This is a genomic window from Allobosea sp. LjRoot9, from assembly GCF_964252745.1.
Lineage (GTDB): Bacteria > Pseudomonadota > Alphaproteobacteria > Rhizobiales > Beijerinckiaceae > Allobosea.
On sequence record NZ_CAXUPC020000002.1, the window covers coordinates 614,145 to 669,454 of the forward strand.

Genomic DNA, 55,310 nt, shown 5'->3' on the forward strand with positions numbered 1-55,310 from the left:
GTCCGGCGCGGCTCGCTCGCCGAACTCGCCAGCCACTATGACAGCGAGGAGGAGGCGCGCGGCGAGATCGTCGTCATCATCGGCCCGCCCGGGGCTGAGGAATTGGCGCCGGCCGGCGACGTCATCGACGAAAGACTGCGCGCCGCGCTGGCCGATGTCTCGCTGAAGGAGGCGGTGGCGCAGGTCGCGGCGCAGACCGGTCAGCCGCGCCGCAAGATCTACGCCCGCGCGCTCGAATTGACCCGCGAGGAGCCTTGAGAGACGCAGCCCGCAGCACTCGCCGCAGCGCTCGCGCCAAGCGCTCGGGCGCGACCGGCAGACGCTCGGAATGGCTGGCGATCCTCTGGCTCTCCGTGAAGGGCTACCGGCTGCTGGCGCGGCGCTTCGGCGGCAAGGGCGGTGAGATCGACCTCATCGTCAAGCGCGGCCGCACCATCGCCTTCGTCGAGGTCAAGGCGCGCGGCGCGCTGGAGGATGCGCTCGGTGCCATCACGCCGCAGAAGCGCCGGCTCGTCGAGGCGCGAATCCGGCAATGGCTTGCGCGCAATCCCTGGGCGATGGAGCATCATTTGCGGGCCGACGCGGTCTTTCTCGCGTCCCGGCATTGGCCGCGCCATGTGCCGGCCGTGTTCGAGCTTGTCTTGTGACGCAAGGCATCCCACTTGCCGATGCGGTGCGCGCCGGTCGATAAGGGCGCGCTACACAATCGGAGCGCTCTTCCATGACCCTGAACGTCGCCATCCAGATGGACCCGATCGAGCGCGTCCGAATCGCCGGCGATACCGGCTTCGCGCTGATGCTGGAGGCGCAGGCGCGCGGACATACGCTCTACACCTACACGCCGGACAAGCTCTCGCTGCGCGACGGCAAGGTCACCGCCCGGATCAGGCCGGTCACGGTGCGCGATGTCGAGGGCGATCATTTCACGGCGGGCACTGAGGAGCGCATCGATCTCTCGACGCTCGACGTCGTGCTGCTGCGGCAGGATCCGCCCTTCGACATGGCCTATGTCACGACGACGCATCTGCTCGAGCGCATCCACCCCAAGACGCTGGTGGTCAACAACCCGACCGAGGTGCGCAACGCGCCCGAAAAGATCCTGGTCACGCATTTCCCGGAGCTGATGCCGCAGACGCTGATCACCCGCGACAAGGCCGAGATCGAGGCGTTCCGCGACGAATTCGGCGAGATCGTGATGAAGCCGCTCTACGGCCATGGCGGCGCGACCGTGTTCAAGACCAGCAAGGAAGACCCGAACTTCGGCTCGCTTTTTGATCTCTTCTCCGGGATCTTCCGGGAGCCCTGGGTCGTGCAGCGCTTCATGAAGGAGGTCTCGGAAGGCGACAAGCGCATCATCCTGATCGACGGCAAGGCGGCGGGCGCGGTCAACCGGGTGCCCGCGGTGGGTGATCTGCGCGCCAACATGGTGCGCGGCGGTGCAGCCAGGCCGACCGATCTGTCGAAGCGCGAACTCGAAATCTGCGAGGCCATCGGCCCGACGCTGCGCGAGCGTGGCCTGCTGCTCGTCGGCATCGACGTGATCGGCGGCAACCTGACCGAGATCAATGTGACGGCGCCGACCGGCGTGCGCGCGATCAAGAAGCTCGGCGGGCCGGATCTGGCGGCGCAGCTGTGGGATGTGATCGAGGCGAAGCGGTAAAACGAGAGCATTTTCGAGCGAAGTGGGCACCGGTTCGCGTGAAGAAAACGCGATAAAATAAGAAGCTGGAGCGTTTCCGCGATTCGGAGAAACGCGGAAATTCTCTAGCGCCCCGGCACGGATGGCATTCAACCGCCATCCCTCAGGCTTGCGTCAAAGCCTCGGTGAGTTCGGCGAGCGGAGCGGCTTCCGGCCAGCTCAGCACATTGTCGGGAATTGATATCCAGCGCTGTTTCCGCTTCACCCAGATATGAGCCACGACATCCAGCGCATCGCTCTCGTCGAGCGTGCCCGCCCGTATAATCGCGAGACCCGGCCGGGCACTGTTGGTGTTGTAGATTCGCGTATGGCAGGTTCCGCAGACGCGCTGGCGTGAGACGCGGCCGCTCGGCGAGGTCAGCTCGTAGAGGTCGACGGGTCCAGCCAGGCTCAGCAGATCTGCCGCCACGACGACCTGCTGGCTGAACGCACTGCCGGTCCATGTCTGGCAGTCACGGCAATGGCAGGCATAGCTGGACGGCAGACGCTCGACGGCGAGGCGATAGCGAACCGCGCCACAGCGGCATCCTCCGTTCAAGCCACCCGCCATCCGCTTGCTCCTTTCCTCCCGCTGGCCCCGACGCTACCGCGTTGCGCCATTCAGCGGATTCCCCGCATCCCAGCCATAGCGCATCGTCTCGAAGCGCATCGTCAGGGCGTCGACGAGCAGGAGCTTGCCGACCAGCGATTCGCCAAAACCGGTGACGGCGCGCACCACCTCCAGCGCCATCAGCGAACCCATCACACCAGCGAGCGCCCCCAGCACGCCGGCCTCGGCGCAGGGCGCGACCGTGCCGGGCGGCGGCTCCTGCGGGAAGAGGCAGCGATAGGTCGGGTTGGGCTTGCCGTCGGGGCCGGCCTCATGCGCCCGAATCGTCGTCAGTGAACCGTCGAAACGGCCAAGCGCGGCGGTGACCAGCGGTCGCCGCTCATGGAAGCAGGCATCCGAGACGGCATAGCGCGTGCCGAAATTGTCCGAGCCTTCAGCGACGATGTCGTAGAAGGCGATCAGCGCACGGGCATTATGCGGATCGATGCGGACGACGTGCTCCTCGACCACGACGTTGGGATTGAGCCCGCGAATGAATTCGGCCGCGACGACGGCCTTGCGCTCGCCGATGTCGGCGGTGCTGAAAATGGTCTGGCGCTGCAGATTGGAGAGCGAGACGATGTCGTCGTCGACGATGCCGATCTTGCCGATGCCCGCCGCCGCCAGATATTGCAGCAACGGCGCGCCCAGCCCGCCCGCACCAATGACCAGAACCCGGGCATTCTTCAGCCGATTCTGGCCCGGCCCGCCGATCTCCGGCAGCACCAGATGGCGGGCATAGCGTTCGATCTCAGCGTCGTTCAGGCTCATCCCCTAGGGTTAAGCCGATCCCGCCGCTCCTGCAATCGTCGCGAGGGACGGCCGCAGGATCATGGCGCGGTCCCGGCTTGGCCGCGTCGCCAAGCCATGCCATCGTGAGCCCAGACAGGGCGGAAAAACCGCCCCAATGATCGAACAGGGGAATGATCCATGCGGTTGAAATCTCTCGCGCTCGCGCTTGCCGGCGTCGCCCTTTCGGCCGTGGCCGCAATGGCTCAGCAAGCGATCAAGCCGGCGGTCGTCTATGACAAGGGCGGCAAGTTCGACAAATCCTTCAACGAGGCCGCCTATATCGGTGCGGAGAAGTTCAAGGCCGAGACCGGCGTGGAGTTCCGCGATTTCGAGCCAACCAACGAGGCTCAGATCGAGCAGGCGCTGCGCCGCTTCGCCCGCGACGGCAATTCGCCGATCATCGCCGTCGGCTTCTCGCAGGCGACGGCCCTGCAGAAGGTCGCGGCCGAGTTCCCGGACCTGAAATTCACCATCATCGACATGGTCGTGGAGCTGCCGAACGTGCAGTCGGTCGTGTTCAAGGAGCATGAAGGCTCCTATCTTGTCGGGCTCCTGGCCGGCATGGCCTCGAAGACCAACAAGGTCGGCTTCGTCGGCGGCATGGATATTCCGCTGATCCGCAAATTCGCCTGCGGCTATGTCCAGGGCGTCAAGGCGGCCAAGAAGGATGCCGAGATCTTCCAGAACATGACCGGCTCGACGCCCTCGGCCTGGAACGATCCGGTCAAGGGTGGCGAGCTCGCCAAGTCGCAGATCGACCGCGGCGCCGACGTGATCTACCACGCGGCGGGCGGCACCGGCATCGGCGTGCTGCGCGCCGCAGCAGATGCCGGCAAGCTCGGCATCGGCGTCGATTCCAACCAGAACGGCCTGCAGCCCGGCAAGGTGCTGACCTCGATGCTGAAGCGCGTCGATGTGGCGGCCTATGCCTCCTTCAAAGCGGCGCGAGACGGCACCTGGAAGCCCGGCCTCTCGGTGCTGGGGCTGAAGGAGGACGGCGTCGGCTGGGCGCTCGACGACGCCAACAAGGCGCTGATCACGCCCGAGATGAAGGCCGCAGCCGACAAGGCTCGCGCCGACATCATCAGCGGGGCGGTGAAGGTGCACGACTACATGTCGGATTCGAAGTGCACGATGTGATCTTCGCGACAGCGAGGATCATCCCGGACGCGGCGCGGGAACCGCGGCGCGATCCGGGATCGCGTGCGGAAGTACATATCCCATGAACATCACCATCCTCGGCTCGGGCGACGCCTTCGGCTCCGGCGGGCGCTTCAACAGCTGCCTGCATGTCGAGGCGGGCGGGGAGCGCATGCTGCTCGATTGCGGCGCCTCGAGCCTGGTCGCGCTGAACAAGGCCGGCATCGAACGCAACGGCATTTCGACGCTGCTGTTCACGCATTTCCATGGCGACCATTTCGGCGGCCTGCCGGCCTTCCTGCTCGACGCGCAATTCGTCTCGCGTCGCAAGGAACCGCTGGTGATCGCGGGGCCGCTCGGCGTCGAGCACCGGGCATTGCATGCGCTCGACGCCGATTTCCCGGGTGCTGCGACAAATGCCTGGCGCTTCCCGATCCGTTACGTCGAAATCACGCCCGAGAGCCCAGCGCCGCTCGCCGGAATCGACGTCACCGCCTTCCCGATGCTGCATGACGAGCGCGCCGGCCCCTGCCAGGGCTACCGGCTGGCTCATGGAGGCAAGGTCTTCGCCTTTTCCGGCGACACCGCCTGGACCGAGGCGCTGATCCCGCTCGCGGCCGGGGCCGATGTGCTGCTGGTCGAGTGCTACACATGGGACGTCAAGCTCGCCAACCATCTCGACTACGAAACACTCACCTCGCACCGGGCAGAGCTCAAGACGGCACGAATCGTGCTGACGCATATGGGCGTCTCGATGCTCGCGCATCGCGAGCCCTTGCCCGAGGAGCGGGCGCATGACGGCATGGTGATCGCGCTGTGACGGAGCCCCCACCTTCTGCCGTGAAACCGGCCCCAGCCATCGAGTTGATCGGCATCTCGAAGCGCTTCGGATCGGTCCAGGCCAATAAGGACGTATCGCTCAAGGTCGCCGCCGGCTCGATCCACGGCATTGTCGGCGAGAATGGCGCCGGCAAATCGACCTTGATGTCGATCCTCTACGGTTTCTACGAGGCCGATTCCGGCGAGATCAGGGTTTCGGGCGCACCGCGCAAGATCCGCTCCCCGGGCGAGGCCATCGCGGCCGGCATCGGCATGGTCCACCAGCATTTCATGCTGGTGGAGACGCTGTCGGTCGTCGAGAACGTCGTGCTTGGAGCCGAGGGCGGCGCCTGGTTGAAAGGCGGGCTCGCCAAGGCGCGGGCCGAGCTCGCGCGGCTCTCGCAGGAATACGGCCTCGTCATCGATCCGGACGCCATCATCGGCGATCTCTCCGTCGGCCTGCAGCAACGCGTCGAGATCCTGAAGGCGCTCTATCGCGGCGCCGATATCCTGATCCTCGACGAACCCACCGCCGTGCTGACGCCGCCGGAAGCCGACCAGCTCTTTAGCCTGCTCAGGGCGCTGAAGCGCCAGGGCAAGACCGTGATCCTGATCACGCACAAGCTGCGCGAGATCATGGACGTGACCGACAGAGTCTCGGTGATGCGGCGTGGCGAGATGGTCGCGCATGTCAAAACGGCCGAGACTTCGCCGGCCGCCCTGGCCGAGGCGATGGTCGGCCGGCGCGTGCTGCTGCGGGTCGAGAAAGCGCCGCGCCAGCCTGGCCCGGCCGTGCTGGAGATCGCTGGGCTGTCCTATGTCGACGGGCGCGGCTGCGAGACGCTCAAGGACGCAAGCCTGACGCTGCATGCCGGCGAGATCGTCGGCATCGCCGGTGTCGCCGGCAACGGCCAGAGCGAATTGCTTGAGGTTCTGGCCGGGCTGATCCAGCCCTCGCGCGGCGTGATCCGGTTGAACGGGCAGATCCTCAACGCGACCGAGCGCAACCCTGCCCGCCTGCGCAAGCTCGGAGTGATGCATATCCCCGAGGACCGGCAGAAGGCCGGGCTCGTCACCGCCTTCTCGGCCGCCGAGAACGCGATCCTCGGCTATCATGACGAGCCCGCCTTCGGACCCGGCCCCTTCCTGTCGCCCGCGGCGATCGAAGCCCATGCGCGTGCGGCGTTTACGGCCTATGACGTGCGCCCGCCCGACCCCGCATTGAAGACGGCGAAGTTCTCCGGCGGCAACCAGCAGAAGATCGTGCTCGCCCGCGAGATCGAGCGCGCGCCCAAAGTGCTGCTCGTCGGCCAGCCGACGCGCGGCGTCGATATCGGCGCGATCGAGTTCATCCATCGCCGGCTGATCGCGCTGCGCGATGCCGGCGTCGCAATCCTGCTGGTCTCGGTGGAGCTGGAGGAGGTGATGGCGCTGTCCGACCGGATCCTCGCCATGTGCGGTGGACGGATCACGGGCGAACGGGCGGCGGAGACAGCCGACGAGCGCGATCTCGGGCTGCTGATGGCCGGCGTGAGCGAGGCAGCATGAGCGCCACCCCCATCGACCTCCCGCGCTGGGCCGACGCCGGCCTGGTTCCCCTCGTGTCCGTCGCGGCAGCCCTCGTCGTTGCAGGCCTCGTCGTCATCGGCATCGGCGAGAGCCCGCTGGAGGCGACGACATTGCTGCTGCGCGGCGCGCTGGGCAGCGCCGAGGGCATCAGCTTCACGCTCTACTACACGACGAACTTCATCTTCACCGGGCTTGCCGTCGCAGTCGCCTTCCATGCCGGGCTGTTCAATATCGGCGGCGAGGGACAGGCGACGATTGCCGGCATTTTCGTCGCGCTCGCCTGCCTCTGGCTTGCGCCCCTACCCGGCATTCTGCTCGTGCCGCTGGCGATCCTCGCGGCGGCGGCGGGCGGCGCGCTCTATGGCTTCATTCCCGGCTGGCTCCAGGCGACGCGCGGCAGCCATGTCGTCATCACCACGATCATGTTCAATTTCATCGCCGCGACGCTCAGCGTCTACCTGCTGGTCGAGGTCATCGGAAAGCCTGGCTCGATGCAGGCCGAGACATCGGAGTTCGCCCGCCACGCGATCCTGACGCCGATGCATGAATTGCTCGCGCCGCTCGGCCTCAAGCTGCCGGCGACGCCGCTGAACAGCGCCTTCCTGCTGGCGCTGGCCGCGCTCGTCGCGATCTGGGTGCTGATCTATCGCTCGCGGCTGGGCTACGCGATCCGCACGGTCGGGGCCAATCCGCGTGCGGCCGCCTATGCAGGCATCTCGCCTACGCGGATCATCATGGTCGCGATGGCGATCTCGGGCGCGCTCGCCGGCGGCCTTGCCGTCAACGAGGTCATGGGCGTGCAGCACCGGCTGCTGCTCGATTTCACCGCCGGCTATGGCTTCGTCGGCATCGCGGTCGCGCTGATGGGGCGCGGCCATCCGGTCGGCGTCGGGCTCGCGGCGCTGCTGTTCGGCGTGCTCTATCAAGGCGGAGCCGAGCTTTCCTTCGACAAGCCGAGCATCACCCGCGACATGGTCGTGGTCATCGGTGGCGTCATCATCCTGTTCGCAGGAGCGCTGGACGGGCTGTTCCGGCGCATCGTCGCGAGCGGGCTCAGATTCGGAAGTGCGCGCTGACCATGGAATGGGTCCAGACCATCGCCGTCGTGCTCGACTCGGCCGTCAGGCTGTCGGTCCCGCTGCTCTGCGCCGCGTTGGCGGGGCTGTGGTCGGAGCGGGCCGGCATCGTCGATATCGGGCTCGAGGGCAAGATGCTGATCGCCGCCTTCGCCTCGGCTGTCGCCGCCTTCGCGACAGGCTCGGCCTGGGCAGGACTTGGCGCCGGTATCCTCGCCTCCGTCATGCTCGCACTGGTGCATGGTTTCGCCGCGATCACCTGGCGCGGCAACCAGATCGTCTCCGGCGTTGCCATCAACATGCTGGCGGCGGGGCTGACCGTGATCCTCGGCAATGCTTGGTACGGCCAGGGCGGACGCACCCCCTCGCTCGAAGGGTCGGCGCGCTTCCCCGATCTGACTCTGCCCCTGGGTGCCTGGGCGCGCGAACTTGTGCCGGTCGTGGGGACGTTCTATGACGAGGTCGTCTCCGGCCATGCCGCGCCGGTCTACCTCGCTTTTGGCTGCCTCGTTCTGACCGCCCTGGTGCTGAAGCGGACGCGGTTCGGCTTGCGGCTGCGGGCCGTCGGCGAAAATCCGGCGGCAGTCGACACGGCCGGCATTTCGGTCGCGGGGCTGCGCTACGGCGCGGTGATCATCTGCGGAGTGCTGTGCGGGCTGGGCGGAACCTATCTCGCCGTCTCGCAATCGGCGGGCTTCCTGCCGCATATGACCGCCGGCAAGGGTTTCATCGCGCTCGCCGCCGTGATCTTCGCCAATTGGCGTCCCTGGCCGGCGCTAGGCGCCTGCCTGCTCTTCGGCCTGCTCGACGCGGTTGCGATCAGGCTGCAAGGCGTCATAGTGCCCGGCATCGGCCAGGTGCCGGTGCAGGCGATCCAGGCCCTGCCCTATCTGATGACGGTGATCCTGCTCGCCGGCTTCATCGGCAAATCGACGCCGCCGAAGGCCTCGGGCCTGCCCTATGTCAAGGAACGCTGAGCCGAGATGACCGACGAGCCCGATTTCGACGCCCTTTTCGCGGTGGCCCAACCTGTCCAGGCTCGGGCTTACGCGCCCTACTCGCGCTTCAAGGTCGGCGCGGCGCTGCTCGCCGATGACGGCGCGGTCTATTCGGGCTGCAATGTCGAGAATGCATCCTATCCGGTCGGCGTCTGCGCCGAGGCCGGCGCGATCTCGGCCATGATCGCCGGCGGCGGGCGCGCCATCCGCGCTTTGCTCGTGCTCGGCGACGGGGATGCGCTGGTCACGCCTTGCGGCGGCTGCCGCCAGCGCATCCGCGAATTCGCCGCGCCCGCGACCCCGATCGCGATCGCCGGCCCAAACGGCATTCGCGCCCGCTTTTCGCTGGCCGAGCTGTTGCCAGCCTCCTTCGGACCAGACAATTTGCGCCAGTGATTTGCGCAATCGACGAGTGTTCGTCCGCATGGGTGAATCCGAAGGCCAGGGGGCGGGCGAATGGCTGTTGACACAATCTTCGACGAGGCGGCAGGAACGCTGATCGACCGCGGGGTCGATGGCCCCATCGACTGCGCCCTCGTGCTCGGAACCGGGCTCGGCCGCATCGTCGACGACATGGCCGATATGGTCGCGATTCCGTTCTCGGCGATCCCCGGCTTTCCCCTGGGCGAGGTCTCGGGCCATGCCCGGCAGCTCTGCTACGGCACGCTGTTCGGCAAGAAGGTGCTGATCTTCCAGGGCCGGGCGCATTATTACGAAACCGGAGACCCGGCAGCGATGCGCGTGCCGCTCGGCATGCTGACCGCCTTCGGCTCACCGCCCCTGATCCTCACCAATGCGGCAGGCTCGCTGAAGCCCGATCTCCGGCCCGGCGGCCTCGCGCTGATCACCGACCACATCAACCTCAACGGCCCCAATCCGCTGGTCGGTGATGTCGGCGACGGCCGCTTCGTGCCGATGGTCGATGCCTATGATCCGCATCTGCGCCTCCGCTTGAAGAAGGCCGCAGCGAGCTCCGGCGCCAATCTCGGCGAAGGCGTCTATATGTGGTTCACCGGTCCCAGCTTCGAGACACCGGCCGAGATCAGGATGGCGAAGACACTCGGCGCCGACCTCGTCGGCATGTCGACCGTGCCCGAGGTGATCCTCGCCCGGCGCTTCGGCATCCGCGTCGCCGCCATCTCGGTCATCACCAATATGGGAGCGGGCCTGCTCGGCGGCACCCCGCATCATGCCGAGACACGCGATGTCGCGACCGCCGCCTCGACCGGGTTGCGGCGCCTCTTCCGCGGCTTCCTGTCGGAGCTCTGACCCGATGTCCGACGCATCTGTCGCGGCGCGCGCGCTTGCCCTGCTCGATCTGACGGACCTTGCCGAGAATCCCGACGAGGCCGGCCTGAGCAGCCTGTGCGCACGCGCCGTCGCCGCGCCCGGCCCGGTCGCGGCCATCTGCATCTGGCCGCGCTTCGTCTGCCAGGCGCGCGCCTTGCTGGGCGACGGGCCGGTGCGCATCGCAACCGTGGTGAATTTCCCCGAAGGCGGGACGGCCATCGCCCCGGTCCTGCGCGAGACCGAACAAGCGCTTGCCGACGGCGCCGACGAGATCGATCTCGTCCTGCCCTGGCAGGCCTTCCTCGCCGGCTTTCTCGACAGCCCGCGCGCCATGGTCAGGCTGGTGAAATCGCGCTGCGGCGACAAGCGGCTCAAGGTCATCCTGGAGACGGGGGAATATCCCGATCTCGCCCAGGTTCAGGCCGCCGCCGAGCTCGCCATCGCCGAAGGGGCCGACTTCATCAAGACCTCGACCGGCAAGACGGCCCATTCGGCCAGCATTCCCGCCGCACGGACGATGCTGCAGGTCATCGGGGCGACCAAGCGCCCCGTGGGGTTGAAACCCTCCGGCGGCATCAGGAGTTTGTCCGATGCGGCGAGCTATCTCGCGCTTGCCGATGCGATCATGGGGCCGGATTGGGCGACGCCGGAGAGCTTTCGTTTCGGCGCGAGCGGGTTGCATCAGGTGCTCGTCGACGTGATCGCGGGCGGCGCAGCGGGACAGGCGAACGGACCTTATTGAGATGAAGCTGACCCAGGAGATCATCGCCGCCAAACGCGACGGCGCTGAATTGCCGGATGCCGACATCCGGCAATTCGTCTCGGGCATCACCGACGGCTCGGTCAGCGAGGGCCAGGCCGCCGCCTTTGCGATGGCGATCTTCTTCCGCGACATGACGGCGAAGGAGCGTGTCGCGCTGACCCTCGCCATGCGCGATTCCGGCACGGTGCTGAACTGGGACGACCTGCCCGGCCCAGCCCTCGACAAGCATTCGACCGGCGGCGTCGGCGACACTGTGAGCCTGCCATTGGCGGCGGCGGTCGCGGCCTGCGGCGGCTTCGTGCCGATGATCTCGGGGCGCGGACTCGGCCATACCGGCGGCACGCTCGACAAGCTCGACGCCGTGCCGGGCTATGTCACGCAGCCCGACATCGCGCTGTTCCGCAAGGTGGTGCGCGAGCAGGGCTGCGCCATCATCGGCCAGACCACCGATCTCGCCCCCGCCGACAAGCGGCTCTACGCGATCCGCGACGTGACGGCGACAGTCGAGACCATCCCGCTTCTGACCTCCTCGATCCTGTCGAAGAAGCTCGCGGCCGGGCTGCATGGCCTCGCCATGGATGTGAAGTTCGGCTCGGGCGCCTTCCTGACCGATTACGGCCAGGCGCGTGCACTCGCCAACGCGCTGGTCGGCGTCGCCAATGGCGCGGGCCTGCCGACGACGGCCTTGATGACCGACATGAACGAGCCCCTGGCGAGCGCGGCCGGCAATGCGCTCGAAGTCGCCTATGCCCTCGATCATCTGACGGGCAGGCGACGCGAGCCGCGCTTCCATGAGGCGACGGTGGCGCTGGCGGCCGAAATGCTGCTGTTGGGCCGGCTCGCAGGTGATCTCGCCGAGGCCCGCGCGAAGATCGAGGCCGCTTTCGCCTCGGGCGCGGCGGCAGAGCGCTTCGCGCAGATGATCGCGGCGCTGGGCGGGCCAACGGACCTGCTGGAACGGCCGGAAAAGCATCTCGCGCCGGCGCCGGTCGTGAAGCCCGTCTTTTCCATTGCACTGGGCACGGTCCAGGCCGTCGACACGCGCGGCATCGGCTTCGCCATCGTCGCGCTCGGAGGTGGGCGCAGCCGCGCCGAAGACCGGATCGACCACAGCGTGGGCATCGTCGATCTCGCCGGCATCGGTGACGCCGCGGGGCCAGAACGTCCTCTCGGCATCGTTCATGCAGGCAGCGAAGCCGGCTTCGCTGCCGCCGAGGCCCGCTTGCGGCAGGCCTATCGCATCGGCGAAGGTGCGGCCGGCCACGGCCCGCTCGTTACGGAACGCATCACGGAGAGTTCGCACGCATGAGTCTGCTTTTGGCGATGACCGGTTGGCATGTCGAGGATTGGCGCGCCCGCTTCCAGGCGCTGCTGCCCGACATCCCCGTGGTGATCCTCGGCGAGCCCTTCGATCGGCGCGCAGTGCATTACGTTGCGAGCTGGAAGCACCCTGAGGGGAGCCTTGCCGGACTGCCGAACCTCGCCGCGATCTTCTCGCTCGGCGCCGGCGTCGATTTCCTCTTCGCCGACCAGCGCCTGCCCGAGGCGCCGATCGCGCGTGTCGTCGACCCCGACCTGACGACGCGGATGAGCGAATACATCGTGATGCACTGCCTGATGATCCTGCGTCAGCAGCGCCGCTATGACCGCCAGCAGCCCGCCAAGAGCTGGGACGACGACCGCCACCAGCCGGCGGCGCGCTCGGTGCGCATCGGCATCATGGGGCTCGGCGAGCTCGGGCTCGATGCGGCGCGCAAGCTCCAGGTCATGGGTTTCGACGTGGCAGGCTGGAGCCGCAGCCCCAAGAACGTCGAGGGCCTCACCACCTTCGCCGGCGAGGACGGCATGGCCGCGTTCCTGGCGCGTACCGACATCCTCGTCAGCCTGCTGCCGCTGACACCGGAGACGAAGGGCACGATCAACGCCGCCCTGCTCGCCGGCCTCGCAAGGGATGGCCGGCTCGGCGGACCGTTCCTGATCAATGCCGGGCGCGGCGGCTTGCAGGTCGAGGCCGATATCATGGCGGCTTTAGAGGCCGGCACGCTCAAGGGCGCGACGCTCGATGTGTTCGAGACCGAGCCGCTGCCGGCGGACTCCCCGCTCTGGAGCCATCCGGCGGTGACAGTGACGCCGCACAACGCCGCAATGTCCGAGCCCGAGGCGGTGGCAAATCTGATCGCGGCGCAGATCCGGCGCCTGGAAGCCGGCCAGCCGCTGGAGCATGTCGTCGATCCCCAGCGGGGATATTGATTCCTTGTCATTCCGGGTTCGCTGCTCCGCAGCGCCCCGGAATGACAAAGGCAGACCGTCATCGCTCCGTCATCCCACCGTCGTGGCGCTGAAACGCGGTCCCGCCAAGTCCTCTGGGTCATTCCCCCAGCCCGGAGCGTTCCATGCGCCTGTCCCTCGTCGCAGCCTTGCTGCTGTCATCGACCATCATCGCCGGCGCGCAGGATGCGCAGAAGGAATTCCCCGCCAAGCTCGCCGGCCATGCCCTGCTGCCGGCCAACACGGTCATCGCCGCCCCGGCCGATGCGCCGGCCGACCTCAAGGTCTCCGGCAAGTTCGTCACGGCGGGCAAGCGCGTCGAGGCTGTCGGCACGGTGATGGGCACTTCGGGCGGGCGTCCGACCGGCCTGTCGACGCCGTTTGCCGGCCAGCCGGTGCAGGGCTTCTCCGGCATCCGCTCGCTGGGCAATGGCGAGTTCCTGGTACTGACCGATAACGGCTTCGGCGCCAAGGCGAACTCACCGGACGCGATGCTGTTCTTCCACCGCCTCAAGGCCGATTTCGCCAGCGGCAAGATCGAGCGGACCGCGACCACCTTCCTGCACGACCCCGACAAGAAGATCCCCTTCCGCATCGTCCATGAGGGCACGGAGAAGCGCTATCTGACCGGCGCGGATTTCGATCCGGAATCGATCCAGCCGATCGGCGGCAAATTCTGGATCGGCGAGGAGTTCGGCCCCTATCTCATCCGCGTCGACGCCGACGGCAAGGTCGAGGCCGTGTTCGAGACGCTCGTCGACGGCAAGCCAGCCCGCTCGCCCGACCACTACGCCGTGACCACGCCCAACGCGCCCAACCTCCCGGTCGAGTTCAATGTCCGCCGCTCCAAGGGTTTTGAGGGCATGGCGTCGTCGCCCGACGGCCGCTTCCTCTATCCGCTGCTGGAAGGCCCACTCTGGAACGCCGAGACCAAGGGCAATGAGGAGGTCGACGGCAAGGAGGTGCTGCGCATCCTCGAATTCGACGTGGCTGCCGAGAAGTGGACCGGCCGTTCCTGGCTCTTCCCGCTGGAAGCCAAAGGCAACGCCATCGGCGACTTCAACATGATCGACGGGACTACAGCTCTCATTATCGAAAGAGATAACGGCGAAGGCACCGCCGACAGGGCTTGCGCCGCTGGCCAGAAGGGCCCCGACTGCTTCCACGACCTCGCCAAGTTCAAGCGCATCGTGAAGATCGAAATGACCGACGCCAATGTCGGCAAGCCGGTGCGCAAGGTCGGCTTCATCGACCTCTTGAAGATCGCCGACCCGGACAAGAAGGCCAGGCAAGGCGCCATCGACGGCGTGCTGCCCTTCCCCTTCTTCACCATCGAGAACGTCGATGTCGTCGACCGCGCCAACGGCATCATCGTCGTCGGCAACGACAACAACCTGCCCTTCTCCTCCTCGCGCGATCCGAAGAAGGCCGACGACAACGAACTCGTGCTGCTCTCGGTGAAGGAACTGCTCGACGCGAAGTGAGCGGGACCGCGTGCCTGCTCCTCCAAGTTGCAGACAGGTAAGTCCGCGCCTTGAGGGTCTCCGTTAAAGTCATGGCCGGCCTTTGGCCGGCCATGTGCGTTGGGGAAAGCTGCCCTTGAATGGCTATTTTGACAGGATTATATTGACAGGCACCAAGCACTCCATGTGCGAGGGCAGTGGTTTGGATGATCGACACTCATGGAGGTGATCATGTTGACCGCGAATACGGACGGCAGACGGCCGCAGGACTTGTGCAACCTCATCCTCGCCGCGTGCCTGTTCATCTCTCCCTGGATCTTCGGCTTCGTGGGCTTTCCCGTGCCCACCCGAAACGCCTGGATCGTCGCCGTGGCGCTCGCCCTGGTGGCCTTCGCGGCGCTTTCGATCTTCGCCGAATGGGAGGAATGGGTGAACCTGGCGCTCGGCGTCTGGCTGATGGCGGCCCCCTGGATGCTCGGCTTTACCGGCAACTTCAACGCGTTCTGGACCCATATGATCCTCGGCGCCTTGACGGCGGCGGTCTCGGCCTGGGCGGTCTGGGATTATCGGCACGAGCCACATGCCACGGCCTGACCGGGCCGTGACATGACGCGATGGCCCGCCGCCGCGAGGCGACGGGCTTTTTTCATGTCCGCGACGGTCAGACCACGCGCTTATCCGCGGAATCGCAGAGATCGACGAGCAGGCAGCGGCCGCATTCGGGCCTGAGCGCCTTGCAGGTGTAACGGCCATGCAGGATCAGCCAGTGATGCGCATGCCGGCCGAACTCCCGTGGCACGGCCTTCTCCAGCCCCAGTTCGACCTGCAGCACGTTCTTGCCCGGTGCGATGCGCAAACGATTGGCGACGCGGAAGACATGGGTATCGACTGCGTGGGTGATCTCGCCGAAGGCCATGTTGAGCACGACATTGGCCGTCTTGCGACCGACGCCGGGCAGCGTCTCCAGCGCCTCGCGGTTGGCCGGCACCTCGCTGCCGAACTCGGCGATCAGCTTTTCGCTCAGCGCGATCACGTTCTTCGCCTTGGTGCGGAAGAGGCCGATGGTCTTGACCAGCTCGCGCACCCGCTCCTCACCCAGTGCCAGCATCTTTTCCGGCGTATCGGCGAGCTCGAAGAGCTTGCGCGTCGCCTTGTTGACGCCTGCATCGGTCGCCTGCGCCGAGAGCACGACGGCGACCAGAAGCGTGAAGGCGTTGATGTGTTCGAGCTCACCCTTGGGCTCGGGCTCGGCGGCGCGGAAACGCTCGAAAATCTCACGGATTTCGGCGGCGCTGCGTGCGCGCGGCTTCGTGATCCCGGGAGCGGCGGGTGCGCGGCGTTTGGGCCTGTTCTCTTGCATCATCGAGGCGTTATAATTGGACCATGAACCCCGGCAAGTCCGATTCAGCCGCGACCGGCGACGCCTCGGCCATGGCGGCCGAGCGTCCCGTCTTCGACGCGACGATCACGCCGCATCGCTCGCTGGGGCAGAACGGCTTCCGCATCGTGATGACGCTGGTCTGCCTCTCCAGCGTGGTCTCCTCGATCCCCTTCGTCGTGCTCGGCGCCTGGCCGGTGGCGGGCTTCTTCGGCCTCGATGTCGCGGCCTTGTTCATCGCCTTCCACGTCAATTTCCGCCATGCGCGCGCCTTCGAACGGGTGATCGTGACGCCGCTCGAAGTGCTGCTGCGCAAGGTCTCGCATCATGGCCGCGAGGCGGTCTGGCGCTTCAACCCGGCCTGGACCAAGCTCGAGCGCCAGGAGGACGAGGATTATGGTCTGCTGCGGCTGAGCCTGGTCTCGCGCGGGCAAAGCGTCGCGGTGGCGGGAGCGCTGTCGCCGCATGAGCGCGAGGGCTTTGCGGACGCGCTGGGCGCGGCGCTGGCGAGCGCGAGGCGCGGCCCGGATTATGGAGCGGCCTGACAGGCCCGAATCAGGCCTGTCAAATGTCAGCTTTTCGGGTGTGAATCTTGGCCGCCATCATCATTCCGCTGATTTCGGCTGCGGTCATCCTCGGATTGATCGCAACTTTGCTCGTCAGGAAGCCGGGAGCGCGGATGCCGAACGCCGACGAGGATGCGCCAGGGCAGAGCGGCGAGGAGCGGGTGCGCGCCTACGGGCTCGTGCTGCGCGACCGGCTCGACCGGACGCCGTTCGGGCCGGAACTGCCGCGCATGGTCTGGCGCAAGCTCATGACATGCCCGCCCGGAGAGGGGCTGGTGCGCGAGTTCCACCGCGATTTCTGCGGGCAGGGCCTGATCCGCACTCAAGACGGCGTCAAGCTCTGCGATATCTTCGACGGCGGCCAGAATACCGGCGATGCGATCACGTCCTGGCCAAGCGAGGAGGCGTTCGTCGGCTTCTTCGCCGCTCAGTCGGACCATAGCTGCAGCGGCTGGGACGAGACCTCGGCCGTCTTCGCGACACGGGATGAATGGTATCGCAACAACCAGCGCCTGACGCGGGAGGGGTTGCGGGTTTTCGTTGCCGCGCTAAAGCCGCGCTGAACGGCTCGCGCCAATCTTTCGCGAAAGCAATGCTCTCGACTCCTGGAGTAGAGCTCTGAACTGCTCCGTCACGGCTTGGCGTCGAGGAACGCCCGCACCAATTTGGTGGTCGCAGCCGGGTTCTCCTCCATGATCCAATGGCCGGAATCGGCGACGATTGCGCCTTGAACATTGCTGGCCGCGAACTTCATCACCGCGGCCATGGTCAGCCCGAAGGACTTCTCGCCGCCCAGCGCCAATACAGGCATGGTCAGCTTGCCCGCTGCCACGAAAGCCTTGTTGTCGATCGCATCCTGATCGAAGGCTGCGAACTGCGCGAAGCCGGCATGCATCGCGCCCGGCTTGGCGTAAAGCGCGGCATAGTGTCGGCGCGAGGCTTCGGTGAAGCGGCTCGGCGTGGCAGAGAACTCGTTCCAGAACCGGTCGAGATAGATGCGCTCGCGGCCGGCGACGAGCCGCTCCATATCGGGCCCACCGAAGCGGAAATGCCAGAGCAGCGGGTTCTTGAGGATCTCTTCCCAGGGGCCGACACCCGGCAAGGGCGCGTCGATCAAGACGAACTTCGTCACGCGGTCGCGGTGCAGGGCGGCAAAGGCATAGCCGACCATATTGCCGATGTCGTGGGTGACCAGATCCGTCTTCTCGATCTTGAGTGCATCGAGAACGCCGGCAACGTCGCCGCCCTGTGTCTTCTTGTCGAAACCGCCCTTGGGCTTGGATGAGAGGCCCATGCCACGCAGGTCGGGAACGATGACGGTGTGGTCGCGGACGAGATCGGCCGCCAGCGGCGCCCACATATCGCCGGTCTCGCCATAGCCGTGCAACAGAACCACCGCCGGGCCCTTGCCGCCGATGCGGACATGAATGGTGGTGCCGTTGCTCGCGATCTCCTGGGTGCGGAAAGCCGCGGGGAAGGGAGCGACCTGCGCCGATGCGGGCATTGCCAGCAAAACGATGCCGAACATGGCGGCCAGAATGCGAAACATGTCGGTTCCTTCCAATGACTGCGCGAGCAGACGCTCAAATCGGCTCGCTAGAACAATGCCTGTGCCGCATCGTCAGGTATAGACACAGAATAAGCGAAGCTGGTTTTTCGGAATGAACGCACAATGATGAAACCACGCCCTGACCGCGTCCGAGGCCGTGCGCCAACGCCTCATCGCGGCCGGCGACTTCAGGAGGAGCCGCCGGTATCGGCAGCCTGATGCGGCCGGCCCGCCCCATCTTGCCAGCTTTCGGGTGGAGTCCCTCCCCTTGCATCCCTAGTTTCGCATCATGACATTCGATGCGAGGTTGATCCCATGACCGCTCATATCCAGAAGCTCGGTGCGATGACCCCGACACGCTTCACCAACGCCGTTCTGGCGCGCGCCACCGAGGCCATGCCGGCCGAGGCCGATTTTCCCTCGACCGCGCCGGGTTCAGATTACGACACGGTGCGCCGGATCCTGGCCTTCATCACCGAAAAATGGCGCGAGCAGCCTACGATCGAGGCGATCGCCGAGGCCGCCGGCGCGACGCCGACCGATGTCCACCATCTCTTCCGGCGCTGGTGCGGGCTCACACCCAAGGCCTTCCTGCAGGCGATCACGCTCGACCATGCCAAGGGCCTGCTCGGCGCCTCCGCCAGCATCCTCGACACGGCTTACGAGGTCGGGCTGTCGGGGCCGGGGCGACTGCACGATCTCTTCGTCACCCATGAGGCGATGTCGCCGGGCGAATGGAAGGCGGGCGGCGGCGGCTTGCGATTGTCCTATGGCTTCCATGCCTCGCCCTTCGGCGAAGCCCTGATCGTCACCACCGATCGCGGCTTGGCGGGGCTCGGCTGGGTCTCGACTTCAGTCGATGGCGGCAAGGTCGTCGGCGGCCGCGCCGAGGCGCTGGCGGACATGATGCGGCGCTGGCCCCATGCCGACTACCACTACGACCCCATGGCGACGAAACCCTATGCGGGGCGCATCTTCGACCCCGCCGCCTGGTCGGCCGAGACGCCGCTGCGCGTCGTGCTGATCGGCACGGATTTCGAGGTTCGGGTCTGGGAGACGCTGCTCAGGATCCCGGTCGGCTGCGCCACCACCTATGGCGATGTCGCAAGTCACATCGGCAAGCCGAGCGCCGCGCGCGCCGTCGGCATGGCGGTCGGCAAGAACCCGATCTCCTTCGTCGTGCCCTGTCATCGCGTGATCGGGAAATCCGGCGCGCTGACAGGCTATCACTGGGGCCTGACGCGCAAGCGCGCCATCCTGGGTTGGGAAGCCGGGCAGACGGCGGGCGTTGCGGGCTGAACCGCTACGGCTTCAGATACATGTCCCAGCAGGGCGCGAGCGCCACAAGCTTGCGCCCTTCCAGCGCCGCGGCGAAATGCGTCGCGATCTCCACGCGCTCCGGCGTCGGCGGGCATTTCGGTGCGAGGATCGCGTCCGTCGCCCGCAACGCCTCCAGTGTCGCCGGCGTCACGGCCGGGTTGGTGCGGCCCGGATCGATGCCGATCGGAACATGCCGCGGGGCGGCGCGGCCGAGCAAGTGACTGACCGGGTCGGCAAAATCGAGCGTGAAGATGCCTTGGAGCCGGCGACTGTTATTCGCCTCCCAGGCGTGAATGGCCGAGACGGCCTGCTGGACCTCCATCAGCCAGGTCGCCTGGTAGTCGATCTCCGAAAAGAGAATCGAGGTGGGTAGGACACCCCGACGCGTCAGGTCACGATAGGTCTGCTGATGCGCCGCATAGTGCTCCAGCATGTCCGTGCCGCGCTCGAGATATTCGGGCTTCAGGCTGACGCGGCCGAGCGGCCCGAGATCGGGCATGACAAGCTCGACATAGCCGGGCGCCCCCAGCAGCGCACGGGCGGCGCGCTCGACGACGATCACCAGGCTGGGCAGCGTGACCGCGAGCGCCAGGACCAGCACGACCGGCCTGAGCACGTCGCCCTGGCGCCCCTGCCATTGCATCAGCACCAATAGCAGCACCGGCCAGAGCCCGATGAATTCGAGCGAGCCGCTATTCTGCGTTTCGAAGAAGGCCAGCGCCGCGAAGACGGCGATGAACCAGCCGAGCGGCGAGGCGACGACCGCGCATGCCCCGGCGAGGGTCGGTCGCGCCCCGTCGCGCCAGGCCGCGACGAAAAGCGCACAGATCAGCGCCAGGCAGGGCCCGACGACATTGAACTTCACCGAGGCGACGGTGAGGAAACGCGGCAGCAAGGTGCCGGTATTGAGCGAAATCAGGATCAGGATGTCGCGCAGATAGGCACGCACGATCCCGGTCGCGAGATCGAGCAGGCCAAGCGCGACGAGAACCGCCGCAGCGGCGAGCAGAGCCTCACGCAGGCGCAGGCGGCCGGCGACAAGCGCGTAGCCGACAAGGAGCGCGCCAGCGACCGCGCCGGTGATCTTGACCAGGAACAGCGTCAGCATCAGCACCGCGACGAGGCCGGTCAGGAGCCTGCGATTTCTGACGAAGAGCAGCGTCGCCACCAGCAGATAGAGCAGCAAGGCGATATGGCGGTTGTAATGGCCGAAGCCGTCGAAGCCCGGCGCGGGATAGAGGCTGTGCAGATTGATCGGCAGCAGCGCGAAGAGCAGGAAGGGCAGGACCAGCGCCAGCGCCTGGCGCCGCGAGAGCCGCTGGACATCGACGACGAGGGCGGCGAGCACAGGCAGCGCGACCGGCAACAGCGCCCAGTTGACCAGCAGCATCGGCTGCGCCTGAGGAAACAGGGAGGCAAGCCCGGCCGCGAGATAAAAACCGAGCGGACCGACCGGCGCGAAGAAGTCATTGCTCGGCACCTGCCCCAGGCGGATGCGATGGATCGCGTCGAGATAGACGTCAGTGTCCCAGTAATTCGGGCCGAGCGGCAGGCGCAGCGGCAAGGCAAGACCGCACAGAACAAGCAGGAGAAAGACTGCAAGCCAGAAAATCGGCGCGCCAAGCAGAGATGGCAGGGCTTTCTGTCTGTCTTCCGCCATCACAACGCCCGATGTCATCGCCCTCTCCCGCCGCAAATCTGCGGAACACTGCCAGAGAAACCTTACTCGAAGGCTTCGTTCCGCCAGGGCGAGGCGAAATACCGCGCCCTTCAATCGCCCCGCGCCTGAGCAACCTCCGATCCATCCGGATCGTTCGATTGCTCCCATTTTTTGTCTTAACGCGTTTTCTTCACGCGAACCGGCACCCACTTCGCTCGAAACGCTCAAGATCACGTCGCATTCGGACGGAATCGTCCGAATGCGACGTGATCGATTCTAAAAGCTTAGAGCATTGCTCAAGCGAAAGACCGGTACCCACTTTTTTCGCGCAATGCTCTAAATCTCCGCGAAGCGCGCCGGGAGCTCGAAACCCCAGCCGAGCGGATCGTCGGCCTCGATGGTGAAGACCCCCTCGCCCGCGAAATGACCGATGCCGCCGACCGCGATCGTCACGGCGCCGGGAGCCGGATAATCGGCATGGCCGAGGACGCGGCCTGAGAACGTGCCGCCGGTGATGCTGCGGAAAAGCCGGGTCCGACTGGGGCCAATCAGGCCCTTGGCATGATCCAGCGCCATCCTCGCGGTAACGCCCGAGCCCGTCGGCGAGCGGTCGATCTGGCGCTCGGCGAAGACGCAGAGATTGAAGCTCGTCTCGTCACGCCCCGCCTCGTCGGTGACGATCGTGCCGTAGAGAAAGCCGAGATCGGGCTCGGTCGGGTGAGTGATCGCCGGCCCGGCGCGGACAGCGTCGGTGAGCGCGCCGGCCGCCTCGACGATCCGCGCGACCGGCGTCTCGAACAGGTCGAGCCCGAGGCGGGAGGCCGGCAGGATGCAGTAGAAGGCGCCGCCATAGGCAATGTCGGTGGTGATCGGCCCCAGGCCCGGGACATCGACAACCCGATCCCGAACCTGGACGAAGGCCGGCACGCTCTCGAAGGTCACGGTGCCGACCTTCCCGCTCTTGACCTCGCAGGCAAGCCTGACCAGCCCGCAAGGCGCCTCGATGGCGAAGCGCGTGACCGGCTCGACCGCCGGCACCAGCCCGTGCTCGATCGCATAGCGGCCGAGCGCAATGGTCGCGTGGCCGCACATGGTCGAATAGCCTTCATTATGCGTGAACAGCACGCCGAAGGCGGCATCGCGATGCGACGCCTTGACCGGGATGACGCCATACATGCCGGCATGGCCGCGCGGCTCCAGCATCATCGCGCGCCGCAGATGATCATGTTGCTCGCGGGCTTGCCTGCGCTTGTCGAGGATAGTGGCGCCCGTGAGCTCAGGATAGCCAGCGGTGACGATGCGAACGGGTTCGCCGCAGGTGTGGTAGTCGAGATAGCTCAGGCGCATCGGGGCAAATTTCCTTCGATCGATCTCTCGGCGCTCTGAATCGTGCCGATTTGGCATGCCTATCTATGTCGCCCTGCGGCGAGGCGGATCGCATCCAGGGCGCGTACAGCTATCGGCGGCCACCTCGCAGGCGAAGGCCAGCGCGGCTTGCAGATCGCCTTGTGTCGCCGATGTAAGCTTTTGCCCGAGCAGACCGCGCCTTGCCAAGACCGCCAGGACGCCGCCGATGAAGGTGTCGCCGGCTCCGACCGTATCGACCACGACCACGGACGGCGCGGCGCTCTCGATCGGGCCATCGGCGCCGTGGCAGGACGCGCCCTGCCCGCCGCGCGTCACCAGCACGCATGCCGCGCCAAGACCCTGCCAATGCGCCACGACCTTCTCGGCCGGCCAGTCCGGATGCAGCCAGGCGAGGTCGTCCAGACTGACCTTGACGATGTCTGCGAGCGCGATGCGCTGTTCGATCAACGCTGTCGCGAGCGCCCGCTCGGGCAGCACCGAGGCGCGAATGTTGACGTCGTAGCTGATGCTCGCGCCCTGCGCCTTCGCGCTCTCGATCAGCGCCAGTGTCGCCTCGCCGGACGGGCCGACGGTCGCGCCGAAGGAGGTGGCGTGGAGGTGGATGACGCCAGGAGGACTGGAGCGTGGCGTCCCTTCCGGCTCGGCATGAGCCGTGCCGTCGAGGTAAAGCCCGAATTCGGGAACGCCTCCGGGCCCGAGCGGAGCGACGACCGCGATGGCGCTGGGACGAGCGCTGTCATGAACCAGGCCGGCATCGATACCCTCGGCGGCAAGGGCCGTGCGAAAGCGCCGGCCGAGCGCATCGGTCGAGAGCGCTCCGGCATAAGCGACGCTCGCGCCGAAGCGGGCGAGCGCCAGCGCAGCGTTGAAGCCGGAGCCGCCGAGCACCGCCTCGTAATGCCTGCCCTCGCCGTCACGCGGGATGAAATCGCCGATCGCCTCGCCGGTGACGAGGATCACCCCTTGCGTCACAGCAGCCCGCGCTTGGCCAGGCTGCGCATCAGATGCGAGGCGCCGAAGGTCCAGGGTTCGCACTCATCGGTACGGCGCATACGGTTGACCAGCGCGCCAAGCTCGGGCGCGGCGATGGTGACGATGTCGCCGTATTTATGGGTGAAGCCGCCGCCGACCGTGTCGCGATCCTTGATCGGCGCGAACATGGTGCCGAGATAGAGCGCTGCGCCATCCGGATACTGGTGGTGCGGCCCGAGCATCTGCTTGGCGAGATCGGCCGGATCGCGGCTGATCTTGGCGATCGAGGACGAGCCTTCCAGCGTGAAGCCGTCCTCGCCCTTGACCGTCAGCGAGACGGTGGTCTTGCGGACATGATCGAGCGAGAAACCCGCGTCGAAGAGGCGGATGAAAGGGCCCACCGCCGCTGCCGCATTGTTGTCCTTGGCCTTGCCGAGCAGCAGCGCCGAGCGGCCCTCGACATCGCGCAGATTGACGTCGTTGCCGAGCGTCGCGCCGACGATCGCGCCGGTCGAGGCGACGATCAGCACGATCTCCGGCTCGGGGTTGTTCCAGGTCGAGGCGGGGTGGAGGCCCGCGTCGAAGCCAGTGCCGACCGAGGACATCGGCGGCGCCTTGGTGAAGATCTCGGCGTCCGGCCCGATGCCGACCTCGAGATACTGGCTCCAGGCGCCCTGCTTGATCAGCACCTCCTTGAGATGCATCGCTTCGGGCGAGCCGGGCTTGAGCTTGGAGAGATCGTCGCCGATGAGCTTGCCGATCTCCTCGCGGATAGCCACCGCAGCGGCCGGGTTGCCGCGCGCCTTCTCCTCGATCACGCGCTCCAGCATCGAGACCGCGAAGGTGACGCCGGCCGCCTTCACGGCCTGAAGGTCGAGCGGCGAGAGCAGCCAGGGCTTTGACGGGTTGCGCCCATCGATCGGCGTGTTCGCCAGGATCTCGGCAAGCGAGCCGATCGCCTCTCCCTTCGCGGCCTTCAATGCAGCGGCGGGGTCGGGCGCCTCGCAGAGATCGCGCATGGTTGGAAAGGTGCGTGTGACATCGACGAGCTGCCCCTCCCGCAGGACCACGACGGCCGGCCCGGCGACATCCGGCAACCAGGCGCGGCCGACGAGCGCGGCGGTTGCGGCATCGGCCGGCAGCGTATTCTCGGGGGTCAGAGCGAGCGTCATCGTGATGTTCCATCGGCCGGCAAGGTGGGGGTGCGGAGAACAGCCGCTTCCAGCCATTTGCGCAAGCCCCGCCCGGCGCATGGGCCTAGAGGCTGTTATGGACTCTGGGCCCATGCTGCAGCCACGGCCCTCATCTCCAGGATGCCGCGCCGGCAAGGTTTCGAGCGGTCAAGACTGGGGAAACCGCCGAGCGCCCCCTTGGCGAGCGTCATCCTTTTGTCGTTGAAACGTCACCTGCGCTTCATGCTAGCTTGCGCACCAACGACAAGAGCCGCCATGCCGCGCGCAAGGGTGGATAAGGGAGACGACATCAATGACAGTGAAATCGACGATCCTGATCTCGGCCGCCGCTTTCGTGCTCGCGGGCGCAGCTCCTGCCCTGGCGCAGACCGAGATCCAGTGGTGGCATGCGCTGACCGGCGCCAATAACGACGTGGTGGTGAAGCTCGCCGAGGATTTCAACGCCTCGCAGAAGGACTACAAGATCGTCCCCGCCTATAAGGGCTCCTATCCCGACACGCTGAATGCCGGCATCGCCGCCTTCCGCGCCGGCACCGCGCCGCATATCCTGCAGGTCTTCGAAGTCGGCACCGGCACGATGATGTCGGCCAAGGGCGCGATCAAGCCCGTCTTCGAATTGATGAAGGAAGCCGGCGAAACATTCGATCCGAAGGCCTATCTGCCTGCGATTACCGGCTATTATTCGACGGCCAAGGGCGACATGCTCTCGATGCCGTTCAACTCGTCCTCGATGGTGATGTGGTACAACAAGGACGCCTTCAAGAAGGCGGGCCTGAACCCCGACGCCCCGCCCAAGACCTGGCCCGAGGTGTTCGAGGCCGGCAAGAAATTGAAGGCTGCCGGCTTCGATAAATGCGGCTTCACCAATGCCTGGGCGACCTGGGCCAACATCGAGCAGTTCGGCGCCTGGCACAACATCCCGATCGCCACCAAGGCCAATGGGCTCGACGGCTTCGACTCCGTGCTGAACTTCAACAGCCCGCTCTTCGTCAAGCACCTGACCAATCTGGTCGAGCTGCAGAAGGACAAGACCTACGATTATTCCGGCCGCACCAATAATGGCGAAGGCCGCTTCACCTCGGGCGAATGCCCGATCATGCTGACCTCCTCGGGCTTCTTCGGCAACGTCAAGGCGAACGCCAAGTTCGACTGGGCCAATGCGCCGATGCCGTATTACCCCGAGGCCACGGGCGCGCCGCAGAACTCGATCATCGGCGGCGCTTCGCTATGGGTAATGGGCGGCAAGAAGGCCGACGAATACAAAGGCGTCGCCAAGTTCTTCACCTTCCTGTCGGACGTCGACCGCCAGGTGAAGCTGCACACCGAGTCCGGCTATCTGCCGATCACCAAGGCGGCCTATGAGAAGGTCAAGGCGTCCGGCTTCTACAAGGACAAGCCCTATCTCGAGACGCCGATCCTGGAGCTGACCAACAAGGAGCCGACCGAGAATTCGCGCGGCCTGCGCTTCGGCAGCCTGGTCCAGATCCGCGACATCTGGTCGGAGGAGATCGAAGCGGCGCTGAACGGCCAGAAGGCGCCGAAGGCGGCGCTGGACGCAGCCGTCGAGCGCGGCAACCAGATGCTGCGCCAGTTCGAGCGCACGGCGTCGCGTTGAGCGTGTTCTAACAACCTCGCCGTCATCCTGGGCGACCGCAGGTTGCCCCGGGATCCATCGTAAAGCTCAGCGCGCTACGATGGATCCCGGCGCTCCGCTTCGCTACGGCCAGGATGACAGTGCGGATATACGATCAGTTTGATCTCGTTTCTGACGACATTCCCGAGACAGCGACGCAATGCAGAAGAACGCCTATTTCAGCGGCCTGACGATTCCGGTCCTGCTGCTCGCGCCGCAGCTGGTGATCACTGTGCTGTTCTTCTACTGGCCGGCGAGCCAGGCGGTCTGGCAGAGCTTCCTGCTGCAGGACGCCTTCGGCACCTCGACCGAATTCGTCTGGTTCGAGAACTATCACGACCTGTTCGCCGATCCCGGCTACTACAAGGCGCTGATCAACACCGCGATCTTCTCCTCCTTCGTCTGCGTGCTCTCGCTGTCGATCGCACTGCTCTTCGCCGTGATGGCCGACCGGCAGATCAGGGGCGCCGAGATCTACAAGACGCTGTTGATCTGGCCTTATGCGGTCGCGCCGGCTGTTGCCGGCGTGCTCTGGATTTTCATGTTCGATCCCTCGCTGGGCATGCTGGCGCGGGGCCTCAACAGTCTCGGCATAGCCTGGAACCCGCGCCTCAACGGCAATGACGCGATGACACTGGTGATCCTGGCCGCGACCTGGAAGCAGATCAGCTACAATTTCCTGTTCTTCCTCGCCGGCCTGCAATCGATCCCCAAAAGCGTGATCGAGGCGGCCGTGATCGACGGAGCCAAGCCGATGCGCCGCTTCTGGACGATCATCTTCCCGCTGCTCTCGCCGACGACCTTCTTTCTGCTCACCGTCAACATCGTCTATGTCTTCTTCGACACCTTCGGCATCATCGACACGATCTCCGGCGGCGGACCTTCGGGGGCGACGGAGACGCTGGTCTACAAGGTCTATTCCGACGGCAAGGGTGGCTCGAATCTGGGCGGCTCAGCGGCGCAATCGGTCGTCCTGCTGATCATGGTGATCGGCATGACGGCGATCCAGTTCCGCTTCATCGAGCGCAAGGTGAGCTATTGATGCGCCGGCGCCTCGCATGGCTTGTGTCCGTCGGACTGCTCTCCGCATCGGCAGCGCTGATCGCGGCTGCTCATGCCCAGGCTCTTCAGACCACGCCTGCGTTGCCTGCTCGCATGATCGACGCCTGGCCCGGCATCGTCCTCTTCTGCATGCCCTCGCGCCAGGAATGGGGCGCGACAGCATGCGGCGTCGCCTCCCGCGAAGCCGAGCGGCAAGCCGCGGCAGCCTCGATCAAGCTCATCGCTGTCGGCGCGGCGGAGGCCGGTCTTTCCGAGGGGCCAAACAGCGCAGCACCCTCCTTCGTCTGGCCACAGGCGCTGCGGCTCTTCCTGCAGTTTCACCCCGTCGGAGACGGTTCGAAACGATGGCGGCTGTCGACGAAGGCCTATGAACTCACGCCGCCCGCGCCGGCAAATACCGGGCAGGCGCCGAAATGGCATTATGTCTACGACCATTTCTCGGTGCTGGATGAAGGCAAGGAGATCCGCGCGACGGAGGAGGCTGCGCCCGCGCTGCTCGAGCTGTTCTTTGCCACCATGACGAAACCACGGAGCTGAGCGCGTGATCGGCTTCACCGAAAGAGGCGAATATTGATGGTCGAAGACCGCCGCCTGGGCGATGCTATCGCCTATATCATCCTGACGATCGGGGTTCTGATCGTCGCCTTCCCGGTCTGGCTGACCTTCGTCGCCTCGACCTGGGATGCCTCGACCATCATCAACGGCAAGCTGCCGCTCTGGCCGGGGCCGTATTTCCTGGAGAACTACCACCGCATCCTGTTCGTCGGCACCTCGGGCACGACGCGCGAGCCGGTCGCCGGGATGATGCTGAACTCCTTCATCATGGCGATGGCGATCGCGCTGGGGAAGATCTTCATCTCGGTGCTCTCGGCCTATGCCATCGTCTATTACCGCTTCCCGTTCCGGATGGCGGCGTTCTGGATCATCTTCATCACGCTGATGCTGCCGGTCGAGGTGCGCATCTTCCCGACCTTCAAGGTCGTCTCCGATCTCAACATGCTCGACAGCTATCAGGGCCTCGCCGTGCCGCTGATCGCCTCGGCCACCGGCACGCTGCTGTTCCGCCAGTTCTTCATGACGATCCCCGACGAATTGCTCGAAGCCTCCCGGATCGACAATGCCGGGCCATTCCGCTTCTTCAAGGACACGGTGATCCCGCTCTCGATGACGACGATCGCGGCCTTGTTCGTGATCCAGTTCATCTATGGCTGGAACCAGTATCTCTGGCCGCTCCTGGTGACGACGAAGGACTCGATGCAAACCATCGTCATCGGCATCAAGAAAATGATCGTCACCTCCGACGCGCTCACCGAATGGCAGCTCGCCATGGCCACCGCCATGCTGGCGATGCTGCCGCCGGTGCTCGTCGTCATCCTGATGCAGAGGCTCTTCGTGAAGGGCCTGGTCGAAACCGAGAAGTAGCCCAAGAATGGCCCAGGTCACCCTCACCAACGTCAAAAAAGTCTATTTCGGCGGCGTCGAAGCCGTAAAGGGCGTGTCCTTCGACATCCCCGATGGCGGCTTCTGCGTGCTCGTCGGCCCGTCCGGCTGCGGCAAGTCCACATTGCTGCGCATGGTCGCGGGGCTGGAAACGATCTCGTCGGGCGAGGTCACGATCGGCAATCGCGTCGTCAACCAGATCGGCCCGGCCGAGCGCGACATCGCCATGGTGTTCCAGAACTACGCGCTCTATCCGCATATGAGCGTCTACGACAACATGGCCTACGGCCTGCGCAATCTCGGCACGCCCAAGGACGAGATCGACGCCCGCGTGAAGGAAGCCGCGCGCATCCTGGCGATCGAGGCCTTGCTCGAGCGGCGCCCCAAGCAGCTCTCGGGCGGCCAGCGCCAGCGCGTCGCCATGGGCCGCGCCATCGTGCGCAAGCCGCAGGTCTTCCTGTTCGACGAGCCGCTCTCCAATCTCGACGCCAAATTGCGCGTGCAGATGCGCGTCGAGATCAAGAAGCTGCAGCGCGCGCTCGGCGTCACCGCGATCTACGTCACCCATGACCAGGTCGAGGCGATGACGCTCTCGGACAAGCTCGTGGTGATGAATGGCGGCCAGGTCGAGCAGATCGGCCTGCCGGCAGAGGTCTATAAGAAGCCCGCGAGCAAATTCGTCGCGACCTTCATCGGCTCGCCGCCGATGAACATCCTGCCTGGAACGATCGATGGGCCCGGCATCGTCGCGCTCGGCGAAGCGATCCTCGAGGCGCGCGACCTGCGCGAGGATCTGGCGGCGGGTTCTCCCGTCGAGGTCGGCCTGCGGCCCGAGGATGTCGAGATCGCCTCGGAGGGCGAAGCCGGCTCATTGCCCTTCGATGTCGAGTTCATCGAGGAGTTGGGAGCGACGCAGCTCTTCCACGGCAAGCTCGCCGGCTTGCCCTTCGTGATGCAGGCGGCAACCGATGTGGTTTCGGCGCAGGCTGGCCGGCTCTGGATCACGGTCAATCCGGACCGGGTGCATGTCTTCGACGTGCAAACGGGTGGCCGGCTGGGGCGGGTGTAACGCACCCGCCGTCATTCTCAGGCGAAGCGTAGCGGAAACGCCGGCGGCGATTTGGTGTGGGTTCTTCCCTTCCCCCCTGGCGGGGGAAGGTGGCAGCGCGCAGCGCTGACGGATGAGGGGGCGCTGTGAGCTTTCCGCCTGGCCGAACACGACGCTAACCGGATAGGGCACGGCGCCCCCTCATCCGCCCCTGCCGGGGGCACCTTCTCCCACCCATCTCGGGCTTGCCCGAGATGGGCAACTCAAAGTGTCAAAGTCGGCAACAGCCGACTTTGATGGGGGAGAAGGGAAGACGCGTCGCGCGGATCCGGTGCTTTCCGGCAGAAGGCTCTACGCTGAAGCCCTCTCAGCTCAGCGGCGCGTATTTCACCGCGCAGCCATAGGATTTGGTGGCCGCCTCGCTGACCGGCTTGCCGGCCTTCAGCTCGGCCACGGCCTGCCGGACATAGCTCTTGGCGCCGTTGAGGCTCGCCGGGTTTGATGAGGGCTTGTCGTCGATCGCGCCCATATAGGCGAGCGTGCCCTTGGGATCGACGATGTACATATGCGGCGTCGTCGTCGCTCCATAAGCGCGCGCCACCTTGCTGTTGGGGTCGAGCAGCACGGCGGCCGGCGCCGCATCGCGCTTCGTCGTCAACTCCTTGGCCGCGGTGCCGTCGACATGGCCCTGCTCGCCGACCGGCGAGGACACGACCGAGAGCCAGACGATGCCCTCCTTGGCCATGTCCTTCTGCAGCGTCTGCATGGTGGCGCTGTTGTAGTGCTTCCGGACATAGGGGCAGTCGGCATTGGTCCATTCCAGGATCACGGTCTTGCCGGTGAACTCCGAGAGATTGCGCGTCTTGCCGTCGGCGTCGACGGCCTGGAAGGCAGGTGCGGGCTGGCCGACCTTCGCCGCGCCCTGCGCCAGGACGGAGCCTGCGCTCAGCGAAAGGCCGGCGAGAGCGAGGCCGGCGATGAAACTCTGTCGGGTCAGGCTGGCTTTCATGGAGTGTCTCCGTCTTTGGGGGTTGGGAACTCTCAGCGGGAAGCGGTCTTCATCTCCTTGCCGGCGGCACGGCGGGCGGCCGTGACCAGCATGTCAAGCGTCAGCAATTGCGGCAGGATCTCGGGCTGCGCATCCTTCTTGCCGGGATAGAACAGATAGAGCGGCACGCCGGCGCGGCCCTGCTCGGCCAGCGCCTGGGCGATCGCGGAATTGCGGTTGGTCCAGTCGGCCTTGAGGGAGGCGACCTTCAATTCGGCGAAGGCGTCCTTGACCTCCTGCCGCGAGAGCGCGACGCGCTCATTCGCCAGGCAGGTGATGCACCAGGCGGCGGTGAAATTGACGAAGACTGGCTTGCCCTCGGCCTGCAGGCTTGCGACGCGCTCTGGTGTCCAGGCCTGGATATCGCCGGCGCGCGCTTCGCTGGTGGCGCTGGGTACGGCGCTCTGCAGCACGAACCAGCCGGCGCCAAGCGCGATCAGCGCGGCAAGGCCCGCAGCGGCCAGGCGCACCTGGCCGGCGCCGCGCGTGACGCCGACGAGCCAGACGATGAAGCCCGCGGCCAGCACCGCGACCAGCGCCGCCAGGACGCCACCGGGGCCGGCCTGCACCGAGGCGACCCAGACCAGCCAGATCGCGGTCGCAAACATCGGAAAGGCGAAGGCTTGTTTCAGGATCATCATCCAGCGGCCGGGCTTGGGCAGCAGGCGCAACAGGCCGGGCGCGAAGGAGAGCGCCAGGACCGGCAAAGCGAAGCCGAGCGCCAGCGCCAGGAAGACGGCGAGGCCCATGACAGGCGGCTGCGTCACCGCATAGCCCACCGCCGCGCCCATGAAGGGGGCCGTGCAAGGCGTCGCGACCACGACGGCGAGCGCGCCGGTCATGAAAGCGCCCAGGCGCCCTCCCCGGCTGGCAAGGTCCTGGCCCACGCCTCCGGCGGAGGTTCCGACCTCGAAGGCTCCCAGCAGGTTGAAGCCGATTAGCGTCATGATGACGGCAAGCGCGATGACCAGGGGCGGCGATTGCAATTGGAACCCCCAGCCGATGCTGGAGCCGAGCGCCGCGAAGCCGACAACGATGCCGGCCAGGATCATGAAGGTCACGACCACGCCGCTGAGGAAGAGCACGCCCTGCTCGCGAACCTCGTCGCGATGCGCCCGCGCCAATTGCGCAAAGCCCAGCGCCTTGATGAACAGCACCGGCAGCACGCAAGGCATCAGATTGAGGATTAGCCCACCGGCGAAGGCGAAGGCGAGCGCCGCCCAGAGCGTCAGGTCGGCGCCCTCGACCGGAACCGGCAGTCGCACCACGGCCGGGCGCGGTGCAGCGCTTGCCCCTGTCGCTGCGGTCAGCAAAGCGGGCTCGGCTTCGACTGTCACCGCAAGCGCGCGCGGCAGGCCCCCGTCCCTAAAGGTGACGACGCCGGAGAGCTCCGCGTTCTCCAGCTTGAACGCGCTGGAGCGGGCAAGCTGCAGGTTCACGCCATTGGCGGCCGGCGTGGCGGGTTGCGGCGCAGCGTGCTCGATCAGCGTGTCGGAGAGTGGAAAGAAGCGGATGTCACTCGCCTGCGCGCCCAGGCCCGGCAGCGAGAGTGCGAGCCTGTCGCCATCGCTCGTCAGCTTCGCCTTGAAACCGGCGGGCTGCGGCAAGGCTGCAAGCGTCGCATCGATGCGCGACTGGGCGTTCTCATCGACGATCGCCGTGGCCTCGACCGGCAGGTCGAGCGTGAAGGCGCCCTCCTCGGGAATACAGATCTTCTCGCAGACAAGCCAGGTCGCATTGGCCTTCAGCGTCACCCGCTCGCCGGGCTTGGCGCTTTCGGGCACAGCGATCTCGACCGGCAGCAGCAGCGTGCCCTCGAAGCCGAAATTGACCAGCGGCTCGACCGGGAGCGCCTTGGGCGCGGGCCAGCGGATCTCGCTCGCCGTCATGCCGGCCGGCAGAGCCCAGTCGATGCGCGTCGCCTCACCGGAATCACCGGGGTTTTGCCAATAGGTGTGCCAGCCCCTGGCGATCTTCTGGACAAGCGCGACCTGGAAGCGCTCACCCGGCTGGACGGCATCGCGGCTCGACAGCAAAGTCGCCGTGACGCGCGGCGAGCTGACTGCAGCCGATTCCGCCGCGATGGCGAGCGCCGGCGCGATCAGCGCGAACGCCAGTACGGCGTTGCGCAGGAGGCCTTGTCGAAAGGTCTGAGCCATGGGCTAGGTCGTCATCCCGTTCAATTTCCCCTCCAGATGCCCGACTTTGCCTGATAGAGCCAATGACAAGCCGGTGATGCCGGCAAGAGGTCGTCCGGGAAGAGGCCGTCATTCTCAGGCAAGCACGGAAACAGCGCACCGCGCCATGATGTCGCCGCCTGCGCTGCTTTAGCTGCGCGCCAGACACTCCGGAATGTTGAAAGCTGATCATGGCCACACTGCCTGCCGCCATCGCCCCCTCTCATGTCGCCGTGGTCACGGGTGCCGCCTCGGGCATCGGATACGCCGCCGCCCGCGCCTTCGCGGGGCTAGGCATGAAGGTCGCCATCGCCGACCGCGACGCGGAAGGGCTCAAGGCCGCCGGGCAGGTGCTGGCGACGCTCGTCGGCGAGGAGAACGTGCTAGCCGCACCCACCGACGTGGCGCGGCGCGAAGCGGTTCAGGCCCTGCACGAACAGGTGACGGCCCGCTTTGGCGCCGTCCATGTGCTGATGAACAATGCCGGCATCCAGCCGGGCAGCGCGATGTTCGGACCGACCGAAACCTGGGAGCGGATTCTCGCCGTCAATCTCGGCGGCATCGTCAACGGCACGCAGATCTTCGCGCCCGACATGATTGCCGGCGGCGCGCCGAGCCTGATCATCAACACCGGCTCGAAGCAGGGCATCACCACTCCACCCGGCGACCCCGCCTACAACGTCTCGAAAGCCGGCGTGAAGGCCTTTACCGAAGCCTTGCAGCATGAATTGCGCGGGACGGCAGGCTGCAAGGTCAGCGCCCATCTCCTGATCCCCGGCTTTGTCTACACACCGCTCACGGCCAAGGGGCGCCTCGAGCAACCGGCCGGGGCCTGGACGCCGGAGCAGACGGTCGACTTCATGCTGGAGCGACTGGGCGCGGGCGACTTCTACATCCTCTGCCCCGACAACGAGACGCCGCGCGCGCTCGACGAGAAGCGCATGGCCTGGGCGATCGGCGACATCATCGAAAACCGTCCCCCACTCTCGCGCTGGCACCCCGGCTTTGCCGAGGCGTTCAAGGCGCATGTCGAGGGGGAGTGAGCCCTCAGATCGCCGCGCCGTCCGTCACAGTATCTGCGCCCAGACCCAGTCGCACCGCGCGCACGATCTCGGCTTCGGCCGCCTCGCCGCGCTTGCGGGGACGGGGCGCGCTGATCCTGTGCTCGGCGATGATCTGGCCCGGCGCACCGGAGAGGATGACGACGCGGTCGGCGAGATAAGCCGCTTCGTCGATGTCATGGGTGACGAAGAGCACGGTTTTGCCGGTGCGCTGCCAGACGCGGATCAGTTCGTCCTGCAGGCTTTCGCGGGTCAATGCGTCGAGCGCCGAGAACGGCTCGTCCATCAGCAGGATCTCGGGCTCGACCGCGAGCGCGCGGGCCAGCGAGACACGCTGGCGCTGGCCGCCGGAGAGCTGGTGCGGCCAGCGATTCGCCAGCGAACTCAAGCCCACGAGATCGAGCATCTCCTGCGCCTTGGCCTGTCGCTCGTGGCGCGAAAGCTGTCCCTCCAGCCCGAAGCCGACATTCGAGGCGACCTTGCGCCAGGGCAGCAGGCGCGAATCCTGGAAGACGAGCGCGACCGGCCGGCGGGCGCTGTCCGCAGCATTGATCACGACCTCGCCGCCGCTGGGCCTGGCGAGGCCCGCGATGACGCGCAGCAGCGTCGACTTGCCGACACCCGACGGGCCGACGATCGCCAGGAACTCGCCGCGCGCGACCGAGAGATCGAGCTTGTGCAGCACCTCCGTCGCCTCACCATCGCGGGTGAAGGTCAGCGAGAGGGCCTTGATGTCGATCACGCTTTCCATCGCAGCACCCATTTCTGGAAGGCGACGAAGAGGGTGTCGAGGAAACCGTAGAGCCCCGCCATGGTCAGCATGTAGATCACCACGATATCGGTCGCGAGCAGGCTGGAGGCCTGCATCATGCGCTGGCCGACGCCGGCGACGCCAAAGATCTCGGCCGCGACGACCGCCATCCAGGCCTGGCCCAGCGCCGTGCGCACGCCGATCAGAATGCCGGGCATGGCAGCCGGCAGCAGGATCTTGGTCAGGCGCTGCCAGCTCGTGCGGAAGCCGAAGGCGTCGGCGACCTCGATCAGATCGCGATCGACGCCGCGGATCGCGCCCTGGGCGGCGAAGAAGACGATCCAGAACACGCCGATCGCGATGATGAACACCGCGGCCGACGGGTTCACACCAAACCAGATGATGGCAAAGGGCACCCAGGCAAGGCCCGGGATCGGCCGCAGCAGGCGAACCACCCAGGCAGTGGCCTCTTCCGCGATGCGCGACATGCCGACGAGCACGCCAAGCGCCGCGCCGAGCACCGAGCCGGTGATCAGGCCGGTGAAGTAGTGGCCGAGCGAACCGAGGATCGCGGCAAGCCAGGCGCCCGAGGTGACCTCACGCCAAAACGCCTTCGGCAAGGCGCTCGGGCCCGGCAGGAAGGCCGGGTTCACGAGGCCGAAGAAGGGGATCGCCTCCCAGAACAGCAGGAAGGCAACGAGGCCCGCGAGGGCTAGGGCCGGAGCCCGAAGGGATTGCAAGGATGTCAGCCGCCCGTCTTGATCGCGCGCTCGTAATACTGCGTCTCGAACAGGCCGTCGAACGGCAATTCCTTATCGAGCGAACCGAGCTTGACCTGATAGGCCTGCATGACGCGGGACGGCTCGATGATCTTGCGCGGATCGATCTCGAAGGTGCTCGCCGGCGAGGTCAGCGCCTTGCGGATCAATTCGGGGTCGACGATGCCCTTGCCGAGCGCGCCCCCGACATGAGGCGCGGTCTTGTCGGGGTTCTTGGCGATCAGATCGGCGGCGCGCACGAGGCTGTTGACCAGCTTCTGCACGACCTCCGGGTTCTTGGTGACGAAGGCGCCCGAGCCCGCCACCACCGTGCCGGGCTGGCCGGGGAAGAGCTCCTGCCCGCCCGCGATCAGCTTGATGCCGGGGTTGCGGGTCTGGATGATGGTCAGCGCCGGCTCGCGCACGATCGCGCCTTCGACAGCCGCTGCCAGAACCGCCTGCTGGGTCGCGTCTATGCCCATCGGCACGATCTCGACATCGGCTTTGTCGGCCTTGGCGACCTCCCAGAGCCAGTATTGCAGCGTGGTGTTGGGCACGGAGCCCGCAGGTTGGGTGGCGAGGCGCGCGGCCTTGCCGGTCGCGGCCTTGTACGCCTTGAAGGCGGCCGCCGCCGTGGTGCCCGGCGTGAAGAATTTCGTCAGGGACGGCGCGGCGACGAAGACGTTCTCGGCCACCGCCGTGGCAGCCACGACGCGGACATCGACGCCGCGCGAGCGCGCCACCGCCAGCGGCGCGATGCCGGCGACGTAGAAATCGATCGTGCCGGAGGCGAAGGCCTGGATCATGTTCGGGCCGGATTCGAACACCGTGAAGCTCGCATTGAGGCCAGCCTCCTTGAACCAGCCCTCGCCATTGGCGACGAAGACCGGAGCCGTGCCGATGACCGGGATGTAGCCGATGCGGGCGGTGACAGCGTCCTGGGCGCGTGCACCGGCGAAAGGCGCGGCGGCGAGAAGCGCGGAACCGGCGAGCAGGAACTGGCGGCGATCCATCGATCAAATCCTTCGTGAGAACGGTGCCGGAAATGCACCCATTGACAGATTGAGAAAAGGATTTTCTATCTGAAAACAAGTTGCGAGCCTTAAAAAGATAATTATTCTTTTTTTGTAGCGATCGACAGATATAATCTTCTTCTCACGGACGGAATACGAGAATGGATGCGATAGACCGAAAAATCCTCACCGTCCTGCAGGGCGACGCCAACATCTCGATCGCGGAACTCGCCGACCGTGTCGGGCTGTCGCAGACGCCGTGCTGGAAGCGCATCCAGCGTCTGGAGCAGTCCGGCGTCATCGTGAAACGCGTCGCGCTGGTCGCGCCTGAGAAGATCGGGCTCGGGCTCACCGTCTTCGTCCAGATCGAGACCGCCGATCATTCCGGGCCATGGCTGGAGAAGTTCGCGCAGATGGTCGCGTCGATGCCGGAGGTGATGGAGTTCTACCGCATGGCCGGCGATGTCGACTACATGCTGCGCGTCGTCGTCGCCGACATGGCGGCCTATGACGGCTTCTACAAGAAGCTGATCGAGACGATCCCCTTGAAGAATGTGACCTCGCGTTTCGCGATGGAGCGGATCAAGTCGACGACGGCCTATCGCGTGCCGGACCTGCCGAAGGCGTGAGGCTGACGCGCTTCTGCTCACCCGTCATGGTCGGCCTTGTGCCGGCCATCCACGTCTTTGCTGACCGAGATCTGAGTTCGAGATCTGAGTTCAAGACGTGGATGCTCGCCACAAGGGCGAGCATGACGACGAGGTTCGCGCGAGAAGCCCTTTACGACCGTCCGCCATCCACGGACAGCACCTGGCCGGTGATCCAGCCGGCCTGTTCGCTCAGGAAGAACAGCGTCGCCGCCGCGATGTCGGCGGGCGTGCCGAGGCGGCGGGTGTGGATGCCCTCGACCAGGCGTTTCTGGCCCTCTGGGCCATAGCTCTCCCATTGCCGCTCGGTCGCGGGGTTGGAGCGCACGAAGCCCGGCGCGACGGAGTTCACGGTGACGCCATGGGGGCCGAACTCCCAGGCGAGCTGCTTGGTCAAGCCGACCAGCGCGTGTTTGGCGCTGGCATAGGCCTGGATGCCGGTGAGGCTCGGCCGCAGGCCAGCGCCGGACGAGATCGTGACGATGCGGCCATAGCCGGACTGCCGCATCACCGGAGCGGCGGCCTGGGCGAGAAAGAAGGCAGCGTCGACATTGGCGGCGAAGATGATGCGCCAATCGGCCTCGGAGATCGCCTCGATCGGCCGGCCGACCTGCCCGCGCACCCCGCCGGCAGCATGGACCATGAGATCGAGCTTGCCATTTTTCGCGACGATCTCGGCCATCAGCGCGCTCGCAGCCTCGGGCGTACCGAGATCGACCGCATGCGGCGTCGCGCCGATCGCCTTGGCCGTCTCGATCACGCCCGCGGCGTCGATATCGGCAAGGTGCACGGTCGCGCCGGACTCGGCCAGCGCCGTGGCGATGGCCCGGCCAATGCCCTGGGCTGCGCCAGTGACGAGGGCTACGCGATTGTCGAAGCGGATTTGCATTGGTCGAGCAGGACTTTCAGCGTGGCGAAGGAGAGCGGGCGCTTGCCGTCCTCGATCTCATGGATGAGCGAAACCAGCGTGATCAGCGCCGGGGTGGCGACACCCGCCTCGCGGCCCAGCGTCGCGATGATGCCGATCTGCGGATCGACCTCGGTCTTGCGCTTGCGCACGGCCAGATCGCGCCAGATGCCGGAATGAGTTTTCGCCGTCCTGGAGGTGTAGTCGGCGAGCCAGGCAATCGTTTCGATTTGCGGGCCTTCAGGTTGGCCGGGCGCAAAGACCATCGGATCGAACGCACCGAAGCCGAGCGAGCGTACGCCGCGCGCAGCGGCGACCGCGCCAACCTCGCGACCGAGCGCGAGCCAGACCGGCAGGCGCTCGGGATCGGCGAAATTCACCGACATCGACTCATCCGTCAGCGCCGTACCGAACAGCATCGCGCCATAGGCGAGCTTACCCCAGAGCGAACCCCAGATGTTGTCGGTCACGACCGAATCCTGGTCGAAGAGCTTCAGCAACGCATGCATCTCGCGCAGGCGCGGCGTCATCGCCCCGTCGAGCTCGCCGACGACGACCGCGCCGCGATTGCCGTACAAAATCTCGCCCGGGCCATGCCAGTCCGCGCCGAAATTGACGAAGCAGCCCATGGTCCGCGCCTCGCCGAGCTGGCTTGCGATCGTCAACTCGTTGAGGCCGTTCTGGGCCGAGAGCACGAATCCGTCCGCAGCGAGATGCGGCTTCAGCGCCGCGACCGCAGCTTCGGTCGCGCCAGCCTTCACCGCCAGCACGATGCGCTTATAGGTGCCGCTCAATTCGGCCGGCGTCACGGCCGGAACGATCTGGCGGAACTCCTCGATCGGGCCCGTGATCGCAAGGCCTGTCGTGCGGCAGGCCTCGACATGCTCAGGCACGATATCGACGAGGAGGCCAGGAATACCGGCGCGAGCCCAATAGGCGCCCAGCGTGCCGCCGATCGCGCCTGCACCCCAGATCAGGATGGGTTCGGGTATGCTCATGCCTGCCCCGCCATCTCGACATCACCATGGGTCGCGACATGGACGAGCCCGTCGGGCGTGACCCAGCCGCGATACATGCCTTCGGAATTATAGGGCGCGACGATGGCGCCATCGGCATCGATGGCGACGAGGCCGGCGCCGATCTTGTGCGCCGTCAATTCGGCCAGGACCGTGTCGGTCGCCTGTTTCAGGCTCAGCCCCTTATAGGCGATCAGCGACGCGATCTCGTGGCCGACGCAATAGCGGATGAAATACTCGCCCTTGCCGGTGCCGGAGACGGCGCAGCGGCCGTCGCGGGCATAGGTGCCAGCTCCGATGATGGGGGAATCGCCGACGCGCCCGACCGGCTTGTTGGTGTAGCCGCCGGTCGAGGTCGCGGCGGCGAGATGGCCTTGCGCATCGCGCGCGACCGCGCCGACCGTGCCGTGCTTTTCCGCCTCGCTCGCTTCCGAGGCCGTGCCGACCAGTTCCCGGATCTTCATCGAGGAGAGGTTCTTGCGGCGGCGTTCGGTCGAGAAATGCTCGTTCTCGACCATATCGAGGCCTTCATGCTCGGCGAAGGCGTCTCCGGCCGCCCCCGCCAGCAGCAGCGGATCGCCGCGCCGCATCAAGGCCTTCGCGGCGCTGACCGGATTCTTGATGCGCTTGACGCCGCAGAGCGCGCCGGCCGCCAGCGTCGCTCCGTCCATGATCGAGACGTCGAGCTCATGCTCGCCATCGGCATTGAAGGCCGAACCATGGCCGGCATTGAAATGGGGCGAATCCTCCATCACGCGCACCGCCGCCTCGACAGCGTCCACCGCCGCACCGCCCTTGGCGAGGATCGCCCAGCCGGCGCGCAAAGAGGCTGCGAGATCGGCCCGGGCCTGCGCCCATTCGGCATCGGTCATCTCGGCCTTGGGCAGCGTGCCGCAGCCGCCATGGATGGCGAGAGCGATATTGGTCATGTGAGGAGGCTCATTTTGCGGCGGGCGAGTGGCGAATAGCGAATGGCGAGTGGGGCTATTCGCCACTCGCCATTCGCCCCTTCACTTCTTGGCGGGCTTGATGTCCATCGCCAGCGTGTCCTCGTCGACGCGCGTTGCGAGCGTCACCTTGTCCTTCTGCATCGCCCAGGCCGAGCCGACTGTGACGATCGGCAGGCGCGGCCGGTCCGTGGCGACCAGGGCATTGGCCTGCTGGAGGAAGGCCGAGCGCTTGGCTTCGTCCATCTCGATGGCGGCGTCCTCGATCAGCTTGTCCATGACCGGGTTGGAGTAGCCGGTGACGTTGAAGGCGCCGAGCCTCTTGGCCGGATCATTGGTGTGGGCGACAGAGGAGAGCGTGTAGTTCGCCTCGCCAGTCAGCGTGCCCCAGCCGGACATGCTGACCGCATAGTCGCCACGTGTCCGCGCCGGGAAGAAGACCGCGCTGGGCTGGGCGTTGGCGGCGACATCGAGGCCGGCGCGCGCCAGCATCTGCGCGATCGAGGTGCCGACCTGGCGGTCACCCGGCAGGCGGTCGCTGGTGAAGGCGAACGCGAATTTGAAGCCGTTGGGATAGCCGGCCTCGGCGAGCAGCGCCTTGGCCTTGGCGAGATCGGGCTTGCGCGGCGGCAGGCTCTTGTTGAAGCCGAAGATCTCCGGCGTCATGAGCTGGTTCGCCGGGGCGCCGAGGCCTTCCATCGCGATCTCGACGAGCGCCGGCCGATCGATGGCGAGGTCGACCGCCTCGCGCACCTTCGGGTCGGCGAAGGGGTTTTTCGGCAGGGCCGAACCATCCTTGGCGGTGACGCCGGGCGGATTGTCCTTCATCGACATCTCCATATTGAAGACATAGATGGAGTCGATCGAGGTCACCGTCAGCTTGGCGTCGCGCTTGAGGGTCGGCACGTCGGAGGCCGGCACGCGGACGATGAGGTCCACCTGACCCGCCTTGAGCTGGGCGACGCGAGCCGCGTCGTTGGGCAATTCCTTGCGGACGACCCTGGCCCAGGGCTGCTTCTCGCCCCAGAAGCCGTCGAAGCGCTCGAGCACGAGCTGGTCCTTGGGCGTCCAGGAGACGAATTTGTAAGGCCCGGTGCCGATCGCCGCCTTGCCGCTGTTGAAGGCTTCGTTGGCGGTGTCCTTGGTGAGACCGGCCGCCGCCTTGTGCGAGACGATGAAGAGGCGGACGAAATCGTTCGGCAGGGTCGGCGCCGGCCCGTCCGTGGTGAGCTGGATCGTCAGCGGATCGATGATCTTGATCTGCTGGACGCGGCGGACATAGGGCGTCGTCGGGTTGGGGCCGGAGACGACCGCGACGCGCTCGATCGAGAATTTGACGTCCTCGGCGGTGAAGTCCGAGCCGTCATGGAATTTCACGCCCGGACGAAGCTTGAACTCCCAGACGTCGGAGGCGATCGCCTTCCAGCTCAAGGCGAGGCGCGGCTCGATCTGCAGCTTGTCGCCGGACCAGGTCAGCGTGTCGAAGACATGCTTGAGCGCTTCCGCATGGGTGCCGGTCGCGGTGTAGGCCGGGTCGATCGATTCCGGGCCGGCGCGCACGCCGATCGTGAGGTTCTGGGCGAGGGCTGCGGTCGACACCGACATACCAAGCATGGCCGCGAGGGCGAGCGAGCGAAGGGGAAGGGAGAGCGTCATGAAGGAGGTCCTCTGAGATCTGTCATGCCTTGTCGAGCGGCGGCATGATCGGTTGATTCCACGCGATGGTTTTTCTCTAGAGCAATTTCCGATCCTATCGGATCGTTCAATCTCTCTATCCTTTTGTTTTGACACGTTTTCTTCACGCGAACCGGTATCCACTTCGCTCGAAAACGCTTCTAGTGAGCCCGGCAGGCAGTCTCGACGTGCCGCACTGCGTCGGTTCTTTGGAAAGACGGTTCGGATGCCTCCGGGCTATGTCTGGTTCTCGAGATCATTGGGCCAGGTCGGCGAGGCGATGACGAGCTTGTCCATCAATTCGCAGAGTTGGCGCTGCTCGGCTTCGCTGAGCCCTTCCAGCATGGTGGTCTGCTGCTGCACCATCACCGGCATCGTCTCCTCGAAGATGGCGCGCCCGGCCGTGGTCAGGCGCAGCACGAAGCTGCGCAGATCGTCGCGGTCGGTCTCGCGCTTGAGCAGGCGGCGGGTCAAAAGCTTCTGGATGGCGCGCGAGAGCGTGTTCTTGGGCAGGCCGGAGGAGGCCACGATGTTCTTGGCGGCCACGCCGTCCCTCAGGCCGACGGCGTAGAGCACGACGAATTCCGGCCGCACCAGGCCATAGCGCGTCTCGATCCAGCGATAGACAGGATCGTTGAAGCGGAAGGCAATGAAGTTCAGCCGGAAGGACAGCCAGCAGGGGTTGTCCCAGAGCTTGGTAATGGTGAGCGGATCAAGGTCGCGCAGCGCGGCCTCGCGCTCATGGTCGAGACGCGACAAGGCGGTCGGAGCGCGGCGCATGATCAGCTCCCTAATTTAGTTCCAAATGGAACTTGACGCTCCTGGAAGCGGGAGTCAAGGATGGCCCATCCATCGGATTTTGCCACACTTTTCTGCAAGGAACGGGCCGTGCGTATCGCACAGATGAACTGGATACAGGTCGAGGCGCAAGCCAAGCGGGACGACCGCTGCGTCCTGCCGCTCGGCAGCGTCGAGCAGCACGCCTATCTGAGCCTGGCGACCGACGCGATCCTCTCCGAAAAAGTGGCCCAGGATGCGGCGGAACCGCTCGACATCCCGGTCTTTCCCGTGCTCGCCTATGGCATGACGCCGGGCTTTGCCGCCTATCCCGGCACCGTCTCGCTGCGGCTGAGCACATATATTGCAGTGGTGGAGGACATGCTCGAAGGATTCTACCGCTCCGGCTTCCGCCGCATCGTGCTGGTCAACGGCCATGGCGGCAATTCGCCGGCCATGACCTTCTGCACGGAGTGGATGGGCGTGAGGACCGATGCCAGCGTCAGGATGCACAATTGGTGGGCGGGGCCGCGTTTTCAGGCAGCGGTGAAGGCGATCGATACGGCAGCCTCGCACGCCTCCTGGATGGAGAACTTCCCCTGGACGCGGCTGGAAGGCGTGGCGCTGCCCGACGCTGCGAAACCGCCTTTCAATGCGGCGCTTTATCAGGCGGCCAATCCGGCCCGGAAGCGCGAGATCCTTGGCGACGGCAATTTCCACGGCCTCTACCAGCGCTCCGACGAGGAGATGCTGAGCCTGTGGCAGATCGGCGTCGAGGAGACCCGCGCGGCGATGGTCGAGGACTGGCCGTGAGGCGACGCCACGGCGCCCGCCCATGCTAGGCCACATCATCGAGCGCGTGGTGCAGGCGCTCGCCGTCATGCTGGTCATGTCGGCGCTGGTCTTCGTCGGCGTCTACGCCATCGGCAACCCGATCGATGTGCTGATCGGCCCCGATGTCAGCCAGGACATCAGACTCGAGACCATCGCCCGCTATGGGCTCGACCGGCCACTCTGGGAGCAGTACTTCACCTTCCTCGGGCGCATCCTGCATGGTGATTTCGGCCGCTCCTTCGTCTTCGGCATGCCGGTGCTCGACCTGATCCTGTCACGCCTGCCGGCGACCCTGGAATTGACGCTGCTGGCCGTCTGCGGCGCCGCGCTGATCGGAATTCCCGCCGGCATCTATGCCGGCTACCGGCCCGACGGCCTGCCCGCCAAGATCATCATGGCGGTCTCGATCCTGGGCTTCTCGGTGCCGACCTTCTGGATCGGCCTCGTGCTGATCATCGCCTTCGCGGTCGAATTGCAATGGCTGCCGGCGGGCGGTCGCGGCGACACGGCCTCGCTCTTCGGCATCGAATGGAGCTTCCTGACGCTGAACGGGCTCAGCCATCTGCTGCTGCCGGCGCTGAACCTCGCCTTCTTCAAGCTCGCCTTGATGACGCGCCTCGCAAGGGCCGGTACGCGCGAGGTGATGCTGACCGACACGGTGAAATTCGCCCGCGCCGCCGGTCTCTCGGAATGGACCGTGCTGCGCCGGCATGTGCTGCGATTGATCGCGATCCCGATCGTCACGGTCTTCGGACTGGAATTCGCCTCGACGCTGGCTTTCGCCGTCGTCACCGAGACGATCTTCTCCTGGCCCGGCATCGGCAAGCTGATCATCGATTCGATCACCTCGCTCGACCGGCCGGTGATGGTCGCCTATCTCATGCTCGTCGCCTGCGTCTTCATCACCATCAATTTCCTGGTCGATCTCGCCTATGTCGGGCTCGATCCACGCCTGCGGAAGGCGCGCGCCTGATGAAGCCCGCCTCCCCGATCGCCCGCTTCTGGGCCGAGTTCCGCGAGAGCCGGGTCGCGCTCGCCGCACTCACCGTCGTGGTGTTGATGATCGGCGTCGCGCTGCTCGCCCCGCTCGTCGCGCCGCAGGACCCCTATGACCTCGCCAATCTCGTGCTGATGGATGCGCGCCGGCCGCCGGGTTTCGTCGGTTCGAGCGGCTACACCCATATCCTGGGCACGGACGCGCAGGGACGCGACCTGTTCTCAGCCATCCTCTACGGCCTGCGCATCTCCTTGCAGATGGGTTTGATCGCCGGCTCCTGTGCCTTCGTAATCGGCGTCAGCCTTGGGTTGGGCGCGGCCTATGTCGGCGGGCGCTGGGAGGCCTTCATCATGCGGGTGATCGACCTGCAGCTCGCCTTTCCCGCGATCCTGCTCGCGCTCGTGCTCTCTGCCCTGCTCGGCCAGGGCAAGGCGCAACTCATCACCGCGCTCACCGCCGCCCAATACGCCTATTTCGCCCGCACCGCCCATGGCGCAGCGGCGGCCGAACGCGGCAAGGACTATATCGAGGCGGCGCTCTCGACGCCGCTGCCGGGCTGGCAGGTCGTCTTCCGCCACATCCTGCCCAACTGCCTGCCACCGCTGATCGTGATCGCGACCGTGCAGGTCGCCAACGCCATCGCGCTCGAGGCCACATTGTCCTTTCTCGGCGTCGGACTTCCGGTCACCGAACCCTCGCTCGGCATGCTGATCTCGAACGGTTTCCAGTACATGCTGTCTGGCCGCTACTGGATCTCGATCTATCCCGGCATCGCGTTGATCGTGCTCATCGTCGCCATCAACCTCGTCGGCGACCAGATCCGCGACCAGGTCAATCCGAGGCTGAAGCGATGAGCGGTGGCGCGGCCACGGCGCCGCTGTTGGAGGTCACGGACCTCGCGACGCATTTCTTCACCCGCGCCGGGGTGGTGAAGGCGGTCGATGGCGTTTCCTTTCGTCTGAGCAAGGGCGAGGTCATGGGCCTCGTCGGCGAGTCCGGCTCGGGCAAGAGCGTCACCGGCTTCTCGCTGCTGGGCCTTGTCGATCCACCCGGCCGCATCGCCTCGGGCGCCGTGCGCTTCGAGGGACAGGACCTGGTTTCGATGCGGCCCTCGCAACTGCGGCAGCTGCGGGGCAAGCGCATCGCCATGGTCTTCCAGGACCCGGCGACGACGCTGAACCCGGTCATCACCATCGGCGAGCAGATGCGCATGGCCTTGGAAGCCCATGGCGTGACCGGCGAGCAGGCGACGCGCGCGCGCAGCGTTGCCGTGCTGACCCGCGTCGGAATTCCCGATGCCGCGCGCCGCCTGGGCGCCTATCCGCACGAATTCTCCGGCGGCATGCGCCAGCGCGTCGCGATCGCAATCGCGCTGCTGCACGATCCTGCTTTGCTGATCGCCGACGAGCCGACGACGGCGCTCGACGTCTCGATCCAGGCGCAGATCCTCGCCGAGATGAAGGCGCTCGTCGCCGATCTCGGCATGGCGCTGATCTGGATCAGCCACGACCTCGCCACTGTCTCCTCGCTCGCCGACAAGATCGCGGTGATGTATGCCGGGCGCATCGTCGAGGCCGGCCCGACGGCCGCCGTGCTGCGCAACCCGCGCCACCCCTATACGCGTGGGCTGCTGGATTCCCTGCCGGCGCGGGCCGAGCCCGGCCGCGATCTAGTGCAGATTCCAGGCTCCACGCCCTCGCTGCTCTCGCTGCCGCCGGGCTGCGCTTTCGCACCGCGCTGTCCGCGCGCCGACGCCGCCTGCCAAGTGATGCCGGAGCTGGTGATGCCGGAGCTGGTGACGGACCGCCTGCGCCAGCATCGCTGCCACCACCCGCTCGGGCTGGAGGTCGCGACATGACCGACGCCTTCCTCAACATCGAGAACGTCTCGCGCCGGTTCGCGCCGCGCGTCTCCTTCGGCGACAGGATCGCAGCCAAGCTCGGCCAGAAGGTCGACACCCGCATCACCCACGCCGTCGACGGCGTCTCCCTGACCGTCGCCAAGGGCGAGGCGCTCGGGCTCGTCGGCGAATCCGGTTGCGGCAAGTCCACGCTCGGCCGCGTCGTCGCCGGCATTCTGGCACCGAGCGCGGGTGCGACCTCGGTTGCCGGCGAGCCGGTGATGTCGGGTGGGCACAAGACGACGACGCGCGTCCAGATGATCTTCCAGGACCCCTACGCCTCGCTCGATCCACGGATGCAGGTCGGCGACACCATTGCGGAAGGCCCGCTCGCGCATGGCCTGACGACGAAGGCGCAGGCGCGCGACTATGTCGGCAAATGGCTCACGACCGTGGGGCTCGATCCGGCCTTCGCTTCGCGCTACCCGCACCAGTTCTCGGGCGGGCAGCGCCAGCGCATCGCGATCGCGCGTGCGCTCGCGATGCAGCCGGACATGCTGGTCTGCGACGAGCCTGTCGCCTCGCTCGATGTCTCGATCCAGGCACAAATCATCAATCTGTTCCTGAAGCTGCGCCGCGAACTCAACCTCACCATGCTGTTCATCAGCCATGATCTCGGCGTGGTGCGCCATCTCTGCGACCGCGTCGCGATCATGTATCTCGGCCGCATCGTCGAACTGGGCGAGACGCAGGCGGTCTACGCCGCCCCGCAGCATCCCTATACCCAGGCGCTGCTCGACAGCGTGCCCAAGCTCGTGCTCGATGACGGGGTCACGACGTCGTTCAAGCCGATCGCGGGCGAATTGCCCTCGCCGCTCTCGCCGCCGGCGGGCTGCCATTTCCATCTGCGCTGTCCGCTCGCGGCGGAGCGCTGCCGCGAGGAGCGGCCGCTGCTGCGCGAGGTCGGCGCGGCCCGCCTCAGCGCCTGTCATTTCGCGCCTTTCGCCCCCGCCTGAAGGAGCCTGCCATGACCGATCTGCCTCTCGAACCCTGGCAATGGCCTGAAGAGACCTGGCGCGCCAAGGTCAACCGCGTCCGCGCCGGACGCAATCTGAAGCCGAAGGCCTGGCCCAACGGCGCACGCTGCGCGGTGGCGCTGTCATTCGACGTCGATCACGAGACCAACGAACTACGCGATGGCGGCAAGTCGGTCGGGCGGCTCTCCTGGGGCCAGTACGGCAATCGCGTCGGCATGCCGCGCATCCTGAGCCTGCTGGCGAAGGAGGACATCCAGGCAAGCTTCTTCGTGCCGGCGGTGACTGCGCTGCTTTACCCGGACGAACAGCGCCGCGTCATTGCGGAGGGCCATGAGATCGGCCTTCACGGCTGGATCCACGAGGTCAACACCGCCGTGCCCCCAGCCAATGAGCGCGAATTGCATCTGCGCTCGGCCGACACGCTGGAAAAGGTCACCGGCGTCAGGCCAGTCGGAATGCGGACGCCGTCCTGGGACTTCTCCGAAGTGACGCTGGCGATCGAGCGTGAACTCGGCCTGCTCTACGATTCATCGCTCTTCGCCGATGACGACCCCTACGAATTGATCGACAAGGGCGAGGCCACCGGCATGGTCGAGTTGCCGGTCGAATGGATTCGCGACGACGCGGTCTATTTCAACATGAACCGCTTCCAGGCCTTGCGGCCCTATACCGCGCCGGAGACCGTGTTCGACATCTTCCGCCGCGAATTCGACGGCGCCTATGAGGATGGCGGGTTGTTCCTGCTGACCATGCACCCGCATATCATCACCTATCGCTCGCGCATCTGGATCCTCGAGAAGCTGATCCAGCACGCCAAGGCGAAGGGCGATGTCTGGTTCGCCAGCCATGCCGAGATTGCGCGCTATGTGAAGGCGCAGGCCGGGCTCTGAACCGCACCATCCTGCCCGGCAATACCGGGCGGGACGGAACTCTGCCCGATTTCGGCCGTTTTCGCTTCATCGGGGGTTCAGCGCGCAAACGCGTTGATGCCCGTCGCTGAAACGGAAACGGATCTCATGACGCGCACCAAGAACTGGCTCCTGATCGGAACCATGCTGCCTGCGATCACCTTGTCGCAGGGCGGCTTCGCCGCTCCCTCCGCTCAGAATGTCCTGCTGCTGGCGCAAGCGCCCGCCCCCGCTCCCAGCGAGGAAGAACCTGGCCGGCCAGGCCGACCCCGGCCGCCAGGACAGCAGCCGGGAGGCGAGCGCCCGCCTGCGGCCCGTCCCGCGCCCGGCACGCCGCCGGCGATACAGCGCCCCGCTGCCCCGGCAGCCCCGAACGCCGCGCCGGCTGCTCCGGCTGCGCCCCGTCCCGCTCCGGCTCCGCCGGCCGCTGCGCCAGAACCTCGGCCCCAGCCCCGGGCCGAGCCGCCGGCGGCACGCCCCGTTCCGCCCGCGCCCGCTCCGCGCGCCGAGCCGCCCCGCGAACCATCGATGCCGCGCCCCGTCCCACCGATCATGGCTCCCGCCCCAGGCGAACCCGGCCGCCCGCCGGCGGCACGGCCGCAGCCCCTGCCCGGTCAGCCGCCGGCCGCCCGGCCGACGCCCGCGCCTGCCCCTGTCGCGCCGCCGCCTCCGGCCGGCCGCACGCCGGGCGCACCGCCCGCGGCTCAGCCTGCACCTGCACCTGCACCTGCCCCGAACGCCGCGCCGGCAGCGCCCCGTCCTGCTCTAGTTCCGCCGGCGGCAGCGCCCTCGACGCCAGGAACACCCACGCCCACGGCCCCGGCCGCCCCGCGCGCGCCATTGCCGCCGAGCCAGCCCCAAGCCGCTCCGCCGGCGGCGACTCCGGGCCAAGCGCCGGCAACCCGTCCGACGCCCGTGCCTCCGCCCGCGGCCGCACCGCAGACGCTTGCGCCAGCGACGGCTCCAACAGCTCCTGCTCCGAGCGGGCGTAGTCCGGGAACGCCCCTGCCGCCACCTGCCGCCCAGCCGCAGCCAGGGCAGACCCAGCCCGGACAGACTCTGGCGCCTCCGCCAGCTGCAGCCCCGGCGGCTCCCGCTCCAGGAGCGCGCGGCCCGGGTGCTCCCCCGCTGCCTTCCGCCCAGCCGCAGCCCGGACAGACTCAGCCCGGACAGACTCTTGCGCCTCCGCCAGCAGGCCAGCCGCCCGCTGGTGCTCCCGGCCAACCGCCGGCGCCTGACCGGCAAGGCCGGCGTGGCGGCATCGGGCTTGGCGGCGCAGCCGCGATCGGCCTTGGCGCCGGCGTGATCGGCGGCATCATGGCGACGCAAGGCGCGGAGCGCTTCGACGATGTCCGCAGCCGGCGCGAGGAACGGCGCGACGGCGACGTCACGATCATCCGCGAGCCCGGCCGCACGATCATTCGCGACGACGACCGTGTCATCATCCGCCGCGACGAGACGCAGTCCTTCCGCGATCTCGGTTTCCAGGGCCGAACCGAGCGCCTGGGCGACGAGAACCGCAACGTCTTCGAGCGGCCCGACGGCACGCGCATCGTCACGATCACCGACCAGGATGGCCGCCTGATCCGCCGCACCCGGCTCGACCGCAACGGTCAGGAGTACGTGATCATCGACAACACCCGCCGCGATCGGCCCAATGACCGCTTTTCGGACGAGATCGTCGTGCTGCCGCCGCCACCGCTGCCGATGCCGCGCGAGCGCTATATCGTCGATGCCGAGCGGGCCGATGAGCGTCTGATCTACGAGACGATCATGGCCCCGCCGATCGCGGCGATCCCGCGCCGCTACACGCTCGACGAGGTGCGCTATTCGCCCGATCTGCGGGCGCGGATGCGCAGCGTCGACATCGATACGGTGACCTTCGAGACAGGCTCCTGGACCATCGTGCCGGACCAGGCGCAGCGGCTCGCCACCATCGCCCAGTCGATCCGGCAGGGGCTGCAGAGCTCGCCCAACGAGGTCTTCCTGGTCGAGGGGCATACCGACGCCGTCGGCTCCGACATCGACAACCTGTCCTTGTCGGACCGCCGCGCTCAATCGGTTGCGGAAATCCTGACCCGCGACTTCGGCGTGCCGGCCGAGAACCTGACGACCCAGGGCTATGGCGAGCAATATCTCAAGGTCGCGACGCAGGAGCCCTCGCGCGAGAACCGGCGCGTGACGCTGCGGCGGATCACGCCGCTGCTGGCCGGGCAGAGCGGGCGCTGAAGACAATGCCGGCGCGGCGGCTCGCTGCCGCGCCGGTTCGCTTTCGCGGCATCGCTTTCATGAAGCGGCAAGGTCTCTGGTCTAGCTCTTCTGGTCTGGCTCTAGAGGAATTTCGCTCCAACGCGATCGTTCAATGACTCTAGCCCTTTGTTTTTGACGCGTTTTCTTCACGCGAACCGGTGTCCACCTCGCTTGAAAACGCTCTAACTGAGAGGAGACCAACCATGAGCGATTCATCGATTGCCATCGCGCAGAGCCTCGCCGCGAGCCAGGCTGCGGCCACGCGCCAGACCATCCAGACCGAAATCGTCAAGCAGCAAGCCGATGCCGAACAGGCTGTGGCCGACCTGCTGCAGCAAGGTGCGGCCCAGGCGAAGGCCGCCCTTCCGGCCGGACAGGGCCAGACCGTCGACATCACCGCCTGAACTCCTGTGTCCTGAGCTCCTGCGTCATGGCGTAGAGCACGACGCTCTGCGCCCACGCTGCGATACCGGCGCCGGCATGGCAGCCCGACGAACGACACTCCCCCGGGAGGCGCCAACCGGTCGGGGCGGCATCGGGAGAGGCTCACTGGCGCTAAGCTTTATTAAGGCTGCGATGTGAGGATTGCGACCGCGATGTGAAACTCCGCTTCGGAGGAAACGGCCATGAAGGCTAGTCGCATCAATGGTCATGCCGAAAGCCTGCCGCGTCTGCCATTCTGGGCCGCGGCATTCGTCACGGTGGTCTGCATCGCCATTCTCGCCCTGAGCGGATGGCGCGAATGGGCCACCCGGGAAGCCGATCTGAAGAACGCCGAAGTCGACATGATCAATCTCTCGCGCTCGCTGACACAGCACGCGGAGGACACCATCGAACTCGCCGATGCAGTGCTTTTCGGCTTGGCCAGCAGACTGGAGACAAACGGCACGAGTCCCGCCGCAATCGCGACAATTCAGAATGTTCTCGACCTTCGCAAACCGACGCTAGGGCGAATTCGCGGCCTCTTCGTCTACGACGAAACGGGCCGCTGGCTGGCCACCACGGAGAAAGTCGACTTCGCGGGCCTCAACAACAGCGACCGCGCATATTTCCAGCATCATCGCTCTGTGGACGATCGCCGCATCTATCTGGGCCGACCCGTTCAAAGCCGGACCGGTGGTCAGTGGATCATCACGGTGTCCCGGCGCCTCAACCATCCCGATGGCGCTTTCGCCGGTGTGGTCCTGGCGACGATCGACGCCGGATATTTCTCGCAGTTCTATCGCCGGTTCGACATCGGCCCCAACGGGGCAATCACGCTGCTCAGCGCCGATGGCATTCTGCTCGCGCGCAGCGTCGATAACGACACCTATGTCGGACGAGACATGTCGGCGACACCTCTGATCAGGGACAGGATGTCCCGGCCCGCAGCCAGCGTCTATTATTTCAAATCACCGCTGGATGGGCTGCAACGTCTGAGTTCCTTCAGGTTCAGCGAGCGATATCCGCTCCTGGTGCTGGCGACGGAAGCCCAGGATGACGTTCTGCTGCGCTGGCGTCAGGCCGCCATGGCCCGGATAGCCTTCGTGCTGGCTTTGACATTGGTGATTGGCGTCATCGGCCTGTATCTCGTGCGTCAACTCTATGAGCGTCAGCGCATGGCGGCAGCGCTGATCGCCAAGGAGGCCGATTTCCGTCTGCTCGCGGAAGCATCCAGCGACATGGTCACCCGGATCGATTTCGACGAGCGCATTCTCTACGCCTCCCCTTCCTCCGCGAGCGTTCTGGGCTGGGACCCCGCGCAACTGGTCGGAACGCCGGCTCTGGCCGGTGTCCACCCGGAGGATTTGCCCCGGGTCGAACAGGTCGTCGCTGCGCTGAAGCGCGGCGAGGTCGAGGAAGCCAGGGTCATCTATCGCACGCGCCACCGAGAGAAGATCGAGATCTGGATCGAGACGACCTTGCGCGTGACGAGGTCCGATAGCGGCACGATCGATGGCGTCGTGGCGATCTCGCGCGATATGACCGAGCACAAGGATCTCGAAGACAAACTCGCGGCGCTGGCGACCTTGGACGGACTGACGGGGCTCGCCAATCGCCGATGTTTCGACGAGCGGCTGGAGCAAGAATGGGCGCGAGCCTCGCGAGAGGGCACCGCCCTTTCCGTGCTGATGATCGATATCGACCATTTCAAGAAATTCAACGATCGCTACGGACATCCGGCTGGAGATGGCTGCCTGCGTGCTGTGGCCGCCGTCCTGGCCGCGCAAGCACGACGCCCGGGCGACCTGGCCTCGCGCTATGGCGGGGAAGAGTTCGCCCTCCTCTTGCCGGGCACGGATGCCGAAGGCTGCGAGCTGGTCGGCATGAGATTCTGCGAAGCGCTTCACGACATCCAGATCCCGCACGGGTCGAACCCTCCGTCCAGGCTCGTCACGGCGAGCCTTGGCGGCGCGACTGTCTGGCCGAACTCCAATGCAACGACAGACTGCGCCTCGTTGGTTGGAGCAGCTGATCGGGCGCTTTATTCCGCCAAGGACGGCGGGCGTGATCGCATGGTCATGTCGGGACGAGTGCTGCCGTGGCCGCGCGCCAGGAGCGCCTGACCCGCAACAGAGCACACCACCGGAATGCGCCGCTTCCGAAGATCGCGCCGCTCGATCCGTCGCAGCCGTCGTTGCGCCGAGCGACGCCGCAATCAACGAGGCGATGAACACACGGCAATGACGTCATGCGAGCCGGGCGCTGTTTGCCGGTTGCGCACTGGCGCTATCACGCCTAACTTCCCAGCCGTTCCGAGGGGTGCTCGCAAGAGCTGAGATGGCCGTAAAGGCCGAACCCATCGAACCTGATCCGGGTCATACCGGCGGAGGGACTGGAACGCGGCTTGCGCAGAATCGCGACCGCAGACAGCGCTAGACCGCTTCGACGCCGGATCTCCTGAACCTTGGACCAAGGAGGAGATCCCATGAACGTTCACACCAAGTCAGCCAAAAACAGCGTCAAGGCCGCGCCCAAGTTTGGTGCACCGACCGGCGTCACCACCGGCCCGATCATCGGCTCGCGCAAGATCTATGTCGCGCCGCCGGAAGACCCGACCATGCGGGTTCCCTTCCGCGAGGTGCAGCTTTCGACCGACGCAGAACCACCGGTGCGCATCTATGACCCGTCGGGACCCTTCACCGAGAGCGACGCCAGGATCGATCTGAACCAAGGCCTGCCGCAGCCACGCCGCGCCTGGCTCGACGCGCGCGGTTTCGACACCATTCCCGGCCGCGAAGTCACTGCCGCCGACAATGGCAACATCTCGCCCGAGAACCTGGTGCCTGCCTGCCCGGCGGAACGCCCGGTGCTGACGGCCAAGCCCGGCCAGATGGCGACGCAGTACGAGTTCGCCAGGGCCGGCATCATCACCCCCGAGATGATCTATGTCGCCCATCGCGAGAATCTCGGCCGCGCCGCCATGCTGGAAGGCGCGAAAGAGCGCCATGGCGATGGCGAGAGCTTCGGCGCGAGCGTGCCGGAATTCGTCACGCCAGAATTCGTGCGCAGCGAAATCGCGCGCGGCCGCGCGATCATTCCCGCCAATATCAACCACCCAGAACTCGAGCCGATGGCGATCGGCCGGAACTTCCTGGTCAAGATCAACGCCAATATCGGCAATTCCGCCGTCACCTCCGGCGCGGCCGAGGAGGTCGAAAAGCTGGTCTGGGCGATCCGCTGGGGTGCTGACACGGTCATGGACCTGTCGACCGGGCGCAACATTCACAACATCCGCTCCTGGATCCTGCGCAATTCTCCGGTCCCGATCGGCACCGTGCCGATCTACCAGGCGCTGGAGAAGGTCGGCGGCGATCCGGTCGAGCTCGACTGGGAGGTGTTCAAGGACACGCTGATCGAGCAGGCCGAGCAGGGCGTCGACTACTTCACCATCCATGCCGGCGTCAGGCTGCCCTATGTGCCGCTGACGGCTTCCAGGGTGACCGGCATCGTTTCGCGCGGCGGCTCGATCATGGCACGCTGGTGCCTGGCGCATCACAAGGAAAGCTTCCTCTACGAGCGTTTCGACGAGATCTGCGAGATCATGCGGCGCTATGACGTCTCGTTCTCGCTCGGCGACGGGTTGCGTCCGGGCTCGATCGCCGACGCCAATGACCGTGCCCAGTTCGCCGAGCTGGAGACGCTGGGCGAGCTCACCAAACGCGCCTGGGACAAGGGCTGCCAGGTGATGATCGAGGGCCCCGGCCATGTGCCGATGCACAAGATCAAGGAGAATATGGACAAGCAATTGCGCGAATGCGGCGAGGCGCCCTTCTACACGCTTGGGCCGCTGACGACCGACATCGCGCCGGGCTACGACCACATCACCTCAGGGATCGGGGCTGCGATGATCGGCTGGTTCGGCTGCGCCATGCTCTGCTATGTCACGCCCAAGGAGCATCTCGGCCTGCCCAACCGCGACGACGTCAAGACCGGCGTCATCACCTACCGGATTGCGGCCCATGCCGCCGATCTCGCCAAGGGTCATCCGGCGGCCAAGCTCCGCGACGATGCGGTCAGCCGCGCGCGCTTCGACTTCCGCTGGGAAGACCAGTTCAACCTGGCGCTCGACCCCGACACCGCCCGCGCCTATCACGACGAGACCTTGCCGAAGGACGTGCACAAGGTCGCGCATTTCTGTTCGATGTGCGGGCCGAAGTTCTGCTCGATGAAGATCACGCAGGATCTGCGCGCCGAGGTCCTCGCCATGGGCGAGAACGAGCGCATCGCACTTGACCAGGCGGCGGCGCAGATCGAAACGGAAAGGCATGCGGGCATGGCCGCGAAATCCCAGGAATTTCTCTCGAAGGGCGGCAATCTCTACCTGCCGGCAGCGGAATGAGCATGACCACGGACGTCACCCATCTCGATGCCGCCCGCGTCGCCGCCGTGCTGGCGCGCGTGACGGCGCAGCGGCCGCGCGTGCAATGCCTGACCAATACGGTGGCGCAGAACATCACGGCCAACATGCTGCTCGCCTTCGGGGCCATTCCCTCGATGGCGATCCATGTCGACGAGGTCGCGGCGATGGCC

General features: G+C 66.3%; 55 protein-coding genes and 1 riboswitch (2 of these 56 cut by a window edge). Of the genes, 37 read left to right on the plus strand and 18 right to left on the minus strand.

The window, feature by feature from the left end; genetic code table 11:
* The 3 genes from rsmI to gshB all read left to right on the plus strand — a co-directional run.
* Positions 1 to 258 carry the final stretch of a 16S rRNA (cytidine(1402)-2'-O)-methyltransferase gene (rsmI, locus tag ACSQ3P_RS11520; RefSeq protein WP_436165704.1) on the plus strand. The gene continues 654 nt to the left of window position 1, outside the view, so 258 of the gene's 912 nt are visible here — the last part of the coding sequence; its start codon lies off the left edge, out of view; it ends in the stop codon at positions 256 to 258.
* Complete coding sequence (locus tag ACSQ3P_RS11525; RefSeq protein WP_436165705.1) at positions 255 to 647, plus strand: YraN family protein; 393 nt, start codon at positions 255 to 257, stop codon at positions 645 to 647. Before rsmI ends, ACSQ3P_RS11525 begins: the two co-directional genes overlap by 4 nt.
* A 74-nt stretch (positions 648 to 721) precedes the next feature.
* Positions 722 to 1,660 (plus strand): glutathione synthase, encoded by a 939-nt coding sequence (gshB, locus tag ACSQ3P_RS11530; RefSeq protein WP_436165706.1) that lies wholly within the window; start codon positions 722 to 724, stop codon positions 1,658 to 1,660.
* A gap of 142 nt (positions 1,661 to 1,802) precedes the next feature.
* On the opposite strand, the gene ACSQ3P_RS11535 is transcribed toward gshB, so the two are convergent.
* Positions 1,803 to 2,249: a GFA family protein gene (locus ACSQ3P_RS11535; protein WP_436165707.1), complete on the minus strand. Its 447-nt coding sequence runs from the start codon at positions 2,247 to 2,249 to the stop codon at positions 1,803 to 1,805.
* Between the two features lie 33 nt (positions 2,250 to 2,282).
* A complete protein-coding gene (locus ACSQ3P_RS11540; RefSeq protein ID WP_436165708.1) occupies positions 2,283 to 3,059 on the minus strand; it encodes a HesA/MoeB/ThiF family protein in 777 nt (258 codons plus the stop codon).
* 165 nt (positions 3,060 to 3,224) lie between these two features.
* Here ACSQ3P_RS11540 and ACSQ3P_RS11545 point away from each other — a divergent pair, with 165 nt between their 5' ends.
* The 12 genes from ACSQ3P_RS11545 to ACSQ3P_RS11600 all read left to right on the plus strand — a co-directional run bounded on the left by ACSQ3P_RS11545 (position 3,225) and on the right by ACSQ3P_RS11600 (position 15,060).
* Positions 3,225 to 4,220, plus strand: coding sequence for a BMP family lipoprotein (locus ACSQ3P_RS11545; protein ID WP_436166240.1), 996 nt, complete (start codon positions 3,225 to 3,227; stop codon positions 4,218 to 4,220).
* Positions 4,221 to 4,302: 82 nt separating this feature from the next.
* Complete coding sequence (locus tag ACSQ3P_RS11550; RefSeq protein WP_436165709.1) at positions 4,303 to 5,040, plus strand: MBL fold metallo-hydrolase; 738 nt, start codon at positions 4,303 to 4,305, stop codon at positions 5,038 to 5,040.
* Positions 5,041 to 5,060: 20 nt separating this feature from the next.
* Entirely contained in the window at positions 5,061 to 6,587 is a 1,527-nt protein-coding gene (locus ACSQ3P_RS11555) for an ABC transporter ATP-binding protein (protein ID WP_436165710.1), read from the plus strand.
* The gene (locus ACSQ3P_RS11560) at positions 6,584 to 7,684 is read left to right on the plus strand and encodes an ABC transporter permease (RefSeq protein WP_436165711.1); all 1,101 of its coding nucleotides are present in this window, start codon (positions 6,584 to 6,586) and stop codon (positions 7,682 to 7,684) included. The genes ACSQ3P_RS11555 and ACSQ3P_RS11560 overlap by 4 nt, the downstream gene beginning before the upstream one ends.
* 2 nt (positions 7,685 to 7,686) lie before the next feature.
* Entirely contained in the window at positions 7,687 to 8,661 is a 975-nt protein-coding gene (locus ACSQ3P_RS11565; RefSeq protein ID WP_436165712.1) for an ABC transporter permease, read from the plus strand.
* Positions 8,662 to 8,667: 6 nt separating this feature from the next.
* Positions 8,668 to 9,078 (plus strand): cytidine deaminase, encoded by a 411-nt coding sequence (locus ACSQ3P_RS11570; RefSeq protein WP_436165713.1) that lies wholly within the window; start codon positions 8,668 to 8,670, stop codon positions 9,076 to 9,078.
* Between the two features lie 60 nt (positions 9,079 to 9,138).
* On the plus strand, positions 9,139 to 9,951 hold the full coding sequence (locus ACSQ3P_RS11575; RefSeq protein WP_436165714.1) for a purine-nucleoside phosphorylase: 813 nt from the start codon (positions 9,139 to 9,141) through the stop codon (positions 9,949 to 9,951).
* A 4-nt stretch (positions 9,952 to 9,955) separates the two neighbouring features.
* Positions 9,956 to 10,714: a deoxyribose-phosphate aldolase gene (gene deoC / locus ACSQ3P_RS11580; protein WP_436165715.1), complete on the plus strand. Its 759-nt coding sequence runs from the start codon at positions 9,956 to 9,958 to the stop codon at positions 10,712 to 10,714.
* A 1-nt stretch (position 10,715) separates the two neighbouring features.
* Entirely contained in the window at positions 10,716 to 12,044 is a 1,329-nt protein-coding gene (gene deoA, locus ACSQ3P_RS11585) for a thymidine phosphorylase (protein WP_436165716.1), read from the plus strand.
* Positions 12,041 to 12,985, plus strand: coding sequence for a 2-hydroxyacid dehydrogenase (locus tag ACSQ3P_RS11590; RefSeq protein ID WP_436165717.1), 945 nt, complete (start codon positions 12,041 to 12,043; stop codon positions 12,983 to 12,985). The genes deoA and ACSQ3P_RS11590 overlap by 4 nt, the downstream gene beginning before the upstream one ends.
* Positions 12,986 to 13,128: 143 nt before the next feature.
* On the plus strand, positions 13,129 to 14,487 hold the full coding sequence (locus ACSQ3P_RS11595; RefSeq protein WP_436165718.1) for an esterase-like activity of phytase family protein: 1,359 nt from the start codon (positions 13,129 to 13,131) through the stop codon (positions 14,485 to 14,487).
* Positions 14,488 to 14,697: 210 nt separating this feature from the next.
* Positions 14,698 to 15,060, plus strand: a complete 363-nt coding sequence (locus tag ACSQ3P_RS11600; RefSeq protein ID WP_436165719.1) for an SPW repeat protein — start codon at positions 14,698 to 14,700, stop codon at positions 15,058 to 15,060.
* A gap of 67 nt (positions 15,061 to 15,127) precedes the next feature.
* On the opposite strand, the gene nth is transcribed toward ACSQ3P_RS11600, so the two are convergent.
* Complete coding sequence (nth, locus tag ACSQ3P_RS11605; RefSeq protein WP_436165720.1) at positions 15,128 to 15,829, minus strand: endonuclease III; 702 nt, start codon at positions 15,827 to 15,829, stop codon at positions 15,128 to 15,130.
* Between the two features lie 20 nt (positions 15,830 to 15,849).
* On the opposite strand from nth, the gene ACSQ3P_RS11610 reads away from it, so the two are divergent.
* Both ACSQ3P_RS11610 and ACSQ3P_RS11615 read left to right on the plus strand, forming a co-directional pair.
* Positions 15,850 to 16,389: a DUF2244 domain-containing protein gene (locus ACSQ3P_RS11610; protein ID WP_436165721.1), complete on the plus strand. Its 540-nt coding sequence runs from the start codon at positions 15,850 to 15,852 to the stop codon at positions 16,387 to 16,389.
* Between the two features lie 47 nt (positions 16,390 to 16,436).
* Complete coding sequence (locus ACSQ3P_RS11615) at positions 16,437 to 16,973, plus strand: hypothetical protein (RefSeq protein WP_436165722.1); 537 nt, start codon at positions 16,437 to 16,439, stop codon at positions 16,971 to 16,973.
* Positions 16,974 to 17,041: 68 nt separating this feature from the next.
* On the opposite strand, the gene ACSQ3P_RS11620 is transcribed toward ACSQ3P_RS11615, so the two are convergent.
* On the minus strand, positions 17,042 to 17,959 hold the full coding sequence (locus ACSQ3P_RS11620; RefSeq protein WP_436165723.1) for an alpha/beta fold hydrolase: 918 nt from the start codon (positions 17,957 to 17,959) through the stop codon (positions 17,042 to 17,044).
* A 396-nt stretch (positions 17,960 to 18,355) separates the two neighbouring features.
* Between ACSQ3P_RS11620 and ACSQ3P_RS11625 the strand changes: the two genes are divergently transcribed.
* A complete protein-coding gene (locus tag ACSQ3P_RS11625) occupies positions 18,356 to 19,258 on the plus strand; it encodes a methylated-DNA--[protein]-cysteine S-methyltransferase (protein WP_436166241.1) in 903 nt (300 codons plus the stop codon).
* 4 nt (positions 19,259 to 19,262) lie between these two features.
* On the opposite strand, the gene ACSQ3P_RS11630 is transcribed toward ACSQ3P_RS11625, so the two are convergent.
* The 4 genes from ACSQ3P_RS11630 to ACSQ3P_RS11645 all read right to left on the minus strand — a co-directional run bounded on the left by ACSQ3P_RS11630 (position 19,263) and on the right by ACSQ3P_RS11645 (position 24,451).
* On the minus strand, positions 19,263 to 20,957 hold the full coding sequence (locus ACSQ3P_RS11630) for a hypothetical protein (RefSeq protein WP_436165724.1): 1,695 nt from the start codon (positions 20,955 to 20,957) through the stop codon (positions 19,263 to 19,265).
* Between the two features lie 318 nt (positions 20,958 to 21,275).
* Entirely contained in the window at positions 21,276 to 22,286 is a 1,011-nt protein-coding gene (locus ACSQ3P_RS11635) for a proline racemase family protein (RefSeq protein ID WP_436165725.1), read from the minus strand.
* A gap of 63 nt (positions 22,287 to 22,349) precedes the next feature.
* Positions 22,350 to 23,279 (minus strand): carbohydrate kinase family protein, encoded by a 930-nt coding sequence (locus ACSQ3P_RS11640; protein WP_436165726.1) that lies wholly within the window; start codon positions 23,277 to 23,279, stop codon positions 22,350 to 22,352.
* On the minus strand, positions 23,276 to 24,451 hold the full coding sequence (locus ACSQ3P_RS11645) for a fumarylacetoacetate hydrolase family protein (protein WP_436165727.1): 1,176 nt from the start codon (positions 24,449 to 24,451) through the stop codon (positions 23,276 to 23,278). The genes ACSQ3P_RS11640 and ACSQ3P_RS11645 overlap by 4 nt, the downstream gene beginning before the upstream one ends.
* A gap of 313 nt (positions 24,452 to 24,764) precedes the next feature.
* Between ACSQ3P_RS11645 and ugpB the strand changes: the two genes are divergently transcribed.
* From ugpB to ACSQ3P_RS11670, 5 genes are all read left to right on the plus strand, one after another.
* Positions 24,765 to 26,087, plus strand: a complete 1,323-nt coding sequence (gene ugpB, locus ACSQ3P_RS11650; RefSeq protein ID WP_436165728.1) for a sn-glycerol-3-phosphate ABC transporter substrate-binding protein UgpB — start codon at positions 24,765 to 24,767, stop codon at positions 26,085 to 26,087.
* A gap of 178 nt (positions 26,088 to 26,265) precedes the next feature.
* Positions 26,266 to 27,147 (plus strand): sn-glycerol-3-phosphate ABC transporter permease UgpA, encoded by an 882-nt coding sequence (gene ugpA, locus ACSQ3P_RS11655; RefSeq protein WP_436165729.1) that lies wholly within the window; start codon positions 26,266 to 26,268, stop codon positions 27,145 to 27,147.
* Positions 27,147 to 27,704, plus strand: coding sequence for a hypothetical protein (locus tag ACSQ3P_RS11660; protein WP_436165730.1), 558 nt, complete (start codon positions 27,147 to 27,149; stop codon positions 27,702 to 27,704). Before ugpA ends, ACSQ3P_RS11660 begins: the two co-directional genes overlap by 1 nt.
* 36 nt (positions 27,705 to 27,740) lie before the next feature.
* Complete coding sequence (ugpE, locus tag ACSQ3P_RS11665) at positions 27,741 to 28,589, plus strand: sn-glycerol-3-phosphate ABC transporter permease UgpE (protein WP_436165731.1); 849 nt, start codon at positions 27,741 to 27,743, stop codon at positions 28,587 to 28,589.
* Positions 28,590 to 28,596: 7 nt separating this feature from the next.
* Positions 28,597 to 29,676 (plus strand): sn-glycerol-3-phosphate import ATP-binding protein UgpC, encoded by a 1,080-nt coding sequence (locus ACSQ3P_RS11670; RefSeq protein ID WP_436165732.1) that lies wholly within the window; start codon positions 28,597 to 28,599, stop codon positions 29,674 to 29,676.
* Positions 29,677 to 30,022: 346 nt separating this feature from the next.
* On the opposite strand, the gene ACSQ3P_RS11675 is transcribed toward ACSQ3P_RS11670, so the two are convergent.
* Both ACSQ3P_RS11675 and ACSQ3P_RS11680 read right to left on the minus strand, forming a co-directional pair.
* Entirely contained in the window at positions 30,023 to 30,664 is a 642-nt protein-coding gene (locus ACSQ3P_RS11675) for a thioredoxin family protein (protein WP_436165733.1), read from the minus strand.
* Between the two features lie 32 nt (positions 30,665 to 30,696).
* Entirely contained in the window at positions 30,697 to 32,862 is a 2,166-nt protein-coding gene (locus ACSQ3P_RS11680; RefSeq protein ID WP_436165734.1) for a protein-disulfide reductase DsbD family protein, read from the minus strand.
* A gap of 209 nt (positions 32,863 to 33,071) precedes the next feature.
* Between ACSQ3P_RS11680 and ACSQ3P_RS11685 the strand changes: the two genes are divergently transcribed.
* A complete protein-coding gene (locus tag ACSQ3P_RS11685; protein WP_436165735.1) occupies positions 33,072 to 33,923 on the plus strand; it encodes an SDR family NAD(P)-dependent oxidoreductase in 852 nt (283 codons plus the stop codon).
* A 4-nt stretch (positions 33,924 to 33,927) separates the two neighbouring features.
* On the opposite strand, the gene ACSQ3P_RS11690 is transcribed toward ACSQ3P_RS11685, so the two are convergent.
* From ACSQ3P_RS11690 to ACSQ3P_RS11700, 3 genes are read right to left on the minus strand one after another with little or no spacing between them, the layout of a single operon-like run.
* Positions 33,928 to 34,692 carry an ABC transporter ATP-binding protein gene (locus tag ACSQ3P_RS11690; protein ID WP_436165736.1) on the minus strand — a complete coding sequence of 255 codons (765 nt, stop codon included), beginning with the start codon at positions 34,690 to 34,692 and terminating at the stop codon, positions 33,928 to 33,930.
* Complete coding sequence (locus tag ACSQ3P_RS11695) at positions 34,680 to 35,432, minus strand: ABC transporter permease (protein ID WP_311911510.1); 753 nt, start codon at positions 35,430 to 35,432, stop codon at positions 34,680 to 34,682. The genes ACSQ3P_RS11690 and ACSQ3P_RS11695 overlap by 13 nt, the downstream gene beginning before the upstream one ends.
* A gap of 5 nt (positions 35,433 to 35,437) precedes the next feature.
* The gene (locus tag ACSQ3P_RS11700) at positions 35,438 to 36,463 is read right to left on the minus strand and encodes an ABC transporter substrate-binding protein (protein WP_436165737.1); all 1,026 of its coding nucleotides are present in this window, start codon (positions 36,461 to 36,463) and stop codon (positions 35,438 to 35,440) included.
* Between the two features lie 161 nt (positions 36,464 to 36,624).
* Between ACSQ3P_RS11700 and ACSQ3P_RS11705 the strand changes: the two genes are divergently transcribed.
* On the plus strand, positions 36,625 to 37,092 hold the full coding sequence (locus tag ACSQ3P_RS11705; protein WP_092170895.1) for an Lrp/AsnC family transcriptional regulator: 468 nt from the start codon (positions 36,625 to 36,627) through the stop codon (positions 37,090 to 37,092).
* Positions 37,093 to 37,243: 151 nt separating this feature from the next.
* Here ACSQ3P_RS11705 and ACSQ3P_RS11710 read toward each other — a convergent pair whose 3' ends face one another.
* From ACSQ3P_RS11710 to ACSQ3P_RS11730, 5 genes are all read right to left on the minus strand, one after another.
* Positions 37,244 to 37,999, minus strand: a complete 756-nt coding sequence (locus ACSQ3P_RS11710; protein WP_436165738.1) for an SDR family NAD(P)-dependent oxidoreductase — start codon at positions 37,997 to 37,999, stop codon at positions 37,244 to 37,246.
* Complete coding sequence (locus ACSQ3P_RS11715; protein WP_436165739.1) at positions 37,972 to 39,015, minus strand: ketopantoate reductase family protein; 1,044 nt, start codon at positions 39,013 to 39,015, stop codon at positions 37,972 to 37,974. The genes ACSQ3P_RS11710 and ACSQ3P_RS11715 overlap by 28 nt, the downstream gene beginning before the upstream one ends.
* Entirely contained in the window at positions 39,012 to 39,962 is a 951-nt protein-coding gene (locus tag ACSQ3P_RS11720) for an isoaspartyl peptidase/L-asparaginase family protein (RefSeq protein ID WP_436165740.1), read from the minus strand. Before ACSQ3P_RS11720 ends, ACSQ3P_RS11715 begins: the two co-directional genes overlap by 4 nt.
* A gap of 81 nt (positions 39,963 to 40,043) precedes the next feature.
* Positions 40,044 to 41,636, minus strand: coding sequence for an ABC transporter substrate-binding protein (locus ACSQ3P_RS11725; RefSeq protein ID WP_436165741.1), 1,593 nt, complete (start codon positions 41,634 to 41,636; stop codon positions 40,044 to 40,046).
* Positions 41,637 to 41,891: 255 nt separating this feature from the next.
* Positions 41,892 to 42,434 (minus strand): MarR family winged helix-turn-helix transcriptional regulator, encoded by a 543-nt coding sequence (locus ACSQ3P_RS11730; RefSeq protein ID WP_436165742.1) that lies wholly within the window; start codon positions 42,432 to 42,434, stop codon positions 41,892 to 41,894.
* 108 nt (positions 42,435 to 42,542) lie between these two features.
* On the opposite strand from ACSQ3P_RS11730, the gene ACSQ3P_RS11735 reads away from it, so the two are divergent.
* The 12 genes from ACSQ3P_RS11735 to ACSQ3P_RS11790 all read left to right on the plus strand — a co-directional run.
* Positions 42,543 to 43,244, plus strand: coding sequence for a creatininase family protein (locus ACSQ3P_RS11735; RefSeq protein ID WP_436165743.1), 702 nt, complete (start codon positions 42,543 to 42,545; stop codon positions 43,242 to 43,244).
* Between the two features lie 22 nt (positions 43,245 to 43,266).
* The gene (locus ACSQ3P_RS11740) at positions 43,267 to 44,238 is read left to right on the plus strand and encodes an ABC transporter permease (protein WP_092170915.1); all 972 of its coding nucleotides are present in this window, start codon (positions 43,267 to 43,269) and stop codon (positions 44,236 to 44,238) included.
* A complete protein-coding gene (locus ACSQ3P_RS11745; protein ID WP_436165744.1) occupies positions 44,238 to 45,116 on the plus strand; it encodes an ABC transporter permease in 879 nt (292 codons plus the stop codon). The genes ACSQ3P_RS11740 and ACSQ3P_RS11745 overlap by 1 nt, the downstream gene beginning before the upstream one ends.
* Complete coding sequence (locus tag ACSQ3P_RS11750) at positions 45,113 to 46,120, plus strand: ABC transporter ATP-binding protein (RefSeq protein ID WP_436165745.1); 1,008 nt, start codon at positions 45,113 to 45,115, stop codon at positions 46,118 to 46,120. Before ACSQ3P_RS11745 ends, ACSQ3P_RS11750 begins: the two co-directional genes overlap by 4 nt.
* Positions 46,117 to 47,118 (plus strand): ABC transporter ATP-binding protein, encoded by a 1,002-nt coding sequence (locus tag ACSQ3P_RS11755; RefSeq protein ID WP_436165746.1) that lies wholly within the window; start codon positions 46,117 to 46,119, stop codon positions 47,116 to 47,118. Before ACSQ3P_RS11750 ends, ACSQ3P_RS11755 begins: the two co-directional genes overlap by 4 nt.
* 11 nt (positions 47,119 to 47,129) lie before the next feature.
* Complete coding sequence (locus ACSQ3P_RS11760; protein ID WP_436165747.1) at positions 47,130 to 48,029, plus strand: polysaccharide deacetylase family protein; 900 nt, start codon at positions 47,130 to 47,132, stop codon at positions 48,027 to 48,029.
* A gap of 1,195 nt (positions 48,030 to 49,224) precedes the next feature.
* Positions 49,225 to 49,353, plus strand: coding sequence for a hypothetical protein (locus ACSQ3P_RS11765; protein WP_436165748.1), 129 nt, complete (start codon positions 49,225 to 49,227; stop codon positions 49,351 to 49,353).
* Positions 49,350 to 50,276, plus strand: a complete 927-nt coding sequence (locus ACSQ3P_RS11770; protein ID WP_436165749.1) for an OmpA family protein — start codon at positions 49,350 to 49,352, stop codon at positions 50,274 to 50,276. Before ACSQ3P_RS11765 ends, ACSQ3P_RS11770 begins: the two co-directional genes overlap by 4 nt.
* 224 nt (positions 50,277 to 50,500) lie before the next feature.
* Positions 50,501 to 50,701 (plus strand): hypothetical protein, encoded by a 201-nt coding sequence (locus tag ACSQ3P_RS11775; RefSeq protein WP_311911537.1) that lies wholly within the window; start codon positions 50,501 to 50,503, stop codon positions 50,699 to 50,701.
* Positions 50,702 to 50,923: 222 nt separating this feature from the next.
* Entirely contained in the window at positions 50,924 to 52,843 is a 1,920-nt protein-coding gene (locus tag ACSQ3P_RS11780; protein ID WP_436165750.1) for a sensor domain-containing diguanylate cyclase, read from the plus strand.
* 182 nt (positions 52,844 to 53,025) lie between these two features.
* Positions 53,026 to 53,130, plus strand: a riboswitch (TPP riboswitch).
* A gap of 75 nt (positions 53,131 to 53,205) precedes the next feature.
* On the plus strand, positions 53,206 to 55,119 hold the full coding sequence (gene thiC / locus ACSQ3P_RS11785) for a phosphomethylpyrimidine synthase ThiC (protein WP_436165751.1): 1,914 nt from the start codon (positions 53,206 to 53,208) through the stop codon (positions 55,117 to 55,119).
* Positions 55,120 to 55,121: 2 nt separating this feature from the next.
* Positions 55,122 to 55,310 carry the 5' portion of a hydroxyethylthiazole kinase gene (locus tag ACSQ3P_RS11790; RefSeq protein ID WP_436165752.1) on the plus strand. Its footprint extends 585 nt past the window's final position, so the window shows 189 of its 774 coding nt (coding positions 1–189); the start codon lies at positions 55,122 to 55,124; the stop codon falls past the right edge of the window.

Excerpts from the sequence above, each read along its gene's own strand:
- gshB (WP_436165706.1), top strand. The coding sequence starts at position 722 with ATGACCCTGAACGTCGCCATCCAGATGGACCCGATCGAGCGCGTCCGA.
- ACSQ3P_RS11535 (WP_436165707.1), bottom strand. The coding sequence starts at position 2,249 with ATGGCGGGTGGCTTGAACGGAGGATGCCGCTGTGGCGCGGTTCGCTAT.
- ACSQ3P_RS11540 (WP_436165708.1), bottom strand. The coding sequence starts at position 3,059 with ATGAGCCTGAACGACGCTGAGATCGAACGCTATGCCCGCCATCTGGTG.
- ACSQ3P_RS11550 (WP_436165709.1), top strand. The coding sequence starts at position 4,303 with ATGAACATCACCATCCTCGGCTCGGGCGACGCCTTCGGCTCCGGCGGG.
- ACSQ3P_RS11560 (WP_436165711.1), top strand. The coding sequence starts at position 6,584 with ATGAGCGCCACCCCCATCGACCTCCCGCGCTGGGCCGACGCCGGCCTG.
- ACSQ3P_RS11565 (WP_436165712.1), top strand. The coding sequence starts at position 7,687 with ATGGAATGGGTCCAGACCATCGCCGTCGTGCTCGACTCGGCCGTCAGG.
- ACSQ3P_RS11570 (WP_436165713.1), top strand. The coding sequence starts at position 8,668 with ATGACCGACGAGCCCGATTTCGACGCCCTTTTCGCGGTGGCCCAACCT.
- ACSQ3P_RS11575 (WP_436165714.1), top strand. The coding sequence starts at position 9,139 with ATGGCTGTTGACACAATCTTCGACGAGGCGGCAGGAACGCTGATCGAC.
- deoC (WP_436165715.1), top strand. The coding sequence starts at position 9,956 with ATGTCCGACGCATCTGTCGCGGCGCGCGCGCTTGCCCTGCTCGATCTG.
- deoA (WP_436165716.1), top strand. The coding sequence starts at position 10,716 with ATGAAGCTGACCCAGGAGATCATCGCCGCCAAACGCGACGGCGCTGAA.
- ACSQ3P_RS11590 (WP_436165717.1), top strand. The coding sequence starts at position 12,041 with ATGAGTCTGCTTTTGGCGATGACCGGTTGGCATGTCGAGGATTGGCGC.
- ACSQ3P_RS11595 (WP_436165718.1), top strand. The coding sequence starts at position 13,129 with ATGCGCCTGTCCCTCGTCGCAGCCTTGCTGCTGTCATCGACCATCATC.
- ACSQ3P_RS11600 (WP_436165719.1), top strand. The coding sequence starts at position 14,698 with ATGTTGACCGCGAATACGGACGGCAGACGGCCGCAGGACTTGTGCAAC.
- nth (WP_436165720.1), bottom strand. The coding sequence starts at position 15,829 with ATGATGCAAGAGAACAGGCCCAAACGCCGCGCACCCGCCGCTCCCGGG.
- ACSQ3P_RS11610 (WP_436165721.1), top strand. The coding sequence starts at position 15,850 with ATGAACCCCGGCAAGTCCGATTCAGCCGCGACCGGCGACGCCTCGGCC.
- ACSQ3P_RS11620 (WP_436165723.1), bottom strand. The coding sequence starts at position 17,959 with ATGTTTCGCATTCTGGCCGCCATGTTCGGCATCGTTTTGCTGGCAATG.
- ACSQ3P_RS11625 (WP_436166241.1), top strand. The coding sequence starts at position 18,356 with ATGCCGGCCGAGGCCGATTTTCCCTCGACCGCGCCGGGTTCAGATTAC.
- ACSQ3P_RS11630 (WP_436165724.1), bottom strand. The coding sequence starts at position 20,957 with ATGACATCGGGCGTTGTGATGGCGGAAGACAGACAGAAAGCCCTGCCA.
- ACSQ3P_RS11635 (WP_436165725.1), bottom strand. The coding sequence starts at position 22,286 with ATGCGCCTGAGCTATCTCGACTACCACACCTGCGGCGAACCCGTTCGC.
- ACSQ3P_RS11645 (WP_436165727.1), bottom strand. The coding sequence starts at position 24,451 with ATGACGCTCGCTCTGACCCCCGAGAATACGCTGCCGGCCGATGCCGCA.
- ugpB (WP_436165728.1), top strand. The coding sequence starts at position 24,765 with ATGACAGTGAAATCGACGATCCTGATCTCGGCCGCCGCTTTCGTGCTC.
- ugpA (WP_436165729.1), top strand. The coding sequence starts at position 26,266 with ATGCAGAAGAACGCCTATTTCAGCGGCCTGACGATTCCGGTCCTGCTG.
- ACSQ3P_RS11660 (WP_436165730.1), top strand. The coding sequence starts at position 27,147 with ATGCGCCGGCGCCTCGCATGGCTTGTGTCCGTCGGACTGCTCTCCGCA.
- ugpE (WP_436165731.1), top strand. The coding sequence starts at position 27,741 with ATGGTCGAAGACCGCCGCCTGGGCGATGCTATCGCCTATATCATCCTG.
- ACSQ3P_RS11670 (WP_436165732.1), top strand. The coding sequence starts at position 28,597 with ATGGCCCAGGTCACCCTCACCAACGTCAAAAAAGTCTATTTCGGCGGC.
- ACSQ3P_RS11675 (WP_436165733.1), bottom strand. The coding sequence starts at position 30,664 with ATGAAAGCCAGCCTGACCCGACAGAGTTTCATCGCCGGCCTCGCTCTC.
- ACSQ3P_RS11680 (WP_436165734.1), bottom strand. The coding sequence starts at position 32,862 with ATGGCTCAGACCTTTCGACAAGGCCTCCTGCGCAACGCCGTACTGGCG.
- ACSQ3P_RS11685 (WP_436165735.1), top strand. The coding sequence starts at position 33,072 with ATGGCCACACTGCCTGCCGCCATCGCCCCCTCTCATGTCGCCGTGGTC.
- ACSQ3P_RS11690 (WP_436165736.1), bottom strand. The coding sequence starts at position 34,692 with ATGGAAAGCGTGATCGACATCAAGGCCCTCTCGCTGACCTTCACCCGC.
- ACSQ3P_RS11700 (WP_436165737.1), bottom strand. The coding sequence starts at position 36,463 with ATGGATCGCCGCCAGTTCCTGCTCGCCGGTTCCGCGCTTCTCGCCGCC.
- ACSQ3P_RS11705 (WP_092170895.1), top strand. The coding sequence starts at position 36,625 with ATGGATGCGATAGACCGAAAAATCCTCACCGTCCTGCAGGGCGACGCC.
- ACSQ3P_RS11710 (WP_436165738.1), bottom strand. The coding sequence starts at position 37,999 with ATGCAAATCCGCTTCGACAATCGCGTAGCCCTCGTCACTGGCGCAGCC.
- ACSQ3P_RS11715 (WP_436165739.1), bottom strand. The coding sequence starts at position 39,015 with ATGAGCATACCCGAACCCATCCTGATCTGGGGTGCAGGCGCGATCGGC.
- ACSQ3P_RS11720 (WP_436165740.1), bottom strand. The coding sequence starts at position 39,962 with ATGACCAATATCGCTCTCGCCATCCATGGCGGCTGCGGCACGCTGCCC.
- ACSQ3P_RS11725 (WP_436165741.1), bottom strand. The coding sequence starts at position 41,636 with ATGACGCTCTCCCTTCCCCTTCGCTCGCTCGCCCTCGCGGCCATGCTT.
- ACSQ3P_RS11730 (WP_436165742.1), bottom strand. The coding sequence starts at position 42,434 with ATGCGCCGCGCTCCGACCGCCTTGTCGCGTCTCGACCATGAGCGCGAG.
- ACSQ3P_RS11740 (WP_092170915.1), top strand. The coding sequence starts at position 43,267 with ATGCTAGGCCACATCATCGAGCGCGTGGTGCAGGCGCTCGCCGTCATG.
- ACSQ3P_RS11745 (WP_436165744.1), top strand. The coding sequence starts at position 44,238 with ATGAAGCCCGCCTCCCCGATCGCCCGCTTCTGGGCCGAGTTCCGCGAG.
- ACSQ3P_RS11750 (WP_436165745.1), top strand. The coding sequence starts at position 45,113 with ATGAGCGGTGGCGCGGCCACGGCGCCGCTGTTGGAGGTCACGGACCTC.
- ACSQ3P_RS11755 (WP_436165746.1), top strand. The coding sequence starts at position 46,117 with ATGACCGACGCCTTCCTCAACATCGAGAACGTCTCGCGCCGGTTCGCG.
- ACSQ3P_RS11760 (WP_436165747.1), top strand. The coding sequence starts at position 47,130 with ATGACCGATCTGCCTCTCGAACCCTGGCAATGGCCTGAAGAGACCTGG.
- ACSQ3P_RS11775 (WP_311911537.1), top strand. The coding sequence starts at position 50,501 with ATGAGCGATTCATCGATTGCCATCGCGCAGAGCCTCGCCGCGAGCCAG.
- ACSQ3P_RS11780 (WP_436165750.1), top strand. The coding sequence starts at position 50,924 with ATGAAGGCTAGTCGCATCAATGGTCATGCCGAAAGCCTGCCGCGTCTG.
- thiC (WP_436165751.1), top strand. The coding sequence starts at position 53,206 with ATGAACGTTCACACCAAGTCAGCCAAAAACAGCGTCAAGGCCGCGCCC.